We start from the raw sequence: 57,671 nt of genomic DNA on the forward strand, positions 1-57,671 counted from the left end.
AACCAGTATGATGTTTTATGTTTGTATCCCATTCAAGTAATGTTGTAAAATCTGTCAAGCTAATTTAGGATATTACATTTCTCCACCCGCAAACCTCATTTCTTGACCTGCAAACCTCATTTCTTGACTTGTGAAGCTCATTTCTCGACCTGCAAACCTCATTTCTTGACTTGTGAAGCTCATTTCTCGACCTGCAAACCTTATTTCTTGACTTGTGAAGCTCATTTCTCGACCTGCAAACCTTATTTCTTGACTTGTGAAGCTCATTTCTCGACCTGCAAACCTCATTTCTTGACTTGTGAAGCTCATTTCTCGACCTGCAAACCTTATTTCTTGACTTGTGAAGCTTATTTCTCGACCTGGAAACCTTATTTCTCGACTTGTGAAGCTCATTTCTCGACCCGTGTACCTCATTTCTCGACCCGTGTACCTCATTTTATTATCTTAAAGGGTCGTTTTTTTACTCTCGCATCTTTAGTATATACTCCCATCGATCAATGCCGTAGTTGTAAAACTCAATTTTTCGAACTTTTTTGTTAGAGAAGAAGATTCCGGGATCCGCGATAGTTTGTGCTTGCAAGAAAATTCATGTGGCAGAAAGCAAAAGAAAAATAACGGTCAATAAGAGCACTGATGTGGCTCTGTCTTTTGCTGAGTTATATCAATTTCACGATGGTACGATGGGTCGAGAACATCAGCAACACTAAATATCTTATTTGTTTCATTTTTATTCCACGAGGACCCTGCTGTCGCACGTGTCCCCAAGTGTGATCGTTAAGGATTATAATAAGAAGTATTGATGAAGAAATTGTAACGGTGGAGGGGGTGTGCTGAGCTATTGCGGCCAGACTTCAGCGTTGATATGCATTATTTTTCAGCCCTGCAAGGCTCTATTCTGAGACATAAATAAACATCCGATGATGCTTTCGTAACCGAAAAATCACCGGATGTTTATGGTTTAAGTAATCAGATTAAACATTAGCAAAGGCATTTTCTAAATCGGCTTTAATATCATCGATATGTTCTATACCAACCGATAAACGTAGTACGCCGGGTAATACACCGGCAACATTTTGTTCTTCCACGCTGAGCTGTTCGTGAGTGGTTGAAGCCGGATGAATAATCAGCGTTTTTGCGTCACCAACATTGGCAAGGTGGCTAATCAGGTTTAGATTGTTGATGATTTTATCGGCTTCGGCCGTGCCGCCTTTTACTTTGAACGACAACACGCCGCCAAAACCGTTTTTGAGATATTTTTTTGCCAGTTTGTGATAAGGACTCGAAGGCAATCCCGGATAATATACGGTTTCAATTTTAGGATGCTTTTCAAGCCATTGGGCCAATTCCAGGGCATTGTCAACGGTACGCTGAACACGTAACGAAAGTGTCTCCAGCCCCTGAATCAGCTGAAAAGAATTGAACGGGCTGATGGCCGGGCCAAAGTCGCGCAGCCCTTCTACGCGCGCCCTGATGCTGAACGCGATATTGCCAAAGGGGCCGTCGGTGCCAAATACGTCCCAGAACTTAAGACCGTGATAGCCTTCGGATGGTTCGGTGAATTGGGGAAATTTGCCATTGCCCCAGTTAAAGTTTCCGGCATCCACAATAACACCTCCAACGCTGGTCCCGTGGCCGCCGATCCATTTGGTTGCCGATTCGACTACGACGTTGGCGCCATGTTCAATGGGGCGCACCAGATAGCCGCCGGCGCCAAAAGTATTGTCAACAATCAGAGGAATGTCATTCTCAGCCGCAATGGCCGCTATGGCTTCAAAATCAGGAATGTTAAAACGTGGGTTTCCGATGGATTCCAGATACAGGGCTTTGGTATTTTCATCGATCTGTTTGCGGAATTCTTCGGGTTTATCGCTGTCTACAAAACGGACTTCAATACCGAGACGCTTAAATTGTACTTTAAATTGGTTGTATGTACCGCCATACAGATAGGCCGTTGAAACAATATTGTCGCCGGCACCGGCGATGTTGGTGATAGCCAGAAATTGTGCCGCCTGTCCCGATGCGACTGCTAGTGCTGCCACGCCACCTTCAAGCGCCGCCACGCGTTTCTCAAAAACATCGGTGGTGGGATTCATGATCCGTGTGTATATATTACCAAATTCCTTCAGCCCAAACAGGTTGGCGGCTTGTTCCGGATTGTCGAATACATACGATGTGGTTTGATATATGGGCACAGCCCGTGATTTGGTCGTAGGGTCTACCTCCTGACCCGCATGAACTTGTAGAGTTTCGAAATGTAATTTTTCTGTTGACATAATAGATGAATTTTAAATGTATGGCTCTTGTTTTATCTGATAGGGTAAACAGTTGGAACGGTTGACTTGTTTATTTTTCTGGTTTATTCTGTTTAGTGTTTATCTATAAAGTCCAACTTCTGCGTTACGCTTGCTCTCAAAATGGTCATTTACGGGAGTAAACTCACATTTTTCGAGCTGCGCAAGCCTTGAATTTGAATTTTATATTTTAAACACTTAGTTTATGGACAGGCTCTATTTAGTGCGCATGAAAACCCTTTGTTTTTTGTCTTTGAAAAGAAACTGTCAATGACAAGATTTTTGCACGCAAGGCGTTTACCAGTTATTCCTGCAAAACGGCCTCTGTTTGGTTTACCGATATACTCAGAGGCGTTGGATTTGATAAATTATCGCGCACCGGACAACGGTTTTCAACGGCTTCGAGCCATTGGTTTAATGTGTCAGGGGTAGCATCGCTATCAATGTTTAGTTTTACATTGATGCTTTGAAACCCGGCTCTTTCATCATTCGAAAGGCCAAGAAAACGTGTCGGATTTAATTGGCCTGATACTTCAATGGTCAGTTTTTGAAGATTTATACCCAGTTCTTTAGCCACAACGTGTCCAACAACATTTAGGCAGCCTGCATAACCGGCCAGGATGTATTCCACTGGGTTTGGGCCTTCGTCGTTGCCACCCATTTCTGCCGGTTCATCAACAATAAGTTTGAATTGTCGGGTTTCGACGTCCAAACGCGTCGTGTTGCTGTTGTTGCCTTTTACTGAAAAAGTTAAATTAGCCATGGTCTTGAATTTTTTAGACGTTAGTATTGATCTTTTTTGTCAATTCCGATTCTTCGTTGTTGACATTACAAAGATGGCAGATACAGATAAATCCTGAAATCCCGTAGATGTGGCATTTTATATACCATAAACAGGGTATATAATAGAGGAATATGATGGCAGCGATTGTATCAGGAGTTTGTGCGTGCGATGCCTGGAGATAATTGTGGTAATGGGAGGGGGGCTATAGGGTTGCTTTATGAGTGCGGCACAGGGCGAGTCGACGATTCTTTTGCCAGTTGGTGGCAAAAATTCTGATTTTGATCACCCGAATGGCCTTTGATCCATTTGAATTCAATGAATTTATTCTGACAGAGATTATAGGCCTGCTGCCAATGTTCTGCATATTTCACTTCCCTGCCATAGGCTGTTTGCCAGTTGTTGTGTTTCCAGAAATGACACCATTGGGCCAGCCCGCGAATGACAAAACGGCTATCGGTATTCACCTGTATTTTTTCAAACGGCCGGAGCTGACGCAATCCTTCGGTAACGGCTAACAGTTCCATAAGATTACTGCTTCCCGTTTCAAACGTGTGACTAAATATCATTTGTGCACCATCCGGGGTCTCAATAAAACCCCCATATCCCGATTGTTGGGTCTGGCAGGCATGCGAACCATCGGCGTAAATTTTATGAATGTTGCCCGTTTCGGAATCGCTACCTGTGATTGCCAGCTGTTCATGGCGTCTATCAACCCGGATATAACGGTTAAAATCAGACTCTTTTAAAAAGTTAAATCCCTCGATGAAGACACAATTAATGTGCTGTCCGGCCTCTACTTTTCCGTTGATTGCCGAACGAATAATTTTTATCAGCTGATGTTCATTTGTTTTAATTAGTGTCCGCAAGGCAACCCCCTTTTTTTTGTTTTGTAACGTGTCTAACTTATTTGTTTCGTTTAACAGGAGGGTGTTATCCTTAATATTATAGTGCAGCGTTAGAGACTCTGCTTCGTTGTATATTTGCCCATGTATATTTGATTCATCATGAGATTTTATTTGCAGTGTCAATTTGATTGGTGGCTTCATTTGCGGTGCTTATTGCAATGACTGTGCTAATTTTACGCCCAGGTCATAGGCCTGTTCCATGGTATCCGGTTGTTTTTTTATGGCGCCTTTTTCAAACGCTCTTAAAACAGGCAGCGAACCAACAACCTCAAAGCCCAGTGCTTCCATGGGACGTTGCATGGCTTCAATGGCAAACCCCAGATCGCTGATTGTATCTTGTTCGCCTATAGCAGCGATGACCACTTTTCGGTTTTGATTGGCAAGCCGGCTGCTCCAGCTGCGTGGCCGGCTGTTGTTGTCAAATTCGTAAAAACAGTATAATCGGTCGATAAAGGCTTTCATCCACGATGTGATGTTATAATTATGCACCGGTGAAGCGAGTATTAATCCTTGTGAGGTTAAAATATCGGGGTAGAGTGTCGACATGCCGTCGTTTATTTTCGTGCAAACCTTGTCTTTTCTGCATTTTTCGCACCCAATACAACCGTTTAATTCAATATCTCCCAGATTGACATTTTCAAAATCAAGGTGTTCGTTTTTCACACCTGCGGTTATTTGGTTTATTAAAAGGTCGGTATTACCATTTTTTCTGGGGCTGCCGCCAATGGCAAGCACTTTTTGAATGGGTGGTTTTATCGTTGATGCTGTTTTAATTAATTCTTCAAAGTAGATTCTCATTACCATTCTGGTTTTTAATTCATCGTAAAGAAGGGTTGGATGTCGGTTAATATATCGATTTTTTAGATATAATACTCGATATTATCAATCCATCCGGCTTTAATCGCAAACATGATGAGTTCAGAACTGCTGTTAACATTGAGTTTACGAAATATATTTTTGCGGTGTGTCATTACCGTATGGAAGCTGATGTGTTTTTTGGCTGCCATCTCTTTTGTCGTCATACCTTCGGCAATCATCTTAACAATGGCGGCTTCGGTGGTTGTGAGTTGCGGCAAAGCTTCCGTTTTATTTCTGCTAACAGGATTTTCCATCATAAGGTCAAGGACCTCTTCACTGTAAAATTTCTTCTTTCGCATGGTTGCTTCCATGGCCATGAGCAATTCTGACCGATCGGTGGTTTTACAGATGATATTTTTTACGCCGGCCAGCGTCAGTTCATTAAAATCAGGTTTTAATACCTGATTGGTTAAAATGAGTATTGAGGTTTTTGGATGGTTATTAATCAGCTCATCAATGGCGTGTATTGAAGGATAATCAAAGGTAGCATGGTCTGTTATCAGCAGGTCGACTTTTTGACTGGCCAGTAGTTGTAACAGGTGATCGTAGTTTTCGGCCACAACAACAGGTTGGTATAAAGAGGTCTGAGCTACGACGATTTTGAGTGATTCGGTTACCAAAAATTGAGAATCGGCTATAACTACTGAATATTTGGGCTTTGATAGTGGCATAAGCTTCAGCGTTTATTGTCGGGTTAAATACTTTAATTCGAAACCCCCTCAAGGCAATGCCCGTTGGGGGTTTCGTGAGTATATTAAGAGAAGTTCGTATTCTCTTTTGGGTTGTTATTTCTCTTTTTTACCATTGTTTTTGCCATCGTTTTTACGGGACTGATTTTTCGACTCTTCTTTAGCAGCCGGCTTTTCGGTCTCTGGCGCTTTGACTGTATCCGCCTTTTTATGTCGACGTTCCAGTTCTTTGAGAACGGCATATTTGGCGGCGGCAATGGTTTCACGGTTTACCTTTTCGGTGATGCGGCCTTTGGTCAGATCATCGAATTCGATGTATCCATCCATTAGCAGCAACTGGGTAATCATATTGTTAACCACCGTTTCGGCAGAGTAACCACGGGCTTCGTACAGCTTATCGGCGCCTTCCATGAACTCCTGTGCAAATTCAGGATAGTTGGGTAAACTCATCAACTCTTCATAGGTTTCCGAAAAACTGGATAACTCAATATTCAGGTTCGGTGTTACCAACAAAGGACTGAATTCTGTTGATGGATCTTTTGGTTGAAACAGGTTCACATTGGTCATATCCACTTCCACCTCCGGATCATCGAAACGCACAAAACGAGCTTTCATCATTTTATCCAACTGGTAGAGATAGAAATTGTACCGCCATGTTTCGCTGCTTGTACGGCCATTGGTGAATACATGTGGGTACTTACTTCGCACAATTTTACGAACCTCATTACGTATGGCATTCATTTCCCCGCTGCCGGCTTTAATATCCTGAATCATATTGATTAATGCGGCCGCAGCTTTTTGAGGACCTGAAATTTCTTTTCCTTTTTTGCCAATTTCGGTTGACATGATGGCAAATTGTACTTTTTTACCTTCACCATCGCCGTTGGGGCCACCTTTCAATACGTTAATCAGCTGATAACGGTTTTCAATCTGATCTTCCTGTGCAATAAAAGGCTGTCCTCCGGGCGTGCTGGCCAATCCATCAAATATTTGGATGAATATGTTGCGGCTGATCATTACGGCATCGGTTTGGTCACCATTGACCAGCGCTGCCATAAAGCGGTTTTTAACCAGATCGAAAGCGACCGATTCGATGGTCCAGTTTTGCTGGTTATGCTCAATGGTTTTACCATTGAAAATTTGGTTTACCACCTTTTCGACGTCTATCTTATCCATCATTTTATAAGATGAACAGAGATAGAACCTTTTTTCGGTCGGCACATAATCCCAGTCCAGAATGTCGTCCAGATAATTACCATGTTGAGCCAATACCTCCACAATGTTTTTATCGGCGGTATAGCGACTCAGAGAACGTTGGAAGTTGGGGCCATCCTGACTGGTGGCTTTTTCCATTCGTTCGCCGTGTGAGTCAACATACAAGAGGAAGTTTTCCGGATTATTGACACGTGTCACGCCACCTTCTTCTTTCGAGAAGTTTTGGGCCGTGAGCATAATATCAATTTTATACGGCATATGTATTTCACAGAAGCCGGAAATAGTGCTTCGTGAGTTCAGGTCCGTCACATTGCTGTCGGCACTGGTTTCGAACAAATACTTGTAGTATTTAATGAAGTCAGGGTCGAAATCGGTGACGCGCGAGAAGTCGCCTTCTTCGGTGCCGAAGGCATAAATATTGCCTTCTTTGTCGCGAAATACATGGAACATATCACCGGCAATCAGTTTGACCGATCGCACACCCGCCAGATTCTGACGCAGCCATTTAAGCACCAGTGCCGCAATCATCTCAGATTTACCAACGCCGCTGTCGCCATCAATTTCGACGGTGAATATGGATCCGTCTTCCATTTCAATGGCAAATAGTGACCCGTGTTTGGGGATGCCGCCCATCTCTTTCACCTTTTCATTGAGCATGGTAAGCCATGGCTTCTTGATGTTGCCGAAATAATCGCCTTCCTTACGCAGTGGCGTGATCACTGTTTTGATGTTGCCTTTGGGGCCTTTGATATCAAAGAATCCCACTTGTGGAAATGAAATTACTTTTTCGGGTGCTCCCAAAAACAGCAGTACATCGGGCAGGAATCGTTGCGCCTCGGCCAATGTTACATCCTGATACTGTAACAAGCGGAAAAAGTCGGTTAGATATTTGATATATCCTTTTTGGAACACAATGAGCTGTTTAACCACACCGTGCTGAACAATTTTACAGCGATAGTCATCGGGATCGAGGTTGCCAACAAATTTGGCCAAACGACGTTCAAAGAATTTGGAACTGGGCTTGATGCTCAATGATTTGATGAAATCGTACTTTGATTTGCCGCGATTCATATCCAGCAGGTACATCGGTTCATCAGTGGTTCTGTCGACTCTGTAATAGGGGAATTCTCGTTTTTTGGCGTCGGTAACAATACGGGTGTGCAATTGCACCGGTTGTTCAACCGATATGACCCCACATTTAATCATCAAATCATTAATCCATGATAACGATCCGTTGTTATACTCCTGCAGGGTTTTGTCCTTCATCTCATAATTACGATAAAGGGTGATACCATGCTGAACCATCTGGTTGACACTGGAGTTCTGACGTCTGAAATGGGTTTCAACTACTTTTTTCAATGTATGCAGATACTTGTGGTAGTAGTTGGTTCCTTTGGTGATATTTTGAATATGAATAATAAAGCTCACCACCCGATGAGTGACTTCTTCCAGCAGGTTTTCACCCACTTTGATGTCCTTTTTGCGGCTGATGTAATTCATGATGTCGTTGACCTCACGCGGCAGTATCTCAGTGATAAGGTTTTCGGTGATAATCTTTAAGTCGGCATCTTCCGTGTTGTCAATTTGTTCCTGCAGATAAGTGAGTTTTTCTATAACCTGCTGGTGGAACGATTCGTCGTTGCGTAACAAAAAGATGTTCAGAATTTTTTCGGCCGGCGACAGCGTTGGGTCAAGCGTACGTTGTTTCACCACATTGACAATAACGCCGAAGCCGCGCGATGAAATGCCCAGCTTGTTGAACTCAGGTGTGGTACGCAGGCTTTCGAGTAACTGGTTCAGATATTTTTCCACATCCAGATCCTGAACTTTTAAGCCCGTCACCTCTTCATAATGAACACATGCCGTTTCGAGAATTTCTTTGCGGCTGGGCTCAATGGTATGTTGCTCAAAAGGCAGGTTGAAATGCAACAACAGTTCCTGTATGTGTTTTTTCAATACCACATTAACACCTTCCAGCCGGGCCACGTCGCGGTATGCATCCCCGGTAGCCGAGAGGGCCAGTATTTTCATCTTGGCGTCGGAGAACAGCAGGCGTTCCATCTCAATCAGGATTTCGCGCATAATATTCCGTTCGTCCGGATCGTCCAGCACGTGGTGGTTGGGGTTAAATGTTTTTTTGTTGTAAATGTATTTCAGGATAGAGGCTTTGCTGAAGCGTGATGCCACTATGTTGAAATTCAGATCCTTAATCTGTGGTATTTTACGGTAAATTTGCGGTAGCAGATTTTCGTATATTTTGGTGAAAGCGCTACTTTGTATGAATTCTTCCACGTTTCGGCAGTTGCCTACATCGCCCTGAAATTCAATCACCGAATTTTCGGAGTCGCCAATGGTGGTCACTGAAACGCCGCTAACCTGTGGTGATGCATGATAAAGAGAACGGTTATCGTTAATTTTTAGCGATTTGTTAACCGGTTTCTTCAGCGAGCGTACGGTTTTGAAATCTTCGAAGACACGTTGCAACCAATCGTTTTCCTTTAACGAAGGAAACAGATGTTTGATGATTACAGCACTGTCGGCTTCGCTGCCCAACTCTTTACGTAACGTTTTGTATTGTTTCCAATAGTTGAGGTACAATGTGAGGGCAGACCGAAGCTCTTTTTCAAATATATCGTAGCTGTTTTTGCTGCCTTCCAGGTAACCACCCAGCGCGAAGCGGATGACGCCGGTTTTGTACGGTAAGGCGCAAATGCCGCGTTCTTCCCCTACAGCTTTACTGAATACTTCCAGATCGTTGTATGAGCCGAAGTCCTTAAACAGCAAATTGAAGAGGTATGAACCGTCTGATTCAATTATTTTTACGTTGTCAACGTCAACAGCTTCTATTACTTCGTGGGCAATGCGTTTGGCCATTTCCAAACGGATATTTGATTCGCGACGGAAGTTTTTGTTGACACGGAAACGGTTTAGTCCTTTGACTAACTCGCCGGAATAATAAACGAAGAATGGAACATCTTTGTATTTGAAGTCATCGGGCAGATTCAGAATATCCAGTTTGGCCAGTGCAACCAGCTCTTTAAGCAGGAACAGGTGCAACGGGCTGCCTTCAAACATGGACACAGGTTTATCGCCTTCGGCTTTGCCGGCAGATCTGGTTTCTGTTTCGGCTACAATGAACGACTCAATGACGTTGCGTATTTTGCTTCGTGAAGCATCTTTGGGGAGTTTGGTCTCCAGTTTATCCTTTAACGTTTTTGCTTTGATGGCAACATCGAGCACGCCGTTGAGGAAATACAAGGAAGCACTATTTCCGCGAATGGCCTGATTACGTTGTTTGGCGTATTCTATCACATTATTCATTGCCGGGGTGGCAACGATAGCCCCCAGACGATCGCCTGAGCCCGCCAGATTTTTGGTGGTCGACAGTGATGAAACAACCCTTATTTTTGACAATAAATTTTCGTTATTGAAAACATATCGCGAAATAGATCGCCATTTGGGTAATAACTCATCGTCAATTTTTACGCTATCGGTATAGGCTTCGTCGAGTAACAGAGTTATTTTACTGTTGTTGACGAATTTGAGAAATTCGATGAGGTTTTCACGGTTGAAATCTGAGTAACCTGTCGGATTACTGGGGTCGTTGATAATAATGGTGACATTTTCGCAGAAGCGGTCCCACAAATTGCCCGAAGGATCGAACAGTTGCAAGGTGCTTTTGATGCGTCCCAGCTTGGCATGAATACGTTCATAGTCGATGCGCTGATCGTCGAGGTTTTCAATTTCAATATCGAACGGATTGATGTTGAAACGTTCCTCAGAGAACAGGTCGGTATATTCCCATGCCAGAATTTTGTTGTAGATGATATAGGGCTTTGGCTGTTCATCTTTGTTGAACAACAAATCACGAATAATCATTTGAACATCGTCGGAAATGGATGTCTTGTCCAGATTTCCCAAATCACTGACGAAGCTTTTGATGATTTTTTTATCGTCATCGTTCAGCTGTTCAAAATCTTTGTAAACGCCCAGGTCAATGAGGATGTTCTTAAAACGTCCTTTGTTATCGGCTTCGTTATCAACCTTGGTGATGAATTTCTGGTAGCGCTCGAGAAAGAGGTTGACGCCAAAATTTTTGTGAAAGTGATTGTGTAATGTTCTTTTGTAATTGTCGGGGATGAAGTTGAGGATGACTTTACATCTTTTCAGTATCGTTTCATCCAGAGACTTCAGCGGTCGGCTTTGCAGATATTCGCCATAGGTGCGTATCTGGTTACGGCCACCGCCTTCGAGTATGGTTGCAATTCGAACAGCAGGGGTGCTGCTGTAGAAATATTTACGTATTTTAGTTTCAAAATCTTCTATCAGTTCATTGTTTTGCGCTTTACGTTTTTTGTCGTCGGCCGTATTTTCAATGAATTGAATAAAATCGCGTAACCGTGCCAAAGAGTATCGGTCAATCAATATCTGGCGGGAAAACGCATCAAATTTATAGAGGTTGAGATTTTTAACTGCATCGGAGGTTTCGCCCAGTTGTTCCTGTTTCAGCTCGTCCAGTTCCTGATTGTAATCATTTATTTTTTTATCAATCAGGTCTTTAAATTCCTTCAGATTCTTGCGGTTTACATTTTCAAGAATCAGTCTGAGGTTGAGCTGTGTATTGGCCGGTGAGCCCAGTTTTTTGGTGTGAACTTTATTGAGGGTGTTAATGAGCCCATTGTGGAAGCTAAAAACCAGACTGGTGTTTGACGATACCGATTCGGAAGAGTCGTCGACCACTACGATACGCGACAGGAGAGGGAACCATTTGGTTCCGGCAAACATATTTTTGCGCATGTGTTTCACCTTCACCACAAATACGCTGGAGGCGTCGTCTTCCATCATTTGAAAGAGTTCTTCGCCCTTGATATTTTCTACAACTTTAACGCAGCCTTCGCCTAATACTTCTCCTTTAATGAGCTCAACTGCCATGTCGGAGTTACCCGAAACCACGGTGCGTATGAAGCCGTTAAGCCCTTTGAAGTTAACAGCCCATTCGGTGCGGTGCAGGAAATTATTTTTTTCGGCTTTAGTGGTGTAGTGGGTGCTCTGGTTAATCATCTGGTCGAGCGTGTCCATCAGGTAGTTCCAGTGGGCCTCATCGATGTCACCAATAACGCCAATCACATCACGAAAACGGCGTAATTCTTTGGGTGGATTACCAATTAAAATCCGGGCCAGAAAAGAAATGGTTTCTTCGGTAACCGGAGGCGTACCGACTGAAAAGTCGTGACCGGCACGTATGTTGTGGATCCACTCTTTCTCTATTTTATCAACAATGTCATTGTCAGCAAAATAGCCTAGTTTTTGGCTGAATTTTGTCTTAAGTGAGGTGTAAACAAATGCTTTTGAATCCTCGTGAGGATACAGCATTAGTGATACGTCGGTGTAGCCGGGTATCTCTTCCTGGAATTTTAACAAATACTTCTGGATCTCAGCCTGCTGACGAGCCGGATCGTTAGGCTCCTCATGACATAGTCGTACAAATGACTTGAGATTGTCGAAGACAAAGTTGGGTAGAAAAACCTCTGCCCGTTCCCCCAACGACCGGTAAAGGTCGATGTATTCACGTGCCTCTTTTCTTAAAAAAGCTTTAGGGAGTCCTTCGATTTGCATGATATATCTCTCTTTTAGATTATGTTCTTAAAAATCTTTAATACTTCTTTTAAACCAACTTTAAAATTAAAGCTAAATGGTTTATATATCTTCAAAATGTTACAAATATACTCAAAAAGGAATTAAACAGTAGTTTTGTTTAGCCAATTCCAGATTAAATTCATGTTTTTATGCTTTTTTGACACAACGCATATTTCTTCAATGTATTTTTATTGGCAGGGGTTCATTGAAATATGAATGTAGTAAGGTGGTTGCTGCACTATTATTGGTTGAGTTGGGGTTTGTGCCTTTACAATTTAGTGATTGCTCTAAAATTTTGGCGACGGATTAAGAGATTTCATTTTTGAGGCTTTGGCATTTACCTGATTGCCGGACGAAGCGTTTGTATATCATCTTCTGTCCGGCAAATGGTTGTCCACAATTCGTAAGTCGAATTAAGTGGTGTCAGTAAATTGTTGTTATTGCAGTTTTCTTCGGCTATTTCATATTTTTCAGATACTTAAACAGCTCGCTTTTGGTTGATAGAATAACCTGCGTGTTTTCGTCGAATGTTTTTTCAAAGGTTTCCATTGATTTCAGAAAAGCATATAACTCGCGCGACATTGCTGATCGGTTGTAGGCGGCCGCGTATATTTCGGCAGCCTTAGCATCTGCTTTACCCATAATTTCTTCGGACTGGCGAAAGGCTTCAGACTGAATGGTTTGCAGGTCACGTTCTTTTTGACCGTTGGTTACAGAGGCTTCACCCATTCCTTCGGAGCGAAATTTCTCGGCAATACGTGTCCGTTCGCTTATCATTCGGTTATAAACTTGTTCCTGTACTTCGGGTACGTAATTGATGCGCTTAATTTTGAAGTCAAGCACCTGTATGCCCAGGTCGGTTGTTTCCTTGTTAGCTGCTTCCAGTATCATTTGTTGGATTTTTTCGCGGCCAATTTCGATGGATAAAAGCGTGTCGCCTATCATTTCACCTATCACGCCTGAAGATTGTGGCGTTCGATTGGTGGTCCGCACCACTTCTTCGAGGTTATGTCCTGCTACAAAATCACGCGTTTCGCCGTCCAGAATGTCTGCCAGTCGGGAGATGGCGCCTCTTTCATTGGTTAAACGGATAAAAAATTTAAGGGGATCGATAATTTCCCAACGGGCATAAGTATCTACAAAGATATATTTTTTATCCTTGGTCGGGATTTGGTTTGGATCGCCATCCCATGCCAGAAATCGCTTTTCAAAATAGTTGGTTTTTTGAATAAATGGCGTTTTGAATTTTAAACCAGATGTGGTAATGGCTTGTCCCACAGGTTTCCCAAATTGGGTGATGACAACCTGTTCGGTCTCTTTGACAATATAGGCACTTTCGAAAATCAGAATTAGTGCGACAATTGAAGAGAGTATAACGATGATTAATTTTTTAGTCATGGTATTGTAGCTTTTATATTATTGGGCCGCTTGTTTGGTGTTCATTTGCATTTGTAAAAGTGGCAAAACATTGTTGCCTTCCTGATCGGTAATGATTTTGTTTCCCAGTTTGGGCAGCACTTTTTGCATTGTTTCCATGTAAATACGGCGTTTGGTAACATCCGGCGCTTTAATATATTCATTGTAAAGCATATTGAATCGTGCGGCTTCACCCATTGCGGTGTTGATACGTGCAGTGGCGTAACCTTCGGCTTTTTGGATGGTTTCCTGTGCCTGACCATGTGCCCGTGGAATGACTTTGTTGTATTCCGATTTGGCCTGGTTGATAAGGGTTTCTTTTTCCTGTTGGGCCTGGTTTACAGCATTGAAGGCGGCTTTCACCTGATCGGGCGGGTTTACGTCCTGTAATACCACTTGCTCAATTCCAATGCCCAGAGAGTAGTCGTTACAAATACTTTGAACCAGCTCTTTCACTGTTTGGGCTATTTCAGTCCTACCTACTGTTAGGACTTCATTTACCGTACGATCACCAACGACCTGGCGCATGGCCGATTCGGAGATGTCGCGCAGGGTACTTTCCGGATCACGTACCATAAACAGATATTTGTAGGGGTCTTCAATACGGTACTGAACCACCCATTCCACATCGGCCAGGTTGAGGTCGCCTGTAAGCATGAGCGATTCGTCGGCGGTATTTTCTTTGCTGTAATCCGACCGGGTTGAACTTGAAGTGGTTCGGAAGCCGAATTCTTGTTTTTGTTGTCTTTCAACAGCGACTTTGGTGACTGATTCCAAAAATGGGATTTTGAAATTTAAACCGGGTTCAACCAGTCGGGTGAATTGTCCAAAGCGGGTAATAACACCTGCTTCTTCAGGTTCCACTTGAAAAAAACCACTCCAGACCACGGCAAATAATAGAATGGCCAGCAGAATGCTTTTTATGTTTTTCAAAATGGTTTGCAGACCCGGAGGCAGCTGGAAATTGTTGAACTGTTGTGTTGGCATCTTTTTTAATTATTAAGTTACTTTTTATGCGTTTGCAATGTTTCTGAGGAATTTCCTGACGGCTTCCACTGTTTCCACTTTATAGATGGCATTGGTGTGTTTAATGCCCACCTTAACGGTAACGGCACTTTCGGGCAACGCTGAAAAGAGGTATTCGTCGGTCCAGTCGTCTCCAATGGCCATGATGAAATCGGGAGTCATATTTTTCAGGAAATTATTGGCAGCAGAGCCTTTATCAATGCCGCCTGTTTTGACTTCAATGACTTTGTTGCCTTCCATAATTTCGAGGTTATGGTTGGCGATCATTTCGGTTAGTTCGTTTCGAAGCTCTTTGGCTCTTAGTTCGCCCAGCTCAGCTTCGGCGCGTCGGAAATGCCATACCAGCGAATAGTTTTTTTCTTCGATGAAGGTGCCGGGTGTACGGTCAACATAACTTTCGAGGATGGGTCTGATCATTGGCATCCATGAGTTGGAAGTGTTGGTCAGCATTTGCCATTCGCCTTTAGCCCTGCGCAGCCATACGCCATGTTCGCAGATTAAATTAACATTCTTACCTTCAAACCAGCGTCCCAGAGTTTCTTTGTCACGACCACTGATAATAGTGATGCTGTTGTGTGGGTTTGCAGTCAGGTCGTCAATAATTTGGTTCAGTTCAGCGTCGGGCTGTACTTCCTGAGGGTTGTTTTTAAAGCCCATGAGAGTGCCGTCGTAATCGAGGAATATGGCCCTGTTGGTTGTCTTTTTGTACCGGGCAATAATATCATTGCTGAGTTGAGGCGTAATTTTCTTGGCCAGAAAATCTTTTTGCATCCGGTTAACGCGTTGCAACATATCAACAAAGTCGCGGGCCCATTTAAAGACGTTGTATCGTTGCAATCGTTCCTGTATGGATATCATTCGGGTTTTTTGTTCTTCGGGTTCCATCTCGAGTGCCTGCAAAATGGCTTCTTCAACTTCTTTCTCGTCGTTGGGATTAATCACGATGGCTTCCCCCATTTCTTTAACAACTCCGGCCATTTCGCTAAGAATGATGACGCCATTCTGATGAATTCGTGAGGCGACATACTCTTTGGCAACGAGGTTCATGCCATCGCGCACGGGCGTGATCAATGCCACGTCGCACATGCTGTATAGTTCTACCAGATTTTGAAAGGGCATGGAACGATAGAAATACCAGACAGGCGTGTAGTTGATATTTCCGTACAGACCATTGATGCTTCCCACCAGTTCTTCAACCTGTCTTTTTAGTCGTTGGTAGTGAATGACGTTATTACGTGAAGGTACGGCCAGCATGATAAGCGTTACCTTGCCGAGGTATTCGGGGTTGCTTTCCAAAAAGCGCTCGAAAGCCCTCAGTCTGTTGGGGATACCTTTGGAATAATCCAGCCGGTCGATGGATAAAATGAGTTTTCGTTCGGGATCCATCAGGAAATATTTTTCCAGTTCCAGATGAATTTCAGAGCGGTCTTTGACCGGCGTGTTGTGAATACGTCGTGTTTCGTCTGCAAATTTTTTGTAATCGATGCCCATTGGGAAGGCATCGGCCAAAAGGATTCGTTCGTTGATGTGAATTTCGTTAAAATCAATTTCATAGCCAAACAAGCGACGTACGCTACTCAAGAAGTGACGTTCGTAATCGTAGGTGTGAAAACCAATGAGGTCGGCTCCTAACAGACCATTCAACAGTTGTTTACGCCAGGGCAGAATCCGGAATATTTCGTAGGAAGGAAACGGTATGTGCAGGAAAAAGCCGATGGTGATATCGGGTCTTTTGCTTTTTACCATTTGTGGCACCAGCATGAGTTGATAATCGTGCACCCAAAGGTAGTCGTCATCTTCAACAATCTCCAGTATTTTGTCGGCAAATATTTGGTTGACGGCAACGTATGATTCCCAGTATTCGGGGTGAAAATCAACATATTGGGCAAAATAGTGAAAGAGGGGCCAGATGGTATTGTTACAAAATCCTTCGTAAAATTCTTCAATTTCGGTGGCCGAAAGATGAACCGGGACACAGCCTTCTTTCTGCAACATGGTATCGATTGTTTTCAGTTTGCTTTCCTCAATGGTATCAGAGGCTATACCCGACCAGCCAATCCATGAACCGTTAAAATCTTTATAAACTGAATTCATGCCGGTGGCTAAACCGCCAACACTGGGTGTTAGTACGGGGTCGTTATCATTAAAATCGATGCTAAATGGGAGTCGGTTTGAGACAATATGTAGTTTTTTCATAAATAATATAAACTTTAGATCAATGCTTGGGTTATTTATTTGTTTGAAAGTGTGAATGTTCGCAAATATTCATTGTTTTAGCGCTTTGGTAATTTGCGTTCAGTCATTTTTAGTTTTTCATAATTAACGTATTTTTCCCTATTTTACAAATCTAAATCATAATAATTTCCAATTAAATATGAAGAAACAATGTGAGAGGAATCTCGACTACGGCGTTATAGGAAATTGTCGCAGTGGCGCTTTGATATCTAACAAAGGAAGTCTGGAATGGTTGTGTTTGCCCAAGTTTGATTCGGGATCGGTTTTTGGAAAGCTGTTAGATGTTGACAAAGGCGGAAGTTTCGAAATTTTTGTTGAAAACGAATTGCATATAACACAGAGATACGACGGTCATACAAATATTTTGGTTACCCGTTTTGAAAGCCTCGAAGGCGTGTTTGAACTGCACGATTTTATGCCTCGTTATAAACTTGACGGCGGGCAGTATTATACGCCGCCCGACATGATTCGCTATATTAAATATGTATCGGGTGCGCCGGTGATTCAGTTTAAATACGACCCGCGTTTGGAATATGCTTTGCACGATACGAAAATTGAGATTTTCCCGAGTTTTGTGAAAGCGACAACAGCCAAAGGCGATTATGATTCGATGTATCTCTATTCGAGTATGAAAATTTCGGATGTGGCATGCCAACAATCCATCACGATAACCAGGGATGAGTTTTTGTTGATTAGCTACAATCAGAAGTTGTTGAAACAGACCGTTGAGCGTTCGTATATGAAACTGGCGCGAACCAAAGCCTATTGGTTGACATGGTCTGACCGGACCACCCGGTTTTCGAAGTATAATGATGTGATTATCAGGAGTTCGTTGACTTTAAAGTTGTTAAGCTACGATAAGTCGGGTGCTATTTTGGCGGCACTGACGACCTCGTTGCCCGAAACCATTGGTGAGGTGCGTAACTGGGATTACCGTTTTTGTTGGATTCGCGATTCTTCAATGGTGATTAAAATAATGACAGATCTGGATCATTACAGTCTGGCTCACCGATATCTGAGGTTTATCACCGATTTGCTGCCCGAGAAGGATGAGAAAATACAAATTATGTATGGCATTAACGGCGAAAAGCGGTTGACTGAAACGGAGTTGGGGCATTTGAGCGGTTACTGCAATAGTTCGCCGGTACGCATCGGTAATGCAGCTTACAAGCAGAAGCAACACGATATTTATGGTATTTTGATGGATGTGATTTATCAGCATTTCAGTTTGTTCTCGGTTTCATTGGAGCATAGTGAAGAGTTGTGGACCATAACCCGGAATATTATACGTGCGGTGCAGCGTAACTGGAAACGACCTGATAAAGGTATTTGGGAAATCCGCGAGAACAACAAACATTTCACTTTTAGCAAGGTGCTGTGCTGGGCTGCGGTTGACCGCGGCATTAAAGTTGGGGAGCTGTTACAGCAGCATTCGCAGGTGGCCGAATGGGTTAAGCTGCGTGATAAAATTAAAGCCGATATATACCTCAATGCCTGGTCGGAGGCTAAGCAATCGTTTACGCAGGCTTATCATAGCGAGGATTTGGATGCTTCGGTGTTGTTGATGGAGACGTATGACTTTATTTCGGCGGACGACCCTAAATATCAGAGTACGGTGCTGGCTATTCAAAAGGAATTAGAGTACAAAGGACTGATGTTTCGTTATCGAAATAAAGATGATTTTGGCACCCCTTCGTCGGCTTTTACCATCTGCTCTTTTTGGTTGATTAAGAGTTTATATAAAATTGGCCGGAAAGAAGAGGCCATTAAAAAATTTGATGATTTGTTAAGTTATTCCAATCATTTGGGACTTTTTAGTGAGGATTTGGATTTTGAAACTAAAAGACTGATGGGTAATTTTCCACAGGCTTATTCTCATCTGGCTGTGATTGAAACAGCCATTGAATTGGCAGGAGGTAAGCTGAGCAAGGAAGAGATGTTGCTTCAAATTATTCATTAGCCGATTTTCAGAAAGTGTTTACCATGGCGTCAGATATATAATCATGTTTGTCTCTATAGTCCAAATTATGCGTTGCGTTTGCTCTCAAAATGGTCATTTACACCAGTGAATAGACATTTTTCGAGCTGCGCAAGCTTTGGGTTTGAATTTTTCTTATCAAGCATCTGGTTTCTTTGCTAATACTATGTGTTGATTTTTAGAAAAATTTGAATTCTTAAACGTGCTTTTGTTTCTACTGCCTATGGCTGTCTTTATGAGACCTCTGTCTCAAGGTGTCTGATCCCATTTACTCAGGGTGTCTGATCCCATTTACTTAGGGTGTCCGATCCCATTTACTTAGGGTGTCTGATCCCATTTACTGAGGGTGTCCGATCCCATTTACTGAGGGTGTCCGATCCCATTTACTGAGGGTGTCCGATCCCATTTACTTAGGGTGTCTGATCCCATTTACTTAGGGTGTCTGATCCCATTTACTCAAGGTGTCCGATCCCATTTACTCAAGGTGTCCGATCCCATTTACTCAAGGTGTCCGATCCCATTGTCTCAAGGTGTATGAGACTACTGTCTCAAGGTGTATGAGACTACTGTCTCAAGGTGTATGAGACCACTGTCTCAAGGTGTATGAGCTGAAAAAGGGTGTTTGGTCCCCCCTTGTGAAACCTGGTCTCTTTGTATCGGTGCCGAAGTAATAGCTGTTTACGGGAAATGTCATTGTCCGATACATGATAAGTCTGTTACTGGTGTTGATGAATCAGCTTAGCATCTTCTTTTTTTTCCCAGCGTATTCGACTTTCATTATTAAATGGACAAAATTTATTTTTTGTTATTCATTTTGCCAATTGTTTATTTTCAGTAATTTAGATGATCGTTTTCAAATTCCCGGAAGGTTGTGTTTGTTTTAAGACGCTGTTGTGGTGAGGGTGGGGAAGCGACTTGTTTTATTCAATATATATATAGAATTACGCTTAATGTGCTATAAATAGTAATAATGATATGGGGGCGTTAGCGGGCATGGTAGGACGACACTGCAACAAGCAAACAACCTGATTATAAAAAAGATATTAAGGCAAAATGAAAACGATAATACTTCTGATAATTTTAACAATCCTTCTTTTTAGTGGATTTCTGATTTCACTGATAATTGGATTGATTAAAAAAAGAAAAAGTTTGATTATTACCTCGATATTTATTTTTATCATTTTCATCGGATTTGGTGGCTGGACAGGATTGACAATTACTAAAAAATCGATTAATAAAGTAAAAGAGACTTTAAAACCCCGGACGGGTAAAGAGATTTATATTGCACTATTTGGAGAACCGACTGATGATTGCGTAAAAGTAATAAACAAACAAGACCAAGAATTTCCTGTGATTGACTACGCAATTTGGTTACATTTTGAGACTTGTCCGATTGAATTAAAAAGGATTTTGTCTCAGCATGACTACAGAGATGAAAAAATTTCGACAATGGATTGGAGTGGAGATATTCCATATGGAGAGAGTATTGATTGGTTTAATCCAAAATCGATTGGTGACACGATATTAGTATTTGAATACTCGACAAATAATAGTAGGAATATTCAGACTTTATGGACTTCAATAGATAGTACGATTGTATATTGCAGAGATATAAATGATTGATAATACAGATAAAATAAACCACGACCCGCTAACACGCAATATAGCAAAAAGCGGTGAAGTGTTTAATTGTAGCGGGTTTAGCCCGTTTCAGCTTCATCTCGGTTTGATAGTGAAACGCTCGCAATCCGCTTCATGCCATATTGCCACCGTTAGCGGGCATGGTAGGACGACACTGCAACAAGCAAACAACCTGATTATAAAAAAGATATTAAGGCAAAATGAAAACGATAATACTTCTGATAATTTTAACAATCCTTCTTTTTAGTGGATTTCTGATTTCACTGATAATTGGATTGATTAAAAAAAGAAAAAGTTTGATTATTACCTCGATATTTATTTTTATCATTTTCATCGGATTTGGTGGCTGGACAGGATTGACAATTACTAAAAAATCGATTAATAAAGTAAAAGAGACTTTAAAACCCCGGACGGGTAAAGAGATTTATATTGCACTATTTGGAGAACCGACTGATGATTGCGTAAAAGTAATAAACAAACAAGACCAAGAATTTCCTGTGATTGACTACGCAATTTGGTTACATTTTGAGACTTGTCCGATTGAATTAAAAAGGATTTTGTCTCAGCATGACTACAGAGATGAAAAAATTTCGACAATGGATTGGAGTGGAGATATTCCATATGGAGAGAGTATTGATTGGTTTAATCCAAAATCGATTGGTGACACGATATTAGTATTTGAATACTCGACAAATAATAGTAGGAATATTCAGACTTTATGGACTTCAATAGATAGTACGATTGTATATTGCAGAGATATAAATGATTGATAATACAGATAAAATAAACCACGACCCGCTAACACGCAATATAGCAAAAAGCGGTGAAGTGTTTAATTGTAGCGGGTTTAGCCCGTTTCAGCTTCATCTCGGTTTGATAGTGAAACGCTCGCAATCCGCTTCATGCCATATTGCCACCGTTGGCGTTCATTGTAAAAGACCATACTGCACAATTAAAATTGATTAGAAAACAAGACAATAAATATGAAAAGACTAACAGCAATTTTATTAATCGGATTTATAATCACAAGTTGTTCCGTTAACAAAAAAGAGATTATCATTCTTAAAACACTTGACCAATTCGATACACAGGAAGAAAATGAAAGACTTGGTGTTGATATTTTAAATTACATGTTCCCAGTTTTTTTACAACAAGAGTTTCCAGACTTTACCCAGACTGATTTAAAAAATATTACTTGGCAGTATTTCATTCGTGAGAGTGATAAGCAGGTGTCGTTTAGATTAATATTAAGTAATGAGGCATTGTCGAAAAAAGACAATATTACTGATTTCTTCGAAAAAACAGTAAATGAACAGGTAGAACGACAAGTTCAAGACAAGGAAATTTTTGATAAGGCAGTAAAACTTACTGAACAAAGTCTTGAGCAACTTGACAATGGAGAGTTTGATAAATTTTGGAGTAATTCAGATTCGATAATGCAAAATATGACATCTAAGGAGGATTTTTTTGCAACTATTACTGATAGAGAAAAAATTAAAACAATTGGCGGAGACAGAGTATATCATAGTAAACAGTACTATAAAAATATGCCGAATTATGAGGAAAAGGATTTTTATGTTATAAACTTGACTTTTGAGAAAGACAAAAATATGATGGAACAGATTACTTTTCAACTGGAAAATGGAGAATTAAAAATTGCAGGATATACAAACAGATTACCGAACTAATTACTATTATAAAAATATGAAAAAGACTCTTTGCATTATTGCTGGAATTGGTTTTACACTTGGATTAATTGTTCATGTAATTTCATTATCAGAAATTTATATCGGAGATAAAATCCCTTACATTTGGGGATTACATGTAGGAATATTTGTTGTTTGGCTACCTGCGATTTTAGAATTAAAGAAAAATCCTGACTTGAAACAACCAAGTTTTGGAACAATGGCAAATCCTTTCAAGTTTTTCGGTTCAATTTTTAAGGATACTCCAAAACCTGTGATGATTATATCGGTTGTGTTTTTCTTTTACGCTATGATTAATTTCTTTTTGTTTATGCAAGCTGGAGAAGGTGGAGTACCTGATATAATGGACGGTAAATTTGTGATTCATAACCACGGTTCGATTATTAGAGAATTGACAGAAACAGAATACAATAGAATGAGAGCTAACGAAATTCGTGGATTTTCAGGACATTGGATGGCATTTTATGGATTAGCAATGGGGATTTTATGGCCGAAAAAAGAAACATACCGTCAATAAGAAACACCAGGCAGGTAATGTCCTCTTGTCAACATTACCAAGCGCAAAGAAAATGGCAAGATGTAACAGGTATCTGCGACGAGGGACAACCGGAGTCAAAGAGAAGGCGAACAGAAGTCAGAGCAGCCTCATAGTATCAGTGAATTCGGGGAAGTACCATCTGAGCGACCCGAAGGAGGGAAGGGGGATTGTCAGTTAATATGGTTCGACTAAACAGAGAGCATGGATTTACTCAGAGAAATCGCCAACAGGCAAACAAAATTTAGTTGTATAAAGCGCAAGGCGCAGGAAAGCCCAGCAGAAGAATTTACATCGTTAGCCCATCATCTAACGGAAGAATATTTGCTAACAAGTTTCCGAAAACTAAGGAAAAATGCAGCAAGTGGAATAGATGAAGTTAACGTACATGAATACGAACTGGACTTAATTCTGCGCATAGAAAATCTACATGCGAGGCTAAAGAGTGGAGCCTACCATGCCCCCAATATCCGCAGAGTATGGATTGACAAGGGAAATTAACAGAGGAGCCGGATACGGGAAATCTGTACGTCCGGATCTGCGGGGGGATAGGTGGAGTAATCCGCTATTCTATCCCGATTGAGGCTAAGGCGAAAAAAGAGCAGTTGAACATCCCAAATCATTTTTTGTATCTTTGTTTCAAAAACATAAATATGGATATTCAAGCAAGAAAAATACATTTTGTACAAGAGTTCTTAAGACTTAGGAATGAAGGACTCATTGACAAGTTTGAGAAATTATTACGTTTAGAGAAAATGAAAATTTATGAATTAGAGTTGTCATCAATGACAATTGAACAACTAAACACAATAATTGATAATGCTGAAGAGGATTCAAAAAATGGAAGAATGACTTCTGCTTCTCAACTTAGAAATGAAATTAATTCATGGACTTAAGAATTTTTTGGACTGATACCGCAAAATACCAGCTTGAGGATATTTTTGATTATTATAAATCAAAAGTTTCCATTAAAACTGCCAAAAAGATTGTTGGAAAAATAGTTGACAAAACTTTGACTTTGAAAAAAAATCCAACTATCGGACAAAAAGAAGAACTTCTCACCGAAAGGAAAAATGAATATCGATATTTGGTAGAAGGGAACTATAAGATAATTTATTGGATTGAAGATAACTATGCTAAAATTTCAGCAGTTTTTGATTGTAGACAAAATCCCGTAAAAATGAAAGAATTATAAAGCCCAAGGCATATATAGGAGTCTGAGCGGTCGGCACGACCCGGCGATTACTCCAGGTTGAACGACATCCCGGTAGAACTACAACAAAATACTATGGACCTACTGTCGTTTTTTTATGTTTTTGAGAAGAATGCCCATGCTTTCATTGTGTTGCTTTAAACTCTTTGTGTTAAAAAAAAGAGCATTTTGCAACTCAAAAGTTAAAAACCAGTCTCTTTTTGGCTTAAAACCTACCCTTTAGACAATACAACACCTAACACCTAACCTCATGTTCATGAAGTTTTTAAGGGAGGTGTTTTGTTGGTTATAGCAACTTTGCAAAAAGCATAGAAGGCAGATGTCCTGCGGGTGACCGAATCCCGGGTAAAGTTCTAATGACAATCAGAGGTCCCTTTTTGCAATGAGGACATTTGGTCACGTCAAGCCCGGTTAACCTTAAAATGCGTTCTGAAGCTGTTTCTTCCTTTTTGGGTGCCATCAACTGGGCAATGTCAGGCTTCTCATCCGGCACAAATTGCAAATTCAGATGGCGCTTTGTGGAATGGTGATAAATGCCGAATCGACGGATGCGTACGTAACCATCCGGCATGACATGCAGGCAGAATCGATGCAGAAACTCTTCACCTTTAAGTGATACCGGTTTCTTTTGTGCCCGGTCCCGGTAGTCTTTGGCCACGAAAGTGACGTGTGTTGAGTTAGCGTTCAAATAGTTCCTTATTATTTAGTGCTGTGTTGATTTTGAATGAATTAAGGGGTTTGGGATCCGTTAAATTTTTTATTGTATATGGCTGTCTGTATGAGCCCTCTGTCTTAAGGAGTCTGAGCTGAAAAAGGGTGTTTGGTTCCCCCTTGTGAAGCCGGGTCTTTTTGTTCTGGTGTCTGAGTAATAGTATTCAGAAAAACGGGAAGCCTGAAATTGTCGATTCAGACCAAAGCCGGTTTATTTCTCCACTTTGGATTGAATACCTTTAAAATCAGTAAATTTAAATTGATGTTGACGGTAAATATTGTACTCTATAGCTGAGAATTGCTGTTTTTTTTAGCAGTTTTTCTTTTTTTTGTGGACAAAATGCAAATTTGCAAATACAGTTAATTATAAAAATAGGTTATGTTTAAGAAACTTGTTGGAATAGAACCTTTGGAATTAATACCATCGGCAAATAAAAAATTAGAATCTTTTGCGGAAACGCTTATTTTACATGAAGACCAGCCTTCCAGTGCAGAAGAAATTGCCAAACGTATCGGCGATGCAGATGCCGTATTGCTCAGTTACCGAAGCAATTTGGGGCGGGATATTTTAGAACAATGTCCGAATGTAAAATATATTGGCATGTGCTGCTCGTTGTACACACCCGAAAGTGCTAACGTAGATATATTATATGCAAATTCCAGAGGTATAACTGTGAAAGGAGTTCGCGATTATGGCGATGAAGGTGTTGTGGAATACGTTATTAGTGAGTTAGTTCGTTGCCTGCACGGTATTGGTCATAAATCTGATGGTAGTTTAAGAAAACCATGGAGTGGTGTGCCGCGTGAAATTACCGGACTTAAAGCCGGAATTGTAGGTCTGGGGAAATCAGGAGGTATGATTGCTGATGCTCTTAAGTTTTTTGGTGCTGAGATTAGTTATTTTGCACGAAGCGAAAAAGAAGCTGCCAAAGCAAAAGGATATAAATTTTTACCTTTAAATCAGTTGCTTTCAGAAAATGAACTTATAATTACCTGCTTAAATAAGAATACAGTCCTTTTACACGAGGCTGAATTCAAACATTTAGGGAACCGTAAAATTTTATTTAACACAGGGCTTTCTCCAGCCTGGGATGCAGAACCTTTTGAAAAATGGCTGCAAAATGATAATGCTGTGTATTGTGATACCTTAGGGGCATTAGGTGATGAACGCTTGTTAAAATACCCAAACATCACTTGCTTGCAAACATCTACCGGACGCACAGAACAAGCCTTTAAACGTTTAAGCGAGAAAGTATTAGAAAATATAATCGCCTATACTAAAAAGCAATAGGCGATACAATATTTCTTAGGGTATTTACAACACTCCACCCGGCGATTTGAGCCGTTTTACTATAGACATCAACCACCGCATGGATTTGATCACTTTTTATTTCTATGCGGTGATCGTCTCCCACAAAGCCAGGAACAGAATTTATCGAAACTTGTATCTTTTCAGGGCCGACAGAGGCTAGTGAGGCTGCAACCGCTACATTAACCCGTGTCGGGAAAAGCGCAATGGCTTCTTTGGCATTTCCTTTAAAGACTTCACGCGTTTCATTTTGTAAGCTGTCGTCGTAAACATCCGTGTTTTTTAATGAATCCGGACCTTTCTGAGTTGTAAAAGTAACGGTGTTTTCTTCCATTAAAGAAACCGTTCTCAATACATCAAATCCACCAATGGCACCGGAAGCCAGGTGAACACGGGTGTTGTTTTCCAGAGCTGTTTGTTGTACCGTTTTATAAAAATCGGCATCGGCAAGTGCACCTATGGATAATGTCACGATGGATGACCCGTTTTTTAAGGCAGGTAAAGCCCATTCTTTAAAAGCAGACGGCGAAGCTGTTTCAACAATATAATCGGGCTTTAGCTCCAGGAGTTCCTCAAAAGTAGCACAGGCTTTGCACGAATACTCTAACGTTGATGTTTCAATAATATCAGCAATTTCTTGTGCTTTTTCAAATGTTCTCGAGTGGCTTGCAATTAATTTAAATTGTGGTAGTAAGTCTTTTAACAAGGCTCCTACGATTATATGTGCTAATTTTCCACAACCAGCTATAGCAAATGTGTATGTTTTCATGAGGCTAAATATAAGAGATTTTGATTTTTTTTTAATGAGAATGATAAACATCTGCTCGATATCCAACGGTTGATTATTCGGCCAAATTATCACCAGACGGGAATATGGGGTTCTGGCGCATCGCCTGCTGCAGGCGCGATACAGGCTACGCCGCGTATTGGTTGGCGTTGTGAGCTATTGTTTGACCTGGTATCAGGGTGATTACGAACTGACTTTTAATAACAATCGGAGTGTCATTAAAAAATTCATTCATTTTATTTATTCATTTTGATAACTGTTAATTTTCAGTATTTTAGATGACTGCTTCTAACATTGCGGATGGCAGTGTGAATGTTGAGACGATGTTGTGGAGAGGGGGCGCGCCTTATTTCATTCAATCAATATGGCGAATTATGCTTATACGGTAAAATACCTGTATGAGGGTGTTGTAAGTGATTTCGTAAAGTGTTTGTTATGCAGGTATATGAAAGGTTTTGGAGTATTTGCTTCGTATGCTAATGTAAATTATAAAACACGGGTTGATCGTAACCTCTAATTTTTTAGTATCAATTATACATAGAATTTAATGAAGCCTCGAAAATACAAATTATTGAAATTGGCCAATTGGCTGTTAATAATAATGACATTTGCAATAGTTTGTACAATGCTACTACTTATTTTATTAGTTAGAGAAAATAAAAATGATGGTTTTTTTATCAATACAGCTGGCAAACAACGTTATCTCAGTCAAAAAATATCAAAGACAAGTTTGTTATACCTGAATAGTACTGATAGTACAAAGGACTTGGAATATGTAAATGTTTTGGAAGCAGATTTACATCTGTTTGAAACAAATAATGAAGTATTACTTACCAATACCAATTCTCCAATTATATTGAATTCTTTAATTGAATTGCAACCTGATTTTGAAGTCATTTGTGACAACGCAAAGAATTTGATTCAAAACAGAAAGAATGCGGATTATCTAAATAAGATCCTTGATGTGGAGTCCGGTTTCTTACATAATATGAACGAAATTGTACAACGATACGAAAAGGAGAATAAAACCGAAATAAATAAGTTTTTGTTTTATTTAGCCCTTTCGAAAATGCTGCTAATAGTAGTTTTGGCCTTATTCATTTTAAAAATAATACGACCAGCAATTTTTGAGAATAAAAGATATCAGGATATCGTTTCAGACCAGAACTCTAAGTTGCTTAAACTGAATAAAGACAAAGACCTTTTCATTACAGTTCTTGCCCACGATTTAAAAAGTCCTTTTAATTCAATACTTGGCTTTTTGCAATTATTGGAACATAATATACGTTCAAACGATATTAATGAAACAGAATCACAAATTAAAATAATCAATAATTCGGCAAATCAAGTTTATAATTTATTGGAAAGCTTGTTAAACTGGGCCAGAATGCAAGCTGGTAAAGTGCCATTTTTGCCTCAAAAATTGCAACTTTCATTAATTTGTAGTGAAACGATTGAATTGCTTAAAACCAACAGTATTTTTAAAGAGATTGAACTGAACCATTTTGTGGAAGATGATATTTCTATCTATGCAGACAAGGCTATGATTAGTACTGTTTTACGAAACCTTGTATCCAATGCCATTAAATTTACAGAAAGCGGAGGGGTAATAAATATAAATGCCGAAATAAATGATGCAATAGTCTTGATTACAGTTTCTGATAATGGGATTGGAATGAATAATGAAGTCATGAATAAATTATTTGATATAACCCAGTTGTATACCACAGTTGGTACAAAAAAGGAAAAAGGAACAGGATTAGGATTAGTCCTTTGTAAAGCTTTTGTGGAGAAACATAATGGAACGATTTGGGTAGAAAGTGACTTAGGTATCGGCAGCAATTTTAAGTTTACACTTCCGATAGCTGATAATTGAGAATTGCAGAGGTGTGATTAATCGATAAGCAGGCAATAAATAAGCCTTGGGATATGAGCGGTCGTTACGACACGGCGATTACCTCAGGTTGAGTGACACCCGAAAGGAGCGCTGTTGCGAAGATCTCAGAGGTTTTTGGGCGTTATCACTCGCATTAGTTTTGGGTCGTAAATTGATCAATTTGAATTCCGCCATCTTTTTCGAAATATGATGTGTTCCGCGAAACAATGGTCGGCATAAATAATTGTTGTATGTAATTGAGATGGTTGTGGAATCGACCCGCCGGAGTCGACTTGCAGGAGAGTGGAAAAAAGAGTTGATGTTTTATAAAAAGAAAAAGCATCTCGTTTTGAGATGCTTTTTCTTTTTATTGATTCAATACCATTACGATTCTTCGGTATTATCTTCTTTTTTTGTCTTTTTTTCTTTAACAGGCTTAACATCCTCAATCATCGCTGATTTTTTCTCATCAGCTGTTTTGCCTTTTAAATAATCCGGTAATTCCATTCCAGCCATTTTAAACAAATCATCCAATGGCGGTAATGATCCCATCATACCTTTCATGAAGTTTGCTGTTGAGGTTCCACCCTCTTTGCTACCACCGTTTTCCCAAACGGTAACTTTATCAATTTTAATGCCTTTAATAGCTTCCACCTGCGTTTTAACAAGTTCAGGTAATTTATCAGCAATCATCATCATAACGGCATCTTTGGAGTTGTTTCCGGCAGCATGTACCAATTTGTCAAATCCGAGTGCTTGTTTGCTAAGAATTTCATATATACCTTTTGCTTCTGCTTCCATTTTCATGAAAATAGCATCGGCATCACCTTTCGCATGACGACGTGTTTGTTCAGCAACCGCTTCGGCTGCAATTTCAACCTTTTCTTTATCGATTTGAGCAGGTACTACAATGTCTGCTGTTTGTGATGCTTTATCACGATCGGCTCTTTTTTGTTCAGCCATTTTTTCAGCCGCGTAGGCTTCTTCTAAAGCTTTAGCCTGGCTTACTTTTTCCGCAGCAACCGCTTTTCTTTCCGCTTCCGCTTCTTTTTCGCGACGCGTGGCATCAGAATTTGCAATGGTAATTTTGGCGTTGTTTTCACCTTCCACGGCGGTTGCGTCTGCCGCCGCTACATTGACCCTTTGGTCCTGATGAGCATTTGCTTCTCCAATGGCGCCATCGCGATTTTTCTCAGCGACACTTTTTTTCGCATCGTTAATAGCTTTGGCAGCCGCTTCTTTTCCAAGTGCATTAATATAACCCGACTCATCATTAATGTCGGTTACATTAACGTTAATGAGTTTAAGACCGATTTTTTTAAGTTCTGCTTCAACGTTTGATGAAACAGCTTCCAGAAATTTGTCACGATTATTATTTATCTCTTCAATGTCCATGGTTGCCACCACCAAACGCAGTTGACCAAAAATGATATCTTTGGCTAAGTTGCTAATGTCGTCCTGAGATAATCCCAGTAAACGTTCAGCAGCATTGGTCATGGTTCCTGGTTCTGTTGAAATACCCACCGTAAAACGTGAAGGCACATCTACACGGATGTTTTGCTTACTTAGCGCATTGGTTAAGTTGATTTCAATGGATATTGGTGTTAAATCAAGAAACGAATAATCCTGAATGATGGGCCAGATAAATGCGGCACCACCATGGATACATTTGGCTGATCGGGATTCTTGTGCAAGCCCTTTTCCAACTTTCCCGAAGACGACTAAAATACGATCGGATGGACAGCGTTTGTATCTTTTGAATAAGGATACAATTAAAATAAAAATAAAGACGACTACTGCAACAGCCAGTATTACTACATATTCTCCCATATCTAAAAAATTATTAAAAAATTATTATAAAGTTATTTACTTGGTTGTACTAATAGTATTTCATTGTTTATTACATCTTTAACTTCAACCAATGCGCCTGTTGCAATCTTTTCGTCATGATCGGTCATGGCATCTAAGGTTTGGATGCCTTGCACCTGAATTTGTACCTTCCCTAAACCGCTTCGTTTGGGTGGAATGCTTAAATAAACGGAGCAGGTTTTGCCAATGGCGTTTTTTAAATTTAAGGTTCCGGAGTCGGCCAGTTTTGACATAAAGTACAAGATAGAAGCCATTAGCGTCATCATTAATGTTCCGGCAATGGTTGAGATTAATACAGAAATTCCAACACTTAAGTTTGCATCGAAACATACAATACCTGTCCATCCAAAAATGGTAAAAAAGGCAATAAGGTTTTTTAAGGTTAAAAACTGAAAATCGATACCTAAGTCATTATCGATGGAAGAGTCTACATCGCCATTGGCAGATGCGTCATCCATATCTCCACCTGTAAATGTAAGGATGATTTGAATAATAAAAAGGGCAGAAAAAGGTAAGGCAATTAGCCAGTTTATTTTCTCAAACAGAACCATATCGGTCCACCATGTTGAAGCTAAAAACACCATAGGTTAAAAATATGTAATTTCCATTAAGCAATGTAATAAAATTATATATGCAAATTTGGGTTAATTAATCTGTTTTGATGCTACAAATTCTCTATTTTTTTCACCAGAAATAGCAAGTGATCCATACAGCGTCAAATTGCATTTTTTTGATTGGGTAAGCCTCTAAAATGTAATATCTGAATTACTATTGTCCGGTAAAAAATATATTTTCCATTTAAGTGCTCAAGCCGCACGGGCTTTTACTTTTTTTACTCGTTGAGGTTTGTTTTTCAAAGGTATTCGTGATCCGCTTCGCTCCACTACAGCAAAAAAAAGTAAACAAAAAATGCCGCCGCTGCAAGTAATTTCCTAAAAATCAATTTCATTGTCTAAAATCCGGGAACTCGCTTCGCTCAACCAACCCGGATTTCTTTACGCCAATAAAATTGATTTTCTTAACGGAAATTTCTTGAGGCGGAAAGCAACCCCAATATCTTCTAAAATCTCTGGCTCGCACATTGGATCTGGGTTCTAATAATTTCTCTAAATTTTTACCGGACACCAATGTATCTGAATATTTTATTTATGATAGCACCCAGCATGACATATTAATATGAAATGACCATGATAAAGGATTTTTCACACAGGGAGATGATTATTTTCATGGGAGTTCCATGTGACATTAACAAACGAATTATAAACACATGAAAGGAACACGTTTCGAAATTTGGTATAACTAATCCGATTTATCATTTTTGTTTTTCATCAGGTTCACGCAGAGCAAATAAACCATTCCTGTCTTATGAGAAGCAAATTGCAAGATGATATTTCAACCGTATATTTCAAGCTGTTGAACCAGCAACAATTTGTTGCAGACGAATTGGATTATGTTGTTTTTGATAAGCAGAAACCAATGTTGCAAATGCTGGCAGATCATGCCAATTGCGGTATTAGTGTTTTTGATATGTATAAAAAACACACATCTTTTATTCGCCCAACCTCGAGAACAAGGCAGTAATTCCATCTCCTGATGAATAGATGGCAGGTTCCCATCTTTGAATGTAAAGATAAAATCCCATCCATGCGGCACTCGTGCAGAATCATCCGGCATTTGTGCAGAGCCTCGCGGCACTTGTGCAGAACCATGCGGCACTTGTGCAGAGCCTCGCGGCACTTGTGCAGAACCATCCGGCACTCGTGCAGAGCCTCGCGGCACTCGTGCAGAGCCTCGTGGCACTTGTGCAGAGTCATCCGGCACTTGTGCAGAGCCTCGCGGCACTTGTGCAGAACCATCCGGCACTTGTGCAGAGCCTCGCGGCACTTGTGCAGAATCATACGGCCCCCGGGCAGAACCATGCTCCCCGGGGGCCGAAAAAAAAATAGCCATAATGATTTTTACTTTCTAATTTTTCGGATTTTCTTAACAATCTCGCTCTCTTTTCCATATAGACCGGAAAGAAGATCTGCCATATTGGAAGCTTCCCTGTAAGCCTCATTTAACAAATTATTGGCATGGGTTGTAGCCTCTATGGCTTTGGCAGCTGCCGATTGCTGTGCAATTTCGGTTTTAGTAACGTTTTTTCTTTTGTTTTTAATGATTCAACCTTTGCCGCAGGATCAAATTCTTTTTCAGTCATGGTTGCTTGTTCTTCCTCCATGAGTGTGATCATTTGCGAAACGAAATCACGTTTCCCTGCTTCATTTAACCGGGCACCAATATAAGTAATCTATTCCTTGTTTATTTTAATTTTCAGCCCTTCATCGTTGAGCAGCACGAATGTGAATTTTATGCCTTTAGGAATTAGGGCCGAACAGCGATCAAAGCAACGTCGGGCAATTTCAAGGTAAAAAGGCTCGGTGGCGGAAAACGGGATGATGTGTTGAATGGCATTGGCTATTGTTAAGCCGGCTATTTTCAGGGAAATGGAGATGGGATACCTGCATTTGTCGGCTACTGTGGCAGCAAAACGGGCGTTGAAGGTTGATTTTTTACTGTGTGTGTCCATGTTGCCTTCGGCCAGTTTAACGGCTTTCCCAAACATGAGTCCCATGGTTATTTGGGGTATTTTTTGTGCGGTTGCCAGTTGAAGCGATTGGCCGACCATATTTCCAAAATGAATATAGGCCGTGTCGGGCAGATCGGGGTACAAAGGTCTGAGCATGTTTTCGCTTCGCTTGCCGGAGGTTAACACCACTCGGTTTATCTTTGATTCGTGGGCTACCGAGAGCTGGTAGCCGATGGTGGCTAAAAAGGCTTCATTGGAGTAAGGTTTTACCTTGCCGGTGGTGCCGATGATTGAGATGCCACCGACGACACCAACCCTGGCGTTAAAAGTTTGGAGCGCCAGTTTTTCGCCGTCCGGCACAAAAGGGGTTACTTCAAAGCCGGTCTCCAACTCATACGCCCCGGAGAGGTGTTGTAACATTTCGGAAATCATTTTTCGTGGCATGGGATTGATGGCCGGTTCGCCAACAGGCAGGGGCAGACCGGGCAGCGTGACTTTGCCGATTCCTTGTCCCTGTAAAAAGGAAATTCCTTCTTTGGTGGTCAGGGTTAGTTGGCAGCCGATTTCTTTTCCATGGGTCACGTCGGCATCGTCGCCACCATTTTTAATAACGGTGCATGCAGCCTGCTTTTGGGTGAGTGTTTTGGGGAAAATCAGAAAGCCGGTTTGTTCGCCGTTTGGCAATGATAGCTGCACCGATTCTGGGAATTTTTTTTCTGCAAGCGCCAAAAAGCATGCTTTGGCGGCTGCCGTTGTACACACCCCGGTGGTATATCCGGTGCGAAGAACACCTTCTTTTTTTAAGATGGTCTTTCGCAGGCGATAAATCTGTTGCAGTAATTCTTTGGGCGAATCAACCACATAATCGAAATGGGGCAGTGGCGCTCTTTTAACCATCCAGAGTGGAATACCCATCTTTTGAGCGACGCTGATTTTTGTCTCTGTAAATCCGGAGCTCCCGCTCTCTTTGCTTAACAGAAGTTGAGCGCCTGTCTTTTTTACCAATAACTGAAGTTCATCTTCATCACCGGAAGGATGCATGGGAATGATCAGGTGGTTGGGAATGGAGGTGTTCAAAGCCTTTTGACGGCTCAAAGAAGTGTCGAGGATCCGGAAATAGCAGGTGCGTGATTGCCACACCGGTTGGAGTGCTGTAATGGTTTGTACGCCTGTCAATGCCAGTATTTTGAGATAGTGGCTACGGAGGATGGCTTGCGTGAGTTGTTCAAACGATTCGAAAGAAGTGATGTTGGGGTGCGATGCGGTTTCGGGATATTGTCGTTCGTATCGCAGAACGGGCGTTTTTACTTCATTTGCGGCATCATGGATGTTTTGATGCAGCTGACTGGCAAATGGGTGAGCGGCATCGATGATTAAGCCGACATTATTGGCCCTGCAAAACGACACAATGGCAGAGCGATCCATCTCCCCGCACAGGTTTTTCCCTTTGTGATGAGAAACAACTTCCGTTTTTGTGGAGTAGACATAGTCTTCGTCGATAAAATCGAGGACGTCTGCTGTTTTTCGGCCCTCAGTGGTGCCACCAAATAATAGTATCATTGGTTGTTTAATTTGTTTTTCTGAAAGCATGGGCAAAATGGGGATCGTAAAGTTTCGATTCTCCCGTCCTGTTGTCAATGGCTTTTCCAACAACAATGAGCGTGGTCATTTTTAAATGGTTTTCATTTACCGTGCGGGCCAGTGTCTGCAATGTGCAACGGTATATTTTTTCATCTTTCCAGGTGAGTTTGTAACACACTGCAACGGGTGTTTCAGGAGGGTAATGGGTGAGCAGTTCTGTCTCAACTTTTTGGGCAATTGAGGCGCTTAAAAAGATGCACATGGTGCTTTGGGATTGGGCCAGCTTATGCAGTTGCTCTTTTTCGGGCATAGGCGTTCGTCCTTCGCCCCGTGTTAAGACGATGGTCTGAACCTCTTCGGGTATGGTAAACTGAGATTTTAATGCCGCGGCGGCGGCCTGAAACGATGAAATGCCGGGCGTTATATGATACTGCCACTGTTTTTGATCCATCACGGCCATCTGTTCCTGTATGGCGCCATAAATGCAGGGATCGCCGGTGTGCAGACGTACCACAAACAAATGGCGGTTATAAAAGTGCGCCATACGTTCTATCTGTGTGTTCAGATCCATGCCGGCCGAGCTCTCCGTTACGCAACCCGGTTTGGCATAATGTGTCAGCTCTTCGGGAACCAGACTGCCGGCATATAAGATGTAGTCGGCCATTTGCAACAACCGTTTTCCGCGTACCGATATCAGCTCCGGATCGCCGGGACCCGCACCTACAAATTCGATAAAACCCTTTCGTTCCATTTGTGCATCGAGGGCTACGGCCAGGGTGTAGAATTTTTCGCCGGCTTGTAATTTTGTTTTGGGTAGGAGCAGACTGTTACAGGCGCGATGCATGGCAGATGCTTCGGCAACGCCTTTACTGCCTGTAATTTTTTCTACTGTTTCAGATGGATTGGGAACCTCGTATTTCGAGAGTATTTTTTCGCTGTAAGCTGTAAGGGGAATATTCCATTTGTGGCTTAAAAACAGGAATGCCGGTTCGTCCTGTTTTATGTTTATTGTGTTGAGCGAGGCCACCGACAGGGGCGACAGGTTGTTGGATCGCAGTGCCTCCCGGAGTGTGTCATAAAAACTGTCGGGCGGCAGATCCCGTTGGCAGCCCAGACCCAGATGAAGCATGGGCGGCCGGTAAAAGATGGCTTTATCTCCAAAGTCATAGAGAAAAGGGGTGATGGCCAGAATCAGGTCATAGCGGTCGGGATCAAGTGTTTCGGACGAATAAAAGAGATCGACGAATGGCGGACATTCGGATTCCAGAAAGATGGTGCCTTCATCTCTGGCTTCTATCAATAAAGCTGTTTTGGCGCCATTAATAAATCGACTCATCAGTCGGGGCAGATGGCCTGCGTGTTCTATCTTCCAGTTATATCGGTCGGGGAGCAGGTCCAGGGGCCAAAGATCAGAGGTGTCGCTTACCGTGGTCACAACCGGCACTGCACCAAGTAACCCGGCCAGTTTTCGGGCCCATTGGTTGGCACCACCGATATGCCCCGAAAGAACAGGTTGCACAAATTGTCCATTGGCATCAATGTTAATCACGGCGGGGTCTTCTTTTTTATTTTTTAGAAAGGGCGCTATTTCGCGAACGCAAATGCCCAATGCACCGATAAATATCAGAGCTTCGTTGCTCTGCCACAGTGGTCCGTAATGAATGGGGTGGACTGCTAGTTGGGCGTCAACGCCTTTCTCAATCAGCGTTTGGGCGAGCAGCCGCCCTTTGTCGGAATGAGCTATGATGGCTATCATAATGTGCTGGTTTTCTTTATTGCAATAATGGTTATTTGATTGTGATCGTCTACCGTAAGTGTCTGATGAAATTTGGTTTCATACTGTTTCTTTTTGCCCCAATTCAAAAATTGAACCCGGCTGTTCTCGCTTACTGAATTAAAAACGATTGTGCCATCGGCTGTAATATGCCGGTTAACGTCGTCGAGGATGGGAATCATATTTCCGCCGTACCCGCCCAGAAATACTGTGTCAGGATGTTCCAACCCTGTTTTGTCGATGTTTAAATAATTGCCAATGAATAGCCGGATGCCGGGTGTTTTGAATGTTTGGGTGTTTTTGAGGATGATTGCCCGGGATTCTTCTCTCTTTTCGAATGCAAAAACCTTTATATGTGGAAAATGGAGACGAACTTCAATGGAAATACTACCGGTGCAGGCACCGATATCCCAGAATACCTGTTTGTTATTCAATTCCATCGCGGCAAGCGAAGTCAGTCTGACCGCCATTTTGGTGATCATCTGCGGACGTCCGTTAAGGGTTTCAAAGTCTTGTTCAGAAATGCCTTTTTGCGGAAAGTCGTCATCGGTTTTTTCCAGAAATAAGCAGTTGGGGTGACAAAAAGGGAAGGTTAAAGCCTCCCGGAGTGTGAGCTTTGTCACCCTTTCCCGTGGGCCACCCAGGCATTCACCGTATATGATGCGATAATTGTCGTATCCGAATTCAAGCATTCTTCGGGCAATGGCTGCCGGGGTGTTTTTTCGGTCGGTTAAGATGCCCAGTCGTCGGTCGCCCTGAAGCAGCGATTGGTCGAACTCATGCCAGTCACGGCCGGTGAGCGACACGGTTTTGAACTCCCCATAATTGAGACCTGCTTTGTGTCCCAGCAATTGTAAGGCGTTAAAAGTGGGTATGAATTTAATCCGGGCTTCGGGAAATTCTCGTTTAAGGGTGTTGCCGATTCCGAAAAACAAGGGATCGCCCGACGCAAAGACGATCCATTGTTCAGGATGGGTGGCTATTGTTTTGAATAACAGATTCAGCGGGGCCGTTATGGACGTCCATTGCGCCTGGGGCGGCAGCCATTTTTTTACGAGTTCATAGTGTCGTTTTCCACCTGCAAAATAGCGGGTGGTGGCCATGTCTGCTTCTATTTGTGGCGAAAATTCCGGTGCCCGGTCGTATATGCCTATAATGGTTATTTCTGATTTTTTCAAGGCGTTGTCTTTTATATCCCTTCGCCGGGATGCATATTTTTTGCTTCGTTCCAGCTTAAGATGGCGTTAATAATTGTGGCCGCGACATTGCTTCCTCCGCGGCGGCCGTTGACAAATACGGCAGGCACATTTGGGCAGCCATATTTTAGTTGCCATTTGCTCTCTTCCACCTTCACAAATCCCACCGGTGCCGCTATGACGCCGGTGGGTGTTGCTTTTCCCTGACGTATGAGTGCCACTAGTTCCATCAGGGCGGTGGGGGCGTTGCCGAAGGCAAATACCGCGTTGGGATGTTCCTGAACTGCCAGCCGAATGCCGGCTTGGGTGCGTGTGATACCTTTTTCGTTTGCTATTGTTTTTACCCGTTCGTCGTCGAGATAGCATTTTATCTCCAGTCCCAGTTTTTGAACCATGGACGATCGAATGCCGCGGGTCACCATCGAGACATCGGTAACGATTACCGGTGGTGTTTCGGCGTGAAATTGTTGGTGCAGCATTGGAACCACCCCGTTGGTCAGCTCAACGAGTTCGCCCATTTTACTATCGGCGGTGGTGTGAATGCAGTGTAATGCCACCCAAACCTGATCCAGCGGCTGTCCGGTGAAGTCGGTCTCTTTTAGGATGGTTTGGAAACTTTGGTTCATGATTTGTCGGCCTATTTTATCGGTCTGTCCCGCTGTCTCTTTGGTTAATGCGTAGCCCCGTGGCGTGATGAGATGTTGTTTGTGTTGAATGGTCTGGCTGTTGCCTATAATTAACACCGTGAACATATCGGCCATCTCTGCTCTCAGATCTTTGAGCAGAACCACACTGATTGACTCTTCTTTGCGGCCCACCTGGCGGGCAATGCCAACAGGCGTATCGGGTGAGCGTTCGGCCAGGAACAAGGCTTTTAGTCGCATCAATTGCCAGAAGCGGCCTTTGCTTACCGGGTTATAAATGGCCGTCACAAAGTCGGCCGAAGCCGCTGCTTTGATGCGTTTTTCTATCTTTTGCCATGGTGTAAGCAGGTCGGAGAGCGAGATAGAGCAAAAGTCATGACCCAGAGGAGCTCCCAGTTTGGCGGCAGCGGCGAACATGGCACTGATTCCGGGAACGACCTCTATCTCAACGGCCGAGCCGGTTTTCTGCTTCATTTCCCAGAGGAGAGATGCCATGCCATAGACGCCTGCATCGCCGCTACTGATGACGGCTACCGTTTTGCCTTTTTCGGCTCTGATAAAGGCAGCCCGGGCGCGTTCGTCTTCTTTTTTCATGCCGGTGCTGATGCACTCTTTTCCGTTTGTCAGCGACGCCACGTGACTCAAATAAAACTTGTAGCCGACAACAACATCAGAATTTTCAATGGCTTGTCTGGCTTGTGGCGTCAGGTACTTTTCCTGTCCCGGTCCTATTCCTATGCAAAATATTTTCATTGTCAAGTGGGTTTAAACGTGTTTTGATATACCGGGATAGATGATTAGCAACGAGAAATACGGTATTTTTCTGAATTCCAGTTCTTCCACGCTGGAGGTGAAAAACTGATGTTCTGTTCCTACTTGCTCGGCATATAAAAAGGAAGGGGCTTCATTTTTCAGAAATGTATACCATTCCTTTAGAACGCTTATTTTCATGACGACCAGTGTGGCGTGCTGATTCATTGCTTTCTTTATGGCTTCGAAGTTTTCGGGTTTGGCTATGACCTGTAGCCCTTTCTCTTTTTCAACCAGTGGCAATTGGCCTAAGCTTCCGGCCGCGATGAATGCAGGGATTCCGGGAATCAGATGACAGGGTATCTTTTCATCGAGCGCCATTTTGTAGAGATATCCAAAGGTGCTGTAAAAGAGTAAGTCGCCTTCGCTGACCACAACGACGTTATTGCCCGCTTCGTATTCTGTTTTAATGGTTTTATAGGCCTCGTCATAATACTGATGGCGTTGTTTTCCACTCATTGGTATCATTATAGGGCGGCAAGGCTTCTCTATCATTAGTTTGTGTAGTATTTGTAACGAGAAAGAGCGCTGTTTGCCATCGTTTAACGCCGTGACGGGATAAAAGATGATGTCGGCTGCCTGCAGTGCCCGGTATCCTTTTATGGTGATAAGTTCCGGATCGCCGGGACCTAATCCTACGCCTGTTAATGTTCCTTTATTCATGCTTTTGTGTTAAGTAGGTTATGAATTGCTGCATTTTGTCTTTCTCTCCCAGATAGAGATGCATATAGGAAGCCCAGCAATTTTTATATTTGAAGATGGGCATCTCCACGGTTATTCCACGGGCATTTTTTACCTCTGGTGAGTGCGGAGGTGTGCCGGGCACGATTAAACTGGAATAGTGAAATTCGTGGCCTCGCAGAACAAGATTGGGTAGTTCTGTTTGCCGGTAGCCCAGATGGAGCTTTTTATGCTGAAAAGAGGTGGAAAAATTAAATATTCCGCACATGGGGGTGACGTGCCCGTTTTCGTCAATAAGTTCTTTCCCGAGATACATCATGCCGCCACATTCGGCGACCACCGGTTTCCCTTGTTCTGCGAAGTGCCGTATAGCCTGTTGTATGGCGGTGTTTTTGCTGAGTTTAGAGGCCTGTAATTCGGGATATCCGCCGGGCAGCCAAAGCAGGTCGGCAGGTGGTAGCTGTTTGTTGTGTAACGGACTGAATGGTACGATTTCGCCCATCTGTTTCAGTTGGTCGATATTGGCTGTATATGAAAAATTAAATGCTTCGTCGTGTGCCAGGGCAATCGTCATGCGTTGTCTGGTGAGCTGGGGATGAGGTGTGGCAGGCGTCTTTGTCGTTATTCGGGTGATCTCCAACAGACGGTTTACCAGTATATGTTTCTCCGTTAATTCGGCGGCGACCCCGAACATTTTTGTTTTATTTTCGCCGGGAAGATGCAGCCCCAGGTGGCGCGATTCAACGGCTAATTGTTCGTGTCGTGGCAGAAATCCCAGGGGTTCGATACCGGCATCCTCTGCGGCCTCTTTTAAAAAGCGGTAATGCGAATCACCACTTACTTTGTTAAAAATGACCCCCGCTATTTTCAGCCGTTTATCAAAATTTTTAAAACCAAACAATAACGGGGCGGCCGAGTAGGCCATACTAGCCCCGTCTACCACCAGAACGACAGGAATGTCCAGCAACCGGGCTATCTCAGCAGAGCTGCCTTTGTCTTTAGATGCCCCGTCGAACAGGCCCATTACCCCTTCAATAATTGAAACGCCCCTGTAAGGGTGATTGTTGGTAAAAACGGTGCGTACATGTTCCGGGGAGGCCATCCATGAATCGAGGTTGTAAGAGGGGCGTCCCGATATTTTGGAATGGTACATGGGATCGATGTAGTCGGGGCCACACTTAAAAGGTTGCACCGTGATACCTCTTTTCACCAGCGATTGCATTAAGGCCAGCGATACCATGGTTTTGCCCGAGTTACTTTTGGGTGCGGCTAAAAGAAAAGCGGAGCTGTTATTTGAGGTCATTTTTTGTCTTTTGCGAAGGAAATAACATGAATTTTTCTGCTTTTATATTGTCTTGTTTTAATCCGGTAATGGCCAACAGGTAAAATAAGTCGCTCAAGCGGTTAAAATATTGTAGAATATAGGCTGGTACCGGGTGTGTCTGACCAAGTTCGACGAGCGTTCTTTCAGATGATCGAACTCCCGTGCGCACGAAGTGACACAATGCTGAAATTTTATTGCCGCCGGGTAGTACAAAGGCCAGCTTTTCATCTTTCAGGTAGTCGTTTAACTCGTCTATCCAGACTTCACAGGCTTTCAGCCCTTGTTCGGGATGTGGTTTCTTATTGGGTTTGGGCGAATCTTCGGGGGTGGCAATGTGCGACATTATTAGCATCAGGTCGCGTTGAATGCTGATTAAACGGGTTTTCCAGTTATGATTTTCGGGCAGCTCGGCCAGCAACAATCCAATACGGACATTGGCTTCATCAATGCGGCCATTACAGCGAATGCGGATGTGATTTTTACTTACTCTGCCGCCTCCAAACAGAGCTGTTTGTCCCTGGTCTCCGGTTTTTGTGGTGATTCTCATCTTGTTGTTTAATAATTGTCTGTATTCTGAAAAATGTTGTGTTTAACGTTTTTCTAGCAATCTCTATTTAATTTTTAGCGGTAATCCTGAAACCATCAGAGTTACGGTATTTGCAAGTGAAGCAATAAACTGGTTGGTCCATCCCTGAAGGTCGGCGAATTTTCGGGCGATTTCATTTTCAGCATGGCCGCCCATGCCTATTTCGTTTGAGATGATGATGAGTTCACACTCTTTTTCAAATAGTTTATTCAACTCTTCCTTTGCAATTTCAAGAATTTCGTCAATGGTTAACGACTGATTATCGAAATAGATATTTGTCAGCCACATGGTGATGCAGTCGAGCACAACCACTTTACCTGTAACATCAGCCTGAGACAGGTGAACCGGGATCTCCAGCGTAGTCCAGTTGTCCCCTCTGTCTTTTTGATGTCGGGCGATGCGTTGTTTAAAATCATCGTCCCAGATGCGGGAGGTAGCCAGATAGTATGGCTTTGTGGTTTTCTTCATGGCCCATTCCTGAGCAAAGCGACTTTTCCCCGATCGTTGACCTCCTGTGACAAAATGAATTCCGGCTCTTTTCATAGAAATTTAATTTTATAATAATCTTTACAGTCCCATTTAATCTGTATCACATCGCCATAATCCACTTCAATGGCAAACACTTTTTGGGGAGCGGCATCCAGCAAGTAGGCCAGCAATGCTCTCAACAGTCCGGCATGAGTAACAACCATGATATTTTGATGATGGGTTGCAGCGAGTGTCTCCCAAAATTGAATGATGCGATTTTGTACATCGTAGAAGTTTTCTCCTCCATGGATTTTGCAATTGATAAAATCTTTTCCCCAGGCAGTTTGATGCTCCGGCGGTATCTGACTCCAGGGTTTCATCTCCCAGGCGGCAAAATTGATCTCCCGCAAGCGGTTGTCTATTTCGATTTTTTCAGGACTCATTAGTTTCCCGGCCAGCAGGCGACAGCGTGACAGGGGGCTGGAATAACAAATAGTGGGTGAAAAGTCCATTAGGGCTGTGTTTACCTTTTTAACGGCTTGGTTTAGATCGGTTTCGTCGGTCATAACATCCGAGTTGCCATAACAAACCCCCTGCGGGGCTTTTGTTTTGGGATGTCGCACAAAACAGATGACTTTATTAAACGCTTCGGTTGCCATAGTTATTCAAATAAAAATCCGTGATAGCTTAAAAAGCTAAAATATAGGAAAATGAGAATTTCGTTTATCTGTTGAACGACCCCCAGACAGTCTCCGGTATATCCGCCAATGTGCCTGTAAAAATATCGACCAGCCAAAAAAGTGGCTACAACAATTACTGGTACAATGAAAAAAGAAAATATGGGGAAAAAGCAAAGTGGTAGTATCGCCGGGATAAAGGCCCATGTAATACGCCCCCAGGAGAGCGCACTGCTTGAGTCGCGCGATTTGGATGCGCCTGTGGGACGGGCATTGTCCCAAAATTTTGTTACCAGCAAAACAGGCCATCGGCTCAGGGCGTGGGCGGCCACAAACAACAGTGGAATTCTGCTATTGGGAATGTTTTGTAAGGCCCCTATTTTTAATGTTATCAGAAATATTAACCCGATGACTGCATATGCGCCTACTCTGGAATCTTTCATGATGGTTAGGATGTGGTCTTTGCCGTAGCCACCGCCAAAAGCATCGAATAAATCACCCCAGCCGTCCTCATGCAGGGCCCCGGTGGCCAGAACCATTGCCGCGAGGGCCAGGATGGTTGCCACCGGTTTTGGAAATAGCCAAAACCCGACAATATATGCCATGGCTCCAATGCCTCCCACAAAGAGACCTACAAAGGGGAACCAGGTTAAAATTAACGATTGGTTTTCCTTTACGTATTTTACCTTCCAGGGGATTCTGATTCTTGTGAAGAACAGAAAGGCCGATTGTAAGATGTTTAATTCGCGTTTAATCATGTCTCAATTTTGCTGCGTTATATACTTTTGCTTCTGTAAATGAGGTCATTTCGTTAAGCATGGCTACTGCGGCCTGAACAATGGGGTAGGAGAGCGCCGAGCCGGTGCCTTCGCCCAGTCGCAGTTGTAAGTCCAATACCGGGTGGGCGTCGACAAACGAGAGCATTTTGCGGTGTCCCGGTTCGTCGGAGCGATGCGAGAAGATGGCGTAGTCTTTTACTGTCGGACAGATGGCGTGAGCAGCTAAAAAGGCAGAGGTGGTGATGAAGCCATCAACGAGAATGACCATTCTTCGACTGGCTGCTTCCAGCATCCCGCCGGCCATGGTGGCGATTTCCAGCCCGCCAAAGCGCGCCAGATTCTCTTCCGGATGAGCGGCAATGCCTAGTTTTTCGATTGCTTGTTTTAGTACTTTGGCTTTATGACTTACGCCTTCGGGCGACAGTCCGCAACCAGGACCGGTACACGTTTCTACGGGTATGCCGGCATAAACGGACAACAGCGCGGTTGCCGGTGAAGAATTTCCAATGCCCATCTCACCAAATCCCACTACGTTGGTTCCTTTTTCAGCGAAAGAGGCCACCACATCGCGGCCGTTTTGGATGGCCCGGTTACACTCTTCGGTCGTCATGGCCGGTTCGTATAGAAAATTGCGTGAGGCTTTGCGTACTTTTTTGTTTATTAATTTGGGATGAGGCGTGAAATCATGGTCTACTCCTGCATCTACAACGTACAAGTCGAAGCCGAACTGACGACAAAAAAGACCGATTCCGCCGCCGCCCTTGATGAAGTTAAGGACTTGTTGCCAGGTTATTTCGGCCGGCACCGGACTTACCTTCTCTTTAATAATTTCATGGTCGGAGGCGATGGTCAGCATCACCGGTTTTTGAAACGATGGGCGGGTTGTCTGTTGTATTAACCCCACTTGCATGGCAAGTTCTTCCAGTTGGCCTAACGAGCCAACGGGTTTGGTTTTTTGATCGATGTTGAATTTTAATGCCTTTTCCAGTTCTTCATCTTTTACCGGGGCAATTTCCAGATTTTCGAGTGCGGTCATGTTTTTGTTATTTATAATAGGTTAATACGATAAAAATGAGTGAAATTAGAATAATAAAGATCCATTCTGTTTTTTTGATGATGTTTATGGTTTGATGTAAATCATTTTTTTCAAAGTCTCTTTTGTTTTCACCAATGAGCGGTTTGGGAACCCATTGGCCGAAATAGCGATGTGCACTTCCAAAGACGACGTTTAAAATGCCGGCCAGCGCTGCTTCAGGATATCCTGCATTGGGGCTGAGATGGGCTCTGCCATATTTGCGTATGAATTTGAATGCCCGTTTTTTACCGCTAATGGCGGCCATCAGCAGGGCTGTTATTCTGGCTGGCAGATAGTTGGCTGCGTCGTCCAGCCGGGCCGCAAAACGACCAAAATGAATGAACCGATCGTTTTTGTAGCCAATCATCGAATCCAGAGTGTTAACCATTTTATAGGTCATCATTCCCGGTATTCCTGCAATGGCATACCAAAATAACGGGGCAATGACGCCATCGCTCAGGTTTTCGGCCAGCGTTTCGAGCGTGGCTGCTTGTATCTCATTTTTGGTTAAAGCTTCGGTATCGCGTCCAACAATGCGGGCGACTTGTCTTCGTCCTTCTTCCAAACCCTTGTCAAGCGCCCGGAATACAGCTTTTCCCTCTCTCACCAATGTGGTTCCTGCCAACCCGTAAAATACAAAAATTGTTTCGGTGGCTATGCCGGCTAAAGGTGAGATCTGAAAGGCGAATGTGATTAAGGTGAAGAACAGGCCACAGGTGAAGAACACCAGCAGAATGGTGACTGCGTACCCTTTAAGAAGCCGGTGCGTGTTTTTATTCAGCTTTTTTTCGAGAAACGAAATGGTTTTTCCGAATGCCACGATGGGATGTGGTAACCACTGCGGATCGCCCAGTAATTTGTCGAGTGCAAAACCCAGCCACAATGCGATGGTATGATATAATATTAGCGCCATGCGTGCAGGGCTTTAATTAAAACGTTATTTTTTTCGGGCAACTGGGTAGAGAGGCGGAAATGGTTCTTCGACAGGCCTCTGAAGTTAGAAGCATCCCGAATTAAAATGTTAAAGTTCTCAGCGAGCCATCTCTTCAATTCTGGGGCGTTTGTTGGTGCTGTCACCAGAAAATAGGAGGTAGCCGAAGGGATGACCGAGAAACCATCGAGGCTGTTGATTTCTGACTGAAGACGACGGGATTCATCCAGTAAATATGATAGAGAAAAGTTATCTGAGAAACGGCTCGAGAAACAATATTCACCTGCTTCTATGGCCAGTGAGTTAATGCGCCAGGGCATCAATAGTCTCTTGAGGCGATTCACCATGCCGGGGGTTGTTATTAAATATCCCAGGCGAAGGCCGGGAATTGAAAACCGCTTGGTGAGTGAGCGGATCACCACGAGGTTGGCGCATTCAGGGGCTTCGTTCTCAAGCGTTATGGGCGAGAGGGAGAATTGGACATATGCTTCATCAACGATAAACAAGGTGTCCGGGTGGGCACATATCATATCTTTCAGCGCCTGACGATTAAAAAGTTTTCCATCCGGATTGTTAGGGTTTCCGATCCAGATGGTGTCATATTTTGCGGTATCTTCATTGGGAAATAGCGTGTTGGGGCAGAAGGTGAGTGAATGGTGATACATCCGGCAGGCATCTTCATATTCGGAAAATGAGGGCGTGTAAATGAGTGATCGTTTATTTTGGTACAGGGCGGCCAGCAGATAAAAGGCTTCTACCGCGCCATTGGTCATCAGAACGCTTCCTGCCGGTAACCCTTTTTGCATCTCAATGGTTTTTGCCAGTGACTCAGCCATGGGGTCAGGATAGGTTGTTAATTTACCGATGCAACGATTCAGATGGCTCTGCAATCCTTCGTTGAGTCCATACGGATTCACATTCGAACTGAAGTTGATTCGAATCAGGGGAAATAGGTGTCGATCGTCTCCATGCCCGTGTATCATGCTTCCAGAATTTTATAAATGGTTTCCATATCTGAATTTTCGCGTACATGTTGGGCCAATAGTCGGTATTGACGCTGTTTATAAGCAGAGTAATCTTCGGTGGTGTGACTTGTTTTTGTGAAGGGCGTTAGGAGGTCTTCTATAACTATGGGGTTATCAAGTATGCCGTGCATATAGGTTCCCCAGAGATTATCGCCCGAGCGACAACCTTCTTTATCTCCGTTTTCCAGTCGATTCAGCGGGATTGCTTCGGATGCCAAAAGTGTTTTTCCCATATGAATTTCGTAGCCGGAACAGAGGTCGTTGTTGTTCTTATAGTAAAACGAGCTGCGTATCGTTTGTTTTTCTTCTTCGAGAATGGTGGTGACCGGCAAAATGTTTAAGCCGGGGACGGCTTTTATTTGACCTTCAGTCTCGTTGGGATCCTCAATGCGTTGACCCATCATCTGGAAACCGCCACAGATGCCGATAACCGTTTTCCCTGCCCGTGCCAGGCGCGAAAGTTCAGCCGCTACGCCATTTCGCTTTAGTTCAATTAAATCGGCAATGGTGTTTTTGGAGCCTGGAATAATTATGATGTCGGCTTTTTTTAATTCCGTGGGGTTGTTGGTGTAATAGAGTTGCACTCTTTCGTCGTGTTCCAGCCGCCCAAAATCGGTGAAGTTGGAGAGACGCCTTAAAAGAACAACCGCAATATTTATTTTATTGTCGTTGGCAAAGGTCGCTTTTCTTTCCAGAGAGACAGAATCTTCCTCTTCAATTTGAATGTGGTTGAATGTCGGGATGATGCCCAATACCGGAATTGCGGTAAGGTCTTCAATTATTTTTTTCCCTTCGTCGAACAGATGTATGTCACCTCTGAATTTGTTGATGATGATGCCTTTTATGAGCTGCCGTTCTTCAGGGGCGAGCAATTGAATGGAGCCATAGATGCTGGCAAATACCCCGCCTCGCTCTATGTCGGCCACTAAGATGACCGGTGTATTGGTGGTGAGGGCCACTTTCATGTTGGCGATGTCGTTATTTTTTAGGTTTAACTCCGAAATGCTTCCCGCACCTTCAATAACAATGGGGTTGTATTTTGGGGAGAGTCGGCGGAAGGCGTTCATTGCTTCTGTAAATAGCAACTCTTTTATTTCACCTCTGAAATAGCTGCCGGCAGAGTAATTACCAAATATTTTACCATTTAAAATGACTTGTGCCGTCTTGTCGGAACTGGGTTTGAGTAGTACCGGGTTCATGTCGGTATGACAATCAATACCACAGGCTTCAGCTTGAACTGCCTGTGCACGACCGATTTCTCCTCCATTGGTGGTTACAAAGCTGTTGAGCGACATGTTTTGCGATTTGAAGGGAACCGGATGATAGCCGTCTTCCCGAAAAATACGGCAAAAGGCGGTTGCCAGTACACTCTTTCCCACATCAGAGCCGGTTCCAACTAACATTAGGTTGCGTATTGTCTTTTTTCGGTTAGTCATAAAATTTATTTTGGTCTTGTAAGAAAAGTTCTCGATTTTGGGTGCTTGATAAGAAATGTTCAAATACAAGGCTTGCGAAGTCCGAAAAATATGAGTTTACTCTGGTAAATGACCATTTTGAGGACAAGCATAACGCAGTATTTGGATTTTTCTTGCAAGCATCATTTAGAAATTGATCCCTTTTAAAATGATTAAACCAGGCCATTTTTGATTGAAAGATGCGATTAAGTTTTTCGGTGGAAAAGTCGGCTACGCAGTACCCGCTGCCAGTCTTCTGGGTTTCTGCCAAAATGTTGCCTTTGGGGTCGATGATCATTGCCAGTCCAGGCAGATGTGCCCCGCGGGCAGTGCTCCCCGAAAGGTTACACGCCATTACATAACAGGCGTTGTCGTAGGCTCGTGCACACAAATAGCGTTTAAAACGTTCCGATTTTTCAGTCGCGGTTTCGTTGGGCGACGCAAATGCCATGGCCAGCAGGTTGGCGCCTTGCCGGGCTTGTGCATAGCTGATTTCGGGGAAATGGGTCTCGAAACAGAGTTGCATGCCTATTTTGAGTGGCCCTGTCTGGAAAACGGATAATTCATCTCCTTCCGAAAAAGTGCTTTTTTCATTGGGCCCCAAATGACTTTTTTGGTGAATGCCTGCTATCTTTCCCTTTGTGAAGAGATAGTGCGCAATGAAGAACTGTTCGTTGTGCTGTTGCGGATATCCGACGGCAAAAGAGAGATTTGAGCTTTTTGAGAATCCGGTCAATTGTTGCAATACGGCCTCTTCTTGCAATAGTGCCAGGGCAATATCTTGTTTTGCCGTAGCATAGCCAGTAATGCTCAGTTCGGGGAATAAAACAAAGCCGATTCCTTCTTTATCAAGCTGTTGCAGCAGCGTCAATGTCTGGTTTAAATTGGCCGTGATATCTCCGGGAATGGCGTGTATATAAGCTGCCGCTATTTTCATTGGTTTAGATGATTCATGGTTATTTCTACAATTTTTTCAACTGATATTTCTGTGGCCAGATGCTTCTTTTCTTTAAATAATTGAAAGGCACTGTGTCCGTTTTTGCTGATCTGAATCCATAATTCCGGGTTGTCATTCATGCCCGTGGTTTTGATGCCTCTGCGGGCAAAGGCCCGTCGGAGCAGGACGTATTCAAAGCCATGTCCTTTTACCGGTAGTTTTTGGAAATGCTCGTATTCTACTCTAAATAATCCGGTGTTGGTGTCGAATTCGATGCCTTTGTTTTGAAAGAGCTTTTGGAAAGCATTTTTTAATAGCAGATCTTCGGGACTGCCGGTGATAAGTGGGCCTCCCTGGGGTAATAGCCACAGATGATCGGCCATCTGTAAGGCCAGATCCAGATCGTGTGTCGACAGTAATACCGATTTTCCGGCGTGGGAGGCTATTTGTCGCAGCAGCTGAATGATCTCAACACGTGCCGGGAGGTCGAGAAAGGCGGTGGGTTCATCCAGTATGATGATGGGCGTGTTTTGTGCCAATGCCTTGGCAATAAATGCTTTTTGTCGTTCACCATCGCTGATGGACGAAAGTAAAGCCTCTTTTTTATGTGCAATACCACATTGTTCAATGGCCTCGTTAATAATCTGTTTGTCTTTCGGGGTGAGTCGGCCAAACATTCCTGAGTAAGGGCTTCTGCCATAGGAGACCAATTCGTAGATGGTGGCATTGGGAACGATTATCCGGTCGGTTAAAACAACACTTATCATTTTTGAGATCTCCTTTTCTGAAAGGTGTGTCAACAACTTATTCTGAATGGTTATTTCGCCCGACAAATGGGGTTGAAAGTTGCAAATGGTTCGTAGTAGCGTGCTTTTTCCGGCGCCATTGGCACCCAACAGGCAAACCAGTTCGCCCTGACGCATGGTGGCATTGAGATTAGAGGCGACGTAGTTGGTCATCTTTCCGTGGGGATAGCCAACGGATAATTGGGATATCTTTATGTGTTTGGATTTTTCCATCAGCGTTCTGTTTGATTGTCTCTTCTTCGTTTCCAGATAACGGAAATAACTACGGGGGCGCCCACAAAAGCTGTTACCGAGTTTATAGGCAGTTCACTGTCGAGGCCCGGTAACCGGGCAATGAGGTTGCAAAGTAAAGCAATGATGCCTCCCAGAACAGAGGTGTTAAGAATCAGCCTGAAATGATTGGAAGTGTGTGAAATCATTTTTGCCAGATGAGGAACGGCCATCCCAATAAATATGATTGGGCCGCAAAAAGCTGTTACAATAGCGGTTAAGATGCCAGATGCGAGGATGGTGATGAACCGTGCCCGGGAAATTTTTAGTCCCAGGTTGCGGGCATAATTGTCGCCCAATGCCAATAAGTCCAGGGGTTTTGACAGAAAGAGTGATGCCAATGACAGGGGCAGGATAAACATGGTAAACCATTGAGCTCGCTGCAACGACAAGCGGCTGAAGCTGCCCAGACCCCAGATGACATAGTTGTGAACATCCTCTTCGAGGCTGTAAAATTTTAAGATCCCCACCAACGAGTTGGAGAGATAACCAATCATGACCCCGATTATTAAGACCCCCAGGGTACCGCCAATATTTTTGGAGATAAAAAGGATGATGGCTAAAACGGCCATGGCGCCGGCTAATGATGCGATGGTCACTGCCAGATGGCCCCACGCACCAATTTGGCCAAACGAAAACCCGAAAAATTGTCCGGCAACCAACAAAACGGAGGCAACACCCAGACTGGCGCCCGATGAGATTCCCAGTACCGAGGGGCCTGCCAATGGATTGCGAAAAAGGGTTTGCATTAACAGTCCGGCCACGCCCAATGCCATGCCGGTACTCAACGCCACCATTGCCTGTGGCAGACGAGTGCGAATCAGAATGTTTTCAAGAATGATGTTGTTGCTGCCATGTCCCGTCAAAATTTGAAAGGCTTCGCGCAATGGTATGGTCACCGACCCCAGGGCCAGGTTTAAGATAAAAAAGAGGCACAAAAGAAGGAGCATCCCTAACAATAGGAAGGGTTGCGGCAGATTGATATGGATTTTGTTACAGCTCATTTCAGTTGCTTGTAAAAATAAGGGTGATAGTTGGGCAGCAGCTCCGGGTGTAAAAAGTGAATGTAGTCAGACAGCACCACATCGGGTTTCATGGCATTTTGTTCATAGTAGGGCACTTCGCGTATGTTGCAGACAAAAACACAGTTGTTGTTAAAGGCTTTGAAATCGGCATAGCGCGGGTCTTCACTCTTCATTGATTGTTTGTTGTATGCCAGCGGTTCGGGCAGTAATATCCGCCAATAGTCGCAGTTGGCTGCTGTGGCATATACGGTCTCAAAATCCAGTGGATGAGCGGCTTTCTTTTTGTCTTTAAAGATGTATGTGGCGCCGGCATCTCTGAAATAGTGGGCGTAAAAGCTGTCGCCTCCCGGTACATACCAGGTGCCCGAGCGCATCTTGCCCGAAAAAACTGTTGGCCGGTTTTCGACGTTTGCTGCCAGTTGTTTGAGTGAATTATACCTCTCGGCCACGGCATTAAAGAGGGAGTCGGCTTCTGTCTGTTTGCCAATAAAAGCGGCAATCATTTTTACCCATTCGGCCCGGCCCAAAGGAGTCTCTTCTTCGTAAGCTGCCATGGGTACAAGCGGGAATCCCAGACTTTTTAAAGCATCAAAACCGCCGGTTTTAAAGGGTGATACAAAGATGACATCCGGATTGAGACTGGCGATTAACTCGGTGTTAAAATGGCCTTCTTTGCCGACTTGTTTTACCAGATGTTCCTCTATTCTGCGGTTCATCTCTTTGTGAAACAGATGGCGGCTGCTGTTTATTGCCACTATATCATCGATGTCGTCAAGCGCAAAAAAATAGGTTAACTGTGTTGATGACAGGCATATAATCCTTTTGCAAGGTACCGGAATGACATTGGCATCTTTTGGGGTGCATTGGTTTTTGGTGTCGATGAGGTGAAATACTTCAGCCTGTTTCTTGTCATCATTCAGAGTATAAATTTTCAGAATCTTTTCAGACTCATTCTCCTCTATTTGAAAACCCTTGGCGTATTCCAGCGGAAGAAGCTGAGTGTCTTTATCTGCATCGATGGCTTTGGACGGATGGGTTAGGCAGGCGATCAGCAGACAAGCACTGCTTATCAGATTTATGAGTCTATTTTTCCAGTTCATCCATGATTTTATTTAAATGATTGATCCAGATAGCCACTATTTGATTGTATTCAGCCAAGCCATGCATGGACAGGGTCACTTGGTATCCTTCCTTTTCAAGTATTGATTTCCAACTGTCGGGCTGTGGTCCTGCCATGTCGTTTTGGGCGTGGTCGCCGGCGACCGACATGAGCGGCATCAGTTTTATTTCTTTGATATTTTTTTTAGCCAGCCGCGTCATCACCTCCGGTAGGCCCGGATAGCCTTCTATGGTACCCAGGATATATTGCGACGATTGTTGGTTCAAATAATATTGTAAACCGGGGTAATAGATATTTGAAGTGTGATTGGTGCCATGACCCATAAAAACGAAGGCTTCATTCTTTTTATCATCCGGTGTTATTATCTCGTGTATGCCCTGACTAAATTGTTCGAGGTCGGCGTGCGAATACAGAAGGGGAGGAGCTAACTTAATAATGGGATAGTCTGGTAACTGATTAAACATGGTCACTGATTGATGCAGTTTTTCATATTCTTCCCCCGGTATGATGTGTAACGATTGCACCGCTATTTTTTGAAAGCCGTCGTTGGCCATTTTGACCAACGCTTCTTCGGGCGAATTAATTTGTATTCCACTGGATTTTAATTTTTTTCGAATAAAAGCAGAAGAAAAAGCCCACCGGATTTCTGTATCAGGGAATGCTATTTTTACTTGTTTTTCAATATTGTTGAACGCGATTCTGGCATTGGCATAGCTGGTGCCAAACGAGACGAGTAATATGCCGGTTTGCGTATTTTGTGTGTTCGCCATACTGCTTGATATTAGGCTGAAAATTAGTAATATAGTTAGTGTTAATCGCGTTTTCATATGTTTATAATTTGTTTTTCAGTTGTCATATGGAACTCGCCAGGATAAGCATCCTTCTGTTTGTGAATCAATTCCCATGGCTCGTTTCATCTGTGTTTATATATTATTATAGTGTCTGTCCATAAACTAAGTGCTTGAAATATAAACTTCAAATACAAGCCTGATGAAGTAGTTGACTTTATAGACAAACACTATACAGTCATAAATGCAACCACCATTTTATTTGGCAACATTAATCAGCAAGCTGATAAAATAAGACCGGCCCGGGCTGATTGTTCCGTAATGGGATTTGTAAGGTCTGTTGTCTACATAATCGAGAAGATTGTCAATGCCGGCAGAGACATCAAAAGAGAATGGTCTCCAGTTTGTAAAATGGTGCATTGTTGTTAATTTATAGATGTTGTAAGCCTTGGCATTGCCGTATTCGTCGTCGAAAAATTTTTCGTCCTGAAAGCGACAATTCAGATTTGCGGATAAACGATATTTATTCCAGTTGTGGCGGTAGCCGATTCTGACGTTGCCATAATTTTGAGCGACCCCTTCCAGAGGTATGTCATCGGTTTGGTTCTGTGCATCTACATAACTGTAACCACCTCCGAGGGAGAATCCGGCACCGATATTTGCATTGAAAATAAAATCGAGACCTTTTGTTGCAGCACTGTTAATGTTATAATGACAGCGGGTTGTTGTAATTCCATTGGCTAAATTTTCGTCCGAGGTCTCCGTTGTTTGATAATCGATCAGATTTTTTACGTCGTTTAGATATCCGGTGAGACTGAAGGAGAGTTGATTAACAATAAACTCTGTTGAGAGCGCATAGTAGTTGGACGTTTGTGGGTCCAGATCAGGGTTTCCCAGATAAAGCGTACCTCTTTTTTCGTAATGGTAGTAGAGCTCTTTTAACGTTGGAGCTTTAAAGCCTTTGGCATAGGTTCCTCTGATGTTTAAGTTTCCTGATTTATACAGTGCTGATATTTTTGGGGTGAAAGCATTGCCAAATGTTTGGTGTTTTACCAAACGACCGCCTACCACCATGGATAAGTTATTGATGACGTTTATTTCATCCTGGGCATAAAGAGCCAGAGTATATGCATCGGCAGTTTCTTCCGGCAAGCGGCCTTCCGATTCAAGCTCTTCCATCACATACTCGCCTCCAACCGATAACAGGTGGTGATCAGATAGTTTAAAAATGCTTTTCAGGTTAAGGGCGTTGCGTAACTGCTGGGTTTGTTTGCTTAGGTTGCCGGCCACATAATCGCCTGATGTTTGGTTATATTTGTAGTAATATTTGAACCGGTCGGAGTTCCAGTCGAGAGTGATCTTATTGGTTTTCCTCAGGAGGTACTCTGCTCCTGCACCATAGCTGAAGTCGCTGTAAAAGTATCCATATTTACCCACGGTTAGTGGTCGTTGTACATCCCGCTCATATTTGGATCCCAAAAGATATATATTTATTTTTTGCGACAGGGCATAGTTCAGTTTTTGGCTGAAGGTGTAGTCTTTGGACGCATTTTGTGTCATGGCGTCCGTCTCAACCAGTTCATTACCGTCTGATTCGTAGGGGCTGATCTGCCATCCGTCGGTTGTTTTTCGGTCGAAGGAGGTGGTTGATGATAGCTTACCTATGTGGAGGTCGAGGTTGTTGTGCATAATCCATTCGCCGTAGCTGCCCACTCTATTTTGGGTGGTGATTGCGTTTTTTGGGGACTTTTTATTTGTGATTATGTTGATGACGCCGGCAATGGCTTCCGACCCGTATAGGGCTGAGGAAGCGCCTTTCACAATTTCTATGCGTTCGATATTTAAAGGGTTAATGCGGTTTAAGTCACTCTGTCCGCCAATGTCGCCATACATCCGTTTACCATCAATTAAAACCAGAATGTAATCGTTGCCCAGACCGTTTAATTGCATGAAAGGCCCCATAGCTCCTGGATTGAAATCGAATGATGGACTTACACCCAGCATTAGATCCGTAAAGTTGGATGGCCCAATTTGGTTAATTAGTTTTTTGTCGATCAGTTCGGTTTGAACAGGCGCATTTTTTAAGTGGTGTGGTGTTCCTGTTCCGGTAACTACCACTTCTCCCAGGGTGTTGTTGGAAGGCTTCAGTGAACAGTTAAATTCATTTTGGGCTTCGCGGATAAGCATCTCCTGCTTAAAACGGTGATAGCCCAAACATGATACCACCACCTCATAGGTGCCTGCCTTGATGTTACGGAGGATGAATTGTCCGTTTTGGTCGGTGATGGTCCCCAATGTCGTTCCCGGAATGTAGATGTTGGCGTCGGTCAGGGGTTGGTTCGATTCCTGGTTGGTTACGTGACCAACCAAGGATGGGTTTTGAGCACATAGTTTATGGGCCACTAGAAACAGAAGGCCAGCGATGTGCCAATTCATTTTTTGCATGGTTTAATTATTTAATTATTAAACAATTACACCTTGCGTCCTTTTTCAACAGCGTTGTTGAAATGAAAAAATAATGTTGAACAATAAGAATGTACAGCATTAACTTCTTACCCGGAAGCAAAATGATGAATAGTTATTTTTTGGCAGGTTTTCTGACTTACTCCTGTTTGGATCGCCTTCCCATCTTTTTATATTCAGACAGTGGCGAAATAGATCCAAACTCTTTTAAGAGCTTACAGCTGCGGGTACAGCCCCTGATTTACACAGGGTTCCCTTTTATTGTTCACGGCGAAACCGGAACAATCACCAAAAAGTTGTACAAAAATATCTATTTTTATGACATTTCAATTTTTTTAGATGGGAAATTCAATGTTTCCTTTAGTCGTATTTGCAAGAAAAATCCGTCTTCTGCGTTATGTTTCCCTCAAAATGATCATTTATGGGGGAAAATTCACATCTAATTTCCATTATGGCCAAAATTCATTCTTTTTGAGCTGTACAAGTCTTCCAAAGGAAGCTTTCTTATCTGCCCCGGCGCTTTTTGGCAGACTGATTTTTCCTGATAAAAACGTTTTTGTGATGCATTAGTTTCCCGGCTTATGCTGTTAATCTATCGTTTGGGTTTATTGGTGTAAAAAAAGACGACAGTCGACAAAAGGCCATTGACACTCTTAATATGCAGGTCTATTTTTGACATTGAATTGAGGGTTTAACACCAAGAACATTTAATTTATGATAGCTACCAGCAACACAATTACACATGAAGAGGTTCGGATAATTGATCAGGAACATGATATACTGCATCGGACCATTCGATTGATTGATGAGGCTTTTATTACAAAGCAGGGTAATAAAAGGATCTCTCAGTTGATATCAGAATTATACAAATTTATTGATTTTCACTTCACCAGTGAGGAAAATCTGATGCTGTTCACCGATTTCCCATATTACGACGAGCATAAAAAGGAGCATACCGAATTGATGCGGGATCTGGCTGATATAATTTGCGCTTTCAATGCCGATATGATCGATTACCATGAGTTGGTTGATTATTTAAACAATCGTTTTACAGATCATTCTGATTTGCCCGACCGACAATTGAAGGCTTATTTGGTTACGATGATTAAATAATATTTGGGCCGTATCCTTTTAGGCGACCCGATGATGGATGGCCCCCTGTAAGGCGTTGTTTTTTTTGATTGCCTAATCTGTTTGTCCCTGGAATAATCATTCCAGGGTTTCTTTTAATATTATTTATAGTTTCGCAGGTCTTGAATATGAAGCTTTTTTATTTGTCACCGGCGTCTTTGGGTGAGTACTCTTAATTTATAAGGTGCCTGTTTCGAAATTTGGCATAACTGATTCAATTTACCATTTTTGCGTTGCGTGAGTTTAACACAGCTAAAATAAACCATTCGTATTTTATGACAAGCAAATCGCAAAGTGATATTTCAGCAGCATATTTAAAGCTGTTGAACCAACAACAGTTTGTTGCAGACGAATTAGATTATGTTGGTTTTGATCATCAAAAATCAATGTTGCAAATATTGGCAGACCATGCCAATTGCGGTGTTAGTGTTTTTGATATGTATAAAAAATCACACATCTTTTATTCGCCTAATTTTGGTAGTTCTCTTGGATACGATTTAAGCGAAATTATAAAAAAAAGTCACGATTTTTGGGATCATAAAATTCATCATGAAGATTATGCCGGGATGATGCAAAACGGCATTTTGCTGCTTAAGCTGTTTTATCAATTTTCCGATGATGAAAAAACCAATTACAAATTGATCAGCGAATACCGAATATTGAATGCCGAAAATAAATATGTAAGAGTTATTGAACAGCAACAGGTGTTACAATTAGATAATTATGGAAATATTTGGTTAACATTAAGTATTATCGATATCTCTCCCAATCAGGAAATCAGTGAAGAAATGAAAAGTCAATTGTTCGATTTCAAGACGGGTAAAATACTCCCTTTCGATATAGAAGCGAAAAGTAGTGAGATGGTCAATTTAGGGT

General features: G+C 42.7%; 47 protein-coding genes, 1 pseudogene and 1 riboswitch (1 of these 49 running past the window's edge). Of the genes and pseudogenes, 12 read left to right on the forward strand and 36 right to left on the reverse strand.

Annotated elements, in window-relative coordinates:
• Nucleotides 1-72: 72 nt before the first annotated feature.
• From ACT3CD_RS11975 to ACT3CD_RS12020, 10 genes are all read right to left on the reverse strand, one after another.
• Nucleotides 73-393, reverse strand: a complete 321-nt coding sequence (locus tag ACT3CD_RS11975; protein ID WP_444645870.1) for a hypothetical protein — start codon at nt 391-393, stop codon at nt 73-75.
• Nucleotides 394-971: 578 nt separating this feature from the next.
• Nucleotides 972-2,273 carry an O-acetylhomoserine aminocarboxypropyltransferase/cysteine synthase family protein gene (locus tag ACT3CD_RS11980; protein WP_444645871.1) on the reverse strand — a complete coding sequence of 434 codons (1,302 nt, stop codon included), beginning with the start codon at nt 2,271-2,273 and terminating at the stop codon, nt 972-974.
• Between the two features lie 322 nt (nt 2,274-2,595).
• Nucleotides 2,596-3,054: an OsmC family protein gene (locus ACT3CD_RS11985; RefSeq protein WP_444645872.1), complete on the reverse strand. Its 459-nt coding sequence runs from the start codon at nt 3,052-3,054 to the stop codon at nt 2,596-2,598.
• A gap of 236 nt (nt 3,055-3,290) precedes the next feature.
• Nucleotides 3,291-4,121: a ribonuclease H family protein gene (locus ACT3CD_RS11990; protein WP_444645873.1), complete on the reverse strand. Its 831-nt coding sequence runs from the start codon at nt 4,119-4,121 to the stop codon at nt 3,291-3,293.
• A 9-nt stretch (nt 4,122-4,130) separates the two neighbouring features.
• Complete coding sequence (locus ACT3CD_RS11995) at nt 4,131-4,778, reverse strand: flavodoxin family protein (protein WP_444645874.1); 648 nt, start codon at nt 4,776-4,778, stop codon at nt 4,131-4,133.
• A 62-nt stretch (nt 4,779-4,840) separates the two neighbouring features.
• Nucleotides 4,841-5,509 carry a response regulator transcription factor gene (locus tag ACT3CD_RS12000; protein WP_444645875.1) on the reverse strand — a complete coding sequence of 223 codons (669 nt, stop codon included), beginning with the start codon at nt 5,507-5,509 and terminating at the stop codon, nt 4,841-4,843.
• A 114-nt stretch (nt 5,510-5,623) separates the two neighbouring features.
• A complete protein-coding gene (locus ACT3CD_RS12005; protein ID WP_444645876.1) occupies nt 5,624-12,358 on the reverse strand; it encodes an aminotransferase class I/II-fold pyridoxal phosphate-dependent enzyme in 6,735 nt (2,244 codons plus the stop codon).
• A 477-nt stretch (nt 12,359-12,835) separates the two neighbouring features.
• Nucleotides 12,836-13,777, reverse strand: a complete 942-nt coding sequence (hflC, locus tag ACT3CD_RS12010) for a protease modulator HflC (RefSeq protein WP_444645877.1) — start codon at nt 13,775-13,777, stop codon at nt 12,836-12,838.
• An 18-nt stretch (nt 13,778-13,795) separates the two neighbouring features.
• The gene (hflK, locus tag ACT3CD_RS12015; RefSeq protein WP_444645878.1) at nt 13,796-14,782 is read right to left on the reverse strand and encodes an FtsH protease activity modulator HflK; all 987 of its coding nucleotides are present in this window, start codon (nt 14,780-14,782) and stop codon (nt 13,796-13,798) included.
• A gap of 24 nt (nt 14,783-14,806) precedes the next feature.
• Nucleotides 14,807-17,017, reverse strand: coding sequence for a bifunctional alpha,alpha-trehalose-phosphate synthase (UDP-forming)/trehalose-phosphatase (locus ACT3CD_RS12020; RefSeq protein WP_444645879.1), 2,211 nt, complete (start codon nt 17,015-17,017; stop codon nt 14,807-14,809).
• 178 nt (nt 17,018-17,195) lie between these two features.
• Here ACT3CD_RS12020 and ACT3CD_RS12025 point away from each other — a divergent pair, with 178 nt between their 5' ends.
• The 8 genes from ACT3CD_RS12025 to ACT3CD_RS12060 all read left to right on the forward strand — a co-directional run bounded on the left by ACT3CD_RS12025 (nt 17,196) and on the right by ACT3CD_RS12060 (nt 24,111).
• A complete protein-coding gene (locus ACT3CD_RS12025; RefSeq protein ID WP_444645880.1) occupies nt 17,196-19,016 on the forward strand; it encodes a glycoside hydrolase family 15 protein in 1,821 nt (606 codons plus the stop codon).
• Nucleotides 19,017-20,087: 1,071 nt separating this feature from the next.
• Nucleotides 20,088-20,657 (forward strand): hypothetical protein, encoded by a 570-nt coding sequence (locus ACT3CD_RS12030; protein WP_444645881.1) that lies wholly within the window; start codon nt 20,088-20,090, stop codon nt 20,655-20,657.
• A 218-nt stretch (nt 20,658-20,875) separates the two neighbouring features.
• A complete protein-coding gene (locus ACT3CD_RS12035) occupies nt 20,876-21,445 on the forward strand; it encodes a hypothetical protein (protein ID WP_444645881.1) in 570 nt (189 codons plus the stop codon).
• A gap of 213 nt (nt 21,446-21,658) precedes the next feature.
• Nucleotides 21,659-22,363 carry a DUF4019 domain-containing protein gene (locus tag ACT3CD_RS12040; RefSeq protein ID WP_444645882.1) on the forward strand — a complete coding sequence of 235 codons (705 nt, stop codon included), beginning with the start codon at nt 21,659-21,661 and terminating at the stop codon, nt 22,361-22,363.
• Nucleotides 22,364-22,379: 16 nt separating this feature from the next.
• Entirely contained in the window at nt 22,380-22,898 is a 519-nt protein-coding gene (locus ACT3CD_RS12045; protein ID WP_444645883.1) for a hypothetical protein, read from the forward strand.
• A 222-nt stretch (nt 22,899-23,120) separates the two neighbouring features.
• Nucleotides 23,121-23,417 (forward strand): hypothetical protein, encoded by a 297-nt coding sequence (locus tag ACT3CD_RS12050; RefSeq protein ID WP_444645884.1) that lies wholly within the window; start codon nt 23,121-23,123, stop codon nt 23,415-23,417.
• Nucleotides 23,418-23,569: 152 nt separating this feature from the next.
• A complete protein-coding gene (locus tag ACT3CD_RS12055; RefSeq protein ID WP_444645885.1) occupies nt 23,570-23,812 on the forward strand; it encodes a hypothetical protein in 243 nt (80 codons plus the stop codon).
• Complete coding sequence (locus tag ACT3CD_RS12060) at nt 23,803-24,111, forward strand: type II toxin-antitoxin system RelE/ParE family toxin (protein WP_444645886.1); 309 nt, start codon at nt 23,803-23,805, stop codon at nt 24,109-24,111. The genes ACT3CD_RS12055 and ACT3CD_RS12060 overlap by 10 nt, the downstream gene beginning before the upstream one ends.
• A gap of 304 nt (nt 24,112-24,415) precedes the next feature.
• Here the strand turns inward: ACT3CD_RS12060 and ACT3CD_RS12065 are convergent.
• A pseudogene (locus ACT3CD_RS12065) lies at nt 24,416-24,817 on the reverse strand (transposase); the annotation flags it as partial.
• A 402-nt stretch (nt 24,818-25,219) separates the two neighbouring features.
• On the opposite strand from ACT3CD_RS12065, the gene ACT3CD_RS12070 reads away from it, so the two are divergent.
• Nucleotides 25,220-26,131 (forward strand): NAD(P)-dependent oxidoreductase, encoded by a 912-nt coding sequence (locus tag ACT3CD_RS12070; RefSeq protein ID WP_444645887.1) that lies wholly within the window; start codon nt 25,220-25,222, stop codon nt 26,129-26,131.
• Here the strand turns inward: ACT3CD_RS12070 and ACT3CD_RS12075 are convergent.
• On the reverse strand, nt 26,118-26,918 hold the full coding sequence (locus tag ACT3CD_RS12075) for an aspartate dehydrogenase domain-containing protein (protein ID WP_444645888.1): 801 nt from the start codon (nt 26,916-26,918) through the stop codon (nt 26,118-26,120). The two genes, ACT3CD_RS12070 and ACT3CD_RS12075, sit on opposite strands and share 14 nt — an antisense overlap.
• A gap of 643 nt (nt 26,919-27,561) precedes the next feature.
• On the opposite strand from ACT3CD_RS12075, the gene ACT3CD_RS12080 reads away from it, so the two are divergent.
• Nucleotides 27,562-28,812: an ATP-binding protein gene (locus tag ACT3CD_RS12080; protein ID WP_444645889.1), complete on the forward strand. Its 1,251-nt coding sequence runs from the start codon at nt 27,562-27,564 to the stop codon at nt 28,810-28,812.
• 384 nt (nt 28,813-29,196) lie between these two features.
• Here the strand turns inward: ACT3CD_RS12080 and ACT3CD_RS12085 are convergent, their stop codons facing one another.
• The 24 genes from ACT3CD_RS12085 to ACT3CD_RS12200 form a co-directional block, all read right to left on the reverse strand.
• Complete coding sequence (locus tag ACT3CD_RS12085) at nt 29,197-30,642, reverse strand: flotillin family protein (RefSeq protein ID WP_444645890.1); 1,446 nt, start codon at nt 30,640-30,642, stop codon at nt 29,197-29,199.
• A 32-nt stretch (nt 30,643-30,674) separates the two neighbouring features.
• Nucleotides 30,675-31,265 carry a hypothetical protein gene (locus ACT3CD_RS12090; RefSeq protein WP_444645891.1) on the reverse strand — a complete coding sequence of 197 codons (591 nt, stop codon included), beginning with the start codon at nt 31,263-31,265 and terminating at the stop codon, nt 30,675-30,677.
• 808 nt (nt 31,266-32,073) lie between these two features.
• Nucleotides 32,074-32,631 (reverse strand): hypothetical protein, encoded by a 558-nt coding sequence (locus ACT3CD_RS12095; RefSeq protein WP_444645892.1) that lies wholly within the window; start codon nt 32,629-32,631, stop codon nt 32,074-32,076.
• Between the two features lie 139 nt (nt 32,632-32,770).
• Nucleotides 32,771-32,902 (reverse strand): hypothetical protein, encoded by a 132-nt coding sequence (locus ACT3CD_RS12100; protein ID WP_444645893.1) that lies wholly within the window; start codon nt 32,900-32,902, stop codon nt 32,771-32,773.
• A 69-nt stretch (nt 32,903-32,971) separates the two neighbouring features.
• Nucleotides 32,972-34,810: a cobalt-precorrin-5B (C(1))-methyltransferase CbiD gene (gene cbiD, locus ACT3CD_RS12105; RefSeq protein ID WP_444645894.1), complete on the reverse strand. Its 1,839-nt coding sequence runs from the start codon at nt 34,808-34,810 to the stop codon at nt 32,972-32,974.
• 7 nt (nt 34,811-34,817) lie between these two features.
• Nucleotides 34,818-36,587: a precorrin-4 C(11)-methyltransferase gene (gene cobM, locus ACT3CD_RS12110; protein WP_444645895.1), complete on the reverse strand. Its 1,770-nt coding sequence runs from the start codon at nt 36,585-36,587 to the stop codon at nt 34,818-34,820.
• A complete protein-coding gene (gene cbiE, locus ACT3CD_RS12115) occupies nt 36,584-37,783 on the reverse strand; it encodes a precorrin-6y C5,15-methyltransferase (decarboxylating) subunit CbiE (protein WP_444645896.1) in 1,200 nt (399 codons plus the stop codon). Before cbiE ends, cobM begins: the two co-directional genes overlap by 4 nt.
• A gap of 11 nt (nt 37,784-37,794) precedes the next feature.
• Nucleotides 37,795-39,198, reverse strand: coding sequence for a precorrin-3B C(17)-methyltransferase (gene cobJ / locus ACT3CD_RS12120; protein ID WP_444645897.1), 1,404 nt, complete (start codon nt 39,196-39,198; stop codon nt 37,795-37,797).
• Between the two features lie 12 nt (nt 39,199-39,210).
• Nucleotides 39,211-39,918: a precorrin-2 C(20)-methyltransferase gene (locus ACT3CD_RS12125; protein WP_444645898.1), complete on the reverse strand. Its 708-nt coding sequence runs from the start codon at nt 39,916-39,918 to the stop codon at nt 39,211-39,213.
• Nucleotides 39,911-41,239, reverse strand: coding sequence for a cobyrinate a,c-diamide synthase (locus ACT3CD_RS12130; RefSeq protein WP_444645899.1), 1,329 nt, complete (start codon nt 41,237-41,239; stop codon nt 39,911-39,913). Before ACT3CD_RS12130 ends, ACT3CD_RS12125 begins: the two co-directional genes overlap by 8 nt.
• Nucleotides 41,226-41,807, reverse strand: coding sequence for a cob(I)yrinic acid a,c-diamide adenosyltransferase (locus ACT3CD_RS12135; protein ID WP_444645900.1), 582 nt, complete (start codon nt 41,805-41,807; stop codon nt 41,226-41,228). The genes ACT3CD_RS12130 and ACT3CD_RS12135 overlap by 14 nt, the downstream gene beginning before the upstream one ends.
• A gap of 63 nt (nt 41,808-41,870) precedes the next feature.
• Nucleotides 41,871-42,389 (reverse strand): bifunctional adenosylcobinamide kinase/adenosylcobinamide-phosphate guanylyltransferase, encoded by a 519-nt coding sequence (locus ACT3CD_RS12140; protein WP_444645901.1) that lies wholly within the window; start codon nt 42,387-42,389, stop codon nt 41,871-41,873.
• Nucleotides 42,386-42,973 carry a histidine phosphatase family protein gene (locus ACT3CD_RS12145; RefSeq protein ID WP_444645902.1) on the reverse strand — a complete coding sequence of 196 codons (588 nt, stop codon included), beginning with the start codon at nt 42,971-42,973 and terminating at the stop codon, nt 42,386-42,388. The genes ACT3CD_RS12140 and ACT3CD_RS12145 overlap by 4 nt, the downstream gene beginning before the upstream one ends.
• Nucleotides 42,974-42,975: 2 nt before the next feature.
• On the reverse strand, nt 42,976-43,749 hold the full coding sequence (locus ACT3CD_RS12150) for an adenosylcobinamide-GDP ribazoletransferase (protein WP_444645903.1): 774 nt from the start codon (nt 43,747-43,749) through the stop codon (nt 42,976-42,978).
• Nucleotides 43,742-44,806: a nicotinate-nucleotide--dimethylbenzimidazole phosphoribosyltransferase gene (cobT, locus tag ACT3CD_RS12155; RefSeq protein ID WP_444645904.1), complete on the reverse strand. Its 1,065-nt coding sequence runs from the start codon at nt 44,804-44,806 to the stop codon at nt 43,742-43,744. The genes ACT3CD_RS12150 and cobT overlap by 8 nt, the downstream gene beginning before the upstream one ends.
• A gap of 7 nt (nt 44,807-44,813) precedes the next feature.
• A complete protein-coding gene (gene cbiB / locus ACT3CD_RS12160) occupies nt 44,814-45,758 on the reverse strand; it encodes an adenosylcobinamide-phosphate synthase CbiB (protein ID WP_444645905.1) in 945 nt (314 codons plus the stop codon).
• Entirely contained in the window at nt 45,749-46,759 is a 1,011-nt protein-coding gene (locus ACT3CD_RS12165) for an aminotransferase class I/II-fold pyridoxal phosphate-dependent enzyme (RefSeq protein ID WP_444645906.1), read from the reverse strand. The genes cbiB and ACT3CD_RS12165 overlap by 10 nt, the downstream gene beginning before the upstream one ends.
• Complete coding sequence (locus ACT3CD_RS12170; protein WP_444645907.1) at nt 46,756-48,237, reverse strand: cobyric acid synthase; 1,482 nt, start codon at nt 48,235-48,237, stop codon at nt 46,756-46,758. The genes ACT3CD_RS12165 and ACT3CD_RS12170 overlap by 4 nt, the downstream gene beginning before the upstream one ends.
• Nucleotides 48,230-49,192 carry a nitrilase-related carbon-nitrogen hydrolase gene (locus tag ACT3CD_RS12175; protein ID WP_444645908.1) on the reverse strand — a complete coding sequence of 321 codons (963 nt, stop codon included), beginning with the start codon at nt 49,190-49,192 and terminating at the stop codon, nt 48,230-48,232. Before ACT3CD_RS12175 ends, ACT3CD_RS12170 begins: the two co-directional genes overlap by 8 nt.
• Entirely contained in the window at nt 49,189-50,211 is a 1,023-nt protein-coding gene (locus tag ACT3CD_RS12180; protein ID WP_444645909.1) for an ABC transporter ATP-binding protein, read from the reverse strand. Before ACT3CD_RS12180 ends, ACT3CD_RS12175 begins: the two co-directional genes overlap by 4 nt.
• Nucleotides 50,211-51,272 (reverse strand): FecCD family ABC transporter permease, encoded by a 1,062-nt coding sequence (locus ACT3CD_RS12185; protein ID WP_444645910.1) that lies wholly within the window; start codon nt 51,270-51,272, stop codon nt 50,211-50,213. Before ACT3CD_RS12185 ends, ACT3CD_RS12180 begins: the two co-directional genes overlap by 1 nt.
• Nucleotides 51,269-52,393: an ABC transporter substrate-binding protein gene (locus ACT3CD_RS12190; protein WP_444645911.1), complete on the reverse strand. Its 1,125-nt coding sequence runs from the start codon at nt 52,391-52,393 to the stop codon at nt 51,269-51,271. The genes ACT3CD_RS12185 and ACT3CD_RS12190 overlap by 4 nt, the downstream gene beginning before the upstream one ends.
• Nucleotides 52,377-53,183, reverse strand: coding sequence for a sirohydrochlorin cobaltochelatase (locus tag ACT3CD_RS12195; protein ID WP_444645912.1), 807 nt, complete (start codon nt 53,181-53,183; stop codon nt 52,377-52,379). The genes ACT3CD_RS12190 and ACT3CD_RS12195 overlap by 17 nt, the downstream gene beginning before the upstream one ends.
• A gap of 276 nt (nt 53,184-53,459) precedes the next feature.
• Entirely contained in the window at nt 53,460-55,646 is a 2,187-nt protein-coding gene (locus tag ACT3CD_RS12200; protein WP_444645913.1) for a TonB-dependent receptor, read from the reverse strand.
• A 125-nt stretch (nt 55,647-55,771) separates the two neighbouring features.
• Nucleotides 55,772-55,972: riboswitch (cobalamin riboswitch) on the reverse strand.
• 406 nt (nt 55,973-56,378) lie between these two features.
• On the opposite strand from ACT3CD_RS12200, the gene ACT3CD_RS12205 reads away from it, so the two are divergent.
• A complete protein-coding gene (locus tag ACT3CD_RS12205; RefSeq protein WP_444645914.1) occupies nt 56,379-56,777 on the forward strand; it encodes a bacteriohemerythrin in 399 nt (132 codons plus the stop codon).
• 293 nt (nt 56,778-57,070) lie between these two features.
• On the forward strand, nt 57,071-57,671 hold the 5' portion of the coding sequence (locus ACT3CD_RS12210; protein ID WP_444645915.1) for a LuxR C-terminal-related transcriptional regulator. 185 nt of this gene lie beyond the right edge of the window; 601 of the gene's 786 nt are visible here — the first part of the coding sequence; it begins with the start codon at nt 57,071-57,073; the stop codon falls past the right edge of the window.

The sequence above is a fragment of the Geofilum sp. OHC36d9 genome (assembly GCF_052400685.1).
Classification (GTDB): Bacteria; Bacteroidota; Bacteroidia; order Bacteroidales; family Marinilabiliaceae; genus CAZHHH01.

What these genes read in the sequence shown, in the direction of transcription:
- ACT3CD_RS11975 (WP_444645870.1), bottom strand. Translation starts at nt 393, where the DNA reads ATGAGCTTCACAAGTCGAGAAATAAGGTTTCCAGGTCGAGAAATAAGC.
- ACT3CD_RS11980 (WP_444645871.1), bottom strand. Translation starts at nt 2,273, where the DNA reads ATGTCAACAGAAAAATTACATTTCGAAACTCTACAAGTTCATGCGGGT.
- ACT3CD_RS11985 (WP_444645872.1), bottom strand. Translation starts at nt 3,054, where the DNA reads ATGGCTAATTTAACTTTTTCAGTAAAAGGCAACAACAGCAACACGACG.
- ACT3CD_RS11990 (WP_444645873.1), bottom strand. Translation starts at nt 4,121, where the DNA reads ATGAAGCCACCAATCAAATTGACACTGCAAATAAAATCTCATGATGAA.
- ACT3CD_RS11995 (WP_444645874.1), bottom strand. Translation starts at nt 4,778, where the DNA reads ATGAGAATCTACTTTGAAGAATTAATTAAAACAGCATCAACGATAAAA.
- ACT3CD_RS12000 (WP_444645875.1), bottom strand. Translation starts at nt 5,509, where the DNA reads ATGCCACTATCAAAGCCCAAATATTCAGTAGTTATAGCCGATTCTCAA.
- ACT3CD_RS12005 (WP_444645876.1), bottom strand. Translation starts at nt 12,358, where the DNA reads ATGCAAATCGAAGGACTCCCTAAAGCTTTTTTAAGAAAAGAGGCACGT.
- hflC (WP_444645877.1), bottom strand. Translation starts at nt 13,777, where the DNA reads ATGACTAAAAAATTAATCATCGTTATACTCTCTTCAATTGTCGCACTA.
- hflK (WP_444645878.1), bottom strand. Translation starts at nt 14,782, where the DNA reads ATGCCAACACAACAGTTCAACAATTTCCAGCTGCCTCCGGGTCTGCAA.
- ACT3CD_RS12020 (WP_444645879.1), bottom strand. Translation starts at nt 17,017, where the DNA reads ATGAAAAAACTACATATTGTCTCAAACCGACTCCCATTTAGCATCGAT.
- ACT3CD_RS12025 (WP_444645880.1), top strand. Translation starts at nt 17,196, where the DNA reads ATGAAGAAACAATGTGAGAGGAATCTCGACTACGGCGTTATAGGAAAT.
- ACT3CD_RS12030 (WP_444645881.1), top strand. Translation starts at nt 20,088, where the DNA reads ATGAAAACGATAATACTTCTGATAATTTTAACAATCCTTCTTTTTAGT.
- ACT3CD_RS12035 (WP_444645881.1), top strand. Translation starts at nt 20,876, where the DNA reads ATGAAAACGATAATACTTCTGATAATTTTAACAATCCTTCTTTTTAGT.
- ACT3CD_RS12040 (WP_444645882.1), top strand. Translation starts at nt 21,659, where the DNA reads ATGAAAAGACTAACAGCAATTTTATTAATCGGATTTATAATCACAAGT.
- ACT3CD_RS12045 (WP_444645883.1), top strand. Translation starts at nt 22,380, where the DNA reads ATGAAAAAGACTCTTTGCATTATTGCTGGAATTGGTTTTACACTTGGA.
- ACT3CD_RS12050 (WP_444645884.1), top strand. Translation starts at nt 23,121, where the DNA reads ATGGATTTACTCAGAGAAATCGCCAACAGGCAAACAAAATTTAGTTGT.
- ACT3CD_RS12055 (WP_444645885.1), top strand. Translation starts at nt 23,570, where the DNA reads ATGGATATTCAAGCAAGAAAAATACATTTTGTACAAGAGTTCTTAAGA.
- ACT3CD_RS12060 (WP_444645886.1), top strand. Translation starts at nt 23,803, where the DNA reads ATGGACTTAAGAATTTTTTGGACTGATACCGCAAAATACCAGCTTGAG.
- ACT3CD_RS12070 (WP_444645887.1), top strand. Translation starts at nt 25,220, where the DNA reads ATGTTTAAGAAACTTGTTGGAATAGAACCTTTGGAATTAATACCATCG.
- ACT3CD_RS12075 (WP_444645888.1), bottom strand. Translation starts at nt 26,918, where the DNA reads ATGAAAACATACACATTTGCTATAGCTGGTTGTGGAAAATTAGCACAT.
- ACT3CD_RS12080 (WP_444645889.1), top strand. Translation starts at nt 27,562, where the DNA reads ATGCTACTACTTATTTTATTAGTTAGAGAAAATAAAAATGATGGTTTT.
- ACT3CD_RS12085 (WP_444645890.1), bottom strand. Translation starts at nt 30,642, where the DNA reads ATGGGAGAATATGTAGTAATACTGGCTGTTGCAGTAGTCGTCTTTATT.
- ACT3CD_RS12090 (WP_444645891.1), bottom strand. Translation starts at nt 31,265, where the DNA reads ATGGTGTTTTTAGCTTCAACATGGTGGACCGATATGGTTCTGTTTGAG.
- ACT3CD_RS12095 (WP_444645892.1), bottom strand. Translation starts at nt 32,631, where the DNA reads ATGGCTATTTTTTTTTCGGCCCCCGGGGAGCATGGTTCTGCCCGGGGG.
- ACT3CD_RS12100 (WP_444645893.1), bottom strand. Translation starts at nt 32,902, where the DNA reads ATGGAGGAAGAACAAGCAACCATGACTGAAAAAGAATTTGATCCTGCG.
- cbiD (WP_444645894.1), bottom strand. Translation starts at nt 34,810, where the DNA reads ATGATACTATTATTTGGTGGCACCACTGAGGGCCGAAAAACAGCAGAC.
- cobM (WP_444645895.1), bottom strand. Translation starts at nt 36,587, where the DNA reads ATGATAGCCATCATAGCTCATTCCGACAAAGGGCGGCTGCTCGCCCAA.
- cobJ (WP_444645897.1), bottom strand. Translation starts at nt 39,198, where the DNA reads ATGAAAATATTTTGCATAGGAATAGGACCGGGACAGGAAAAGTACCTG.
- ACT3CD_RS12125 (WP_444645898.1), bottom strand. Translation starts at nt 39,918, where the DNA reads ATGAATAAAGGAACATTAACAGGCGTAGGATTAGGTCCCGGCGATCCG.
- ACT3CD_RS12130 (WP_444645899.1), bottom strand. Translation starts at nt 41,239, where the DNA reads ATGACCTCAAATAACAGCTCCGCTTTTCTTTTAGCCGCACCCAAAAGT.
- ACT3CD_RS12135 (WP_444645900.1), bottom strand. Translation starts at nt 41,807, where the DNA reads ATGAGAATCACCACAAAAACCGGAGACCAGGGACAAACAGCTCTGTTT.
- ACT3CD_RS12140 (WP_444645901.1), bottom strand. Translation starts at nt 42,389, where the DNA reads ATGAAAAGAGCCGGAATTCATTTTGTCACAGGAGGTCAACGATCGGGG.
- ACT3CD_RS12145 (WP_444645902.1), bottom strand. Translation starts at nt 42,973, where the DNA reads ATGGCAACCGAAGCGTTTAATAAAGTCATCTGTTTTGTGCGACATCCC.
- ACT3CD_RS12150 (WP_444645903.1), bottom strand. Translation starts at nt 43,749, where the DNA reads ATGATTAAACGCGAATTAAACATCTTACAATCGGCCTTTCTGTTCTTC.
- cobT (WP_444645904.1), bottom strand. Translation starts at nt 44,806, where the DNA reads ATGACCGCACTCGAAAATCTGGAAATTGCCCCGGTAAAAGATGAAGAA.
- cbiB (WP_444645905.1), bottom strand. Translation starts at nt 45,758, where the DNA reads ATGGCGCTAATATTATATCATACCATCGCATTGTGGCTGGGTTTTGCA.
- ACT3CD_RS12165 (WP_444645906.1), bottom strand. Translation starts at nt 46,759, where the DNA reads ATGATACACGGGCATGGAGACGATCGACACCTATTTCCCCTGATTCGA.
- ACT3CD_RS12170 (WP_444645907.1), bottom strand. Translation starts at nt 48,237, where the DNA reads ATGACTAACCGAAAAAAGACAATACGCAACCTAATGTTAGTTGGAACC.
- ACT3CD_RS12175 (WP_444645908.1), bottom strand. Translation starts at nt 49,192, where the DNA reads ATGAAAATAGCGGCAGCTTATATACACGCCATTCCCGGAGATATCACG.
- ACT3CD_RS12180 (WP_444645909.1), bottom strand. Translation starts at nt 50,211, where the DNA reads ATGGAAAAATCCAAACACATAAAGATATCCCAATTATCCGTTGGCTAT.
- ACT3CD_RS12185 (WP_444645910.1), bottom strand. Translation starts at nt 51,272, where the DNA reads ATGAGCTGTAACAAAATCCATATCAATCTGCCGCAACCCTTCCTATTG.
- ACT3CD_RS12190 (WP_444645911.1), bottom strand. Translation starts at nt 52,393, where the DNA reads ATGAACTGGAAAAATAGACTCATAAATCTGATAAGCAGTGCTTGTCTG.
- ACT3CD_RS12195 (WP_444645912.1), bottom strand. Translation starts at nt 53,183, where the DNA reads ATGGCGAACACACAAAATACGCAAACCGGCATATTACTCGTCTCGTTT.
- ACT3CD_RS12200 (WP_444645913.1), bottom strand. Translation starts at nt 55,646, where the DNA reads ATGCAAAAAATGAATTGGCACATCGCTGGCCTTCTGTTTCTAGTGGCC.
- ACT3CD_RS12205 (WP_444645914.1), top strand. Translation starts at nt 56,379, where the DNA reads ATGATAGCTACCAGCAACACAATTACACATGAAGAGGTTCGGATAATT.